Raw genomic sequence first — 56,662 nt, forward strand, 5'->3', positions numbered from 1 at the left:
CTCGTCGTCGTCGACGAGCAGCATCGCTTCGGCGTCGAGCAGCGTGCGGCACTCACCGACAAGGCGGGTTCGCCACCGCACGTCCTGGTCATGACCGCCACCCCGATCCCGCGCACGGTCGCGATGACCGTCTTCGGCGACCTCGAGGTGTCGACGCTCTCCGAGCTCCCGGCCGGGCGCGCGCCGATCCAGACCAACGTCGTCCCACTGGCCGATGCGCCGCACTGGCTGGGCCGGGTCTGGGAGCGCGTGCGCGAGGAGGTCGCCAAGGGCCACCAGGCCTACGTCGTGTGCCCCCGCATCTCCGGTGACGTCGTCGAGAGCGGCCAGCAGGACGTCGTGCACTACGACGAGGACGGCAACCCGGTCGCCCCGCCCCGGCCGCTGGCCGCGGTGGAGGAGGTCGCGGCCGAGCTGCGTGCCGGTGCGCTGAGCGGTCTCCGGGTCGGCGTACTCCACGGGCGGCTGCAGCCGGAGGAGAAGGACCGGACCATGCGTGCGTTCGCGGCGGGTGAGATCGACGTGCTCGTCTCCACCACCGTGATCGAGGTCGGCGTCGACGTCGCCAACGCGACCGCGATGGTGCTGCTCGACGCCGACCGCTTCGGCGTCTCGCAGCTCCACCAGCTGCGGGGCCGTGTGGGCCGCGGTGGGCTGCCCGGCCTGTGCCTGCTGGTGTCCTGGGCCGAGTTCGGCACCGATGCACGCGAGCGCCTCGACGCCGTGGCCTCGACGACCGACGGCTTCACGCTCAGCCAGGTCGACCTCGAGCAGCGCCGGGAGGGCGACGTCCTCGGCAAGCGCCAGTCCGGCGGCCGGTCGTCGCTGGTCACCCTCAAGGTGCTGCGCGACGAGGACGTGATCCTCGAGGCGCGCAGGGCGGCCGACGAGCTGCTGGACGAGGACCTCGCCCTCGGACAGGTGCCGCTCCTGCGTGACGCGGTGGTGGAGACTGAGCGCTCGGTCGAGTCCGAGTTCCTGGAACGGGGTTGAGATGACGCGGATCATCGGGGGTACCGCGGGTGGACGCCGCCTGGAGACACCCAAGGGGCAGGCGACGCGGCCGACGAGCGACCGCGTGCGCGAGGCGCTCTTCTCCGCGATCGAGTCCTGGTGCGGCTCGCTCGACGGGCTCCGCTTCCTCGACCTGTACGCCGGCAGCGGCGCCGTGGGCCTCGAGGCACTCTCCCGCGGGGCGGGAGTGGCGACGTTCGTGGAGCAGGACCGGCGTACCGCATCGCTGATCAGCCGCAACGCGAGGGCACTCGGCTTCGCGGCCGACGTGATCCCGGGAAGCGTCGGCACGGTCCTGTCGGGCGCACCGCGGGCGTCGTACGACGTGGTCTTCCTGGACCCGCCCTACCCGCTGCCCGACGCGGACGTCGACGCCGACCTCGCTGCGCTCGTGGCGCACGGGTGGCTCGCTGCGGACGCGCTCGTCGTCGTCGAGCGGGCGAGCAAGCGGTCCAGCCTCACCTGGCCCGCGGGCATCGACGCACTGCGCGAGCGGAAGTACGGCGAGACGCTGCTCCGGTATGGTCACGCAGCATCGCCGGCCCACGGCGATCACGATGCCGATCCAGGGGAGTGAACGTGCGCATCGCAGTGTGTCCGGGGTCGTTCGACCCGGTGACCAACGGCCACATCGACATCTTCAGTCGCGCGGCTGGCCTCTTCGACGAGGTCATCGTCGCGACCGGCCTCAACCCGTCCAAGACCCGTCTCTTCACGCCCGAGGAGCGGATCGACATGCTCACCGAGGCGTGCCGGCAGTTCCCCAACGTGCGGGTCTCCGGCTTCAACGGGCTGCTGACGGCGTTCTGCCAGGAGCAGGGCGCGGTCGCGATCGTGAAGGGCCTCCGCGCCGTCAGTGACTACGAGTACGAGCTGCAGATGGCGCAGATGAACTCCTCGCTGGCGGAGGTCGAGACGGTCTTCATCCCGACCAGCCCCGAGTACTCCTTCCTGGCCTCCAGCCTGGTCAAGGAGGTCGCGATGTTCGGCGGCGACGTCTCCGGCCTGGTGCCCGACTTCGTCCGCGAGCGCCTGATCACGCGCCTCGAGGAGCGCAAGCGCGCCAACGGCTGACCGCCGCTGACCCGTTTTGCTGGCAACCCCCGCCGACCCGTAGACTTCGCCCGATCTGTTCTGCCTGGATTCGAGAAGATGACCACCCACCTGGACCCGAGAGCGCCGCTCGTGCTCGATACACGCGAGCTCGGCCGCCGCCCGGGGTCCCAGCGGGAGGTCCATCAGACCGTTCCGGCGCCGGCAGATCTCGGCATCGAGCTCCTCGGTGTCCCCGAAGGTGCGCCGGTCGAGCTCGACCTGCGCCTGGAGGCGGTCATGGAGGGCGTTCTCGTCACCGGGTCGGCGTACGCCGACCTCGAGGGTGAGTGCGCGCGGTGCCTGGAGCCGATCCGCGACGAGATCGAGGTGCGGTTCCAGGAGCTCTACGTCTACGACGACGAGGAGCGCGCCGCGGATGACGACGAGGAAGAGCTCCGCACGGAGGGCGACCTGGTCGATCTCGAGCCGGTGCTGCGTGACGCGGTGGTGCTCGCACTCCCGTTCCAGCCCCTGTGCGAGGACGACTGTCCCGGACTGTGCATCGACTGCGGTGCCCGGCTCGCGGACGACCCGGACCACACGCACGAGGCGCCGATCGACCCTCGCTGGGCCGGCCTCGCCGCCCTGCAGGACCCCCAGACAAGCAAGACCGAAGACTGAACGCCCGACCTGACCAGGTCGGACGAAAGCTAGAGGAGAAGACAGTGGCTGTTCCGAAGCGGAAGATGTCGCGCAGCAACACCCGTCACCGCCGTTCGGCGTGGAAGGCCGTCGTGCCGACCCTCGCCACGTGCTCCAACCCGGCGTGTGGCGCCAAGGTCCTCCCGCACCGCGCGTGTGGCGAGTGCGGCCAGTACGGCGCCAAGGCGGCTCGCCGCCAGGTGCTCTGAACCTGACACCAGGTTCACGGCCCTGACCACGTACGACGCGCTCCGGGCAGCTCTCGGCGATCCGGTCCTGGACGCCGAGCTGCTCGAGCGCGCGCTCACGCACCGTTCGTTCGCCTACGAGAACGGCGGACTGCCGACCAACGAGCGCCTGGAGTTCCTGGGCGACTCGGTGCTCGGCATCGTGGTCACGGAGTCGCTCTACCGCACCCACCCGGACCTCTCCGAGGGCCGGCTGGCGAAGCTGCGGGCCGCGGTCGTCAACGCCCGCGCGCTCGCAGGGGTGGCCCGCACCATCGGCCTCGGCGAGCACATCAAGCTCGGCAAGGGCGAGGAGTCGACCGGCGGTCGTGACAAGGCGTCGATCCTGTCCGACACGGTCGAGGCCGTCATCGGTGCGGTCTACCTGTCCGGTGGATTCGAGGTCGCCGGCACCCTGATCCACCTCCTCTTCGACCCGCTCATGGAGTCCGCTGCGCAGCTCGGCGCCGGCCTCGACTGGAAGACGTCGCTGCAGGAGCTGTCCGCCGAGCGCTCGCTCGGCGTGCCCGAGTACGTCATCGAGGGCTCCGGCCCCGACCACATGCGCCACTTCGTCGCGCAGGTCCGGGTCGGTGACCAGCTCTACGGCCACGGCGAGGGCCGCTCGAAGAAGGAAGCCGAGCAGCAGGCCGCCGAGACGGCGTACACCGAGATCTCCGCGATCCCGGTCGAGTCCGCCGACACCGCCGCGGGCTGATGCCCGAGCTGCCCGAGGTCGAGGTCGTACGCCGCGGCCTCGAGGCCCACGCGCTCGACCGCGTGATCACCGGCGTGGAGGTCCTCCACGACCGCCCGGTACGCCGCTCGCCCGGCGGCGCGGCCGCCTTCGCCGACGCGCTCCTCGGTCGCTCCTTCACCGCTGCCCGTCGGCGCGGCAAGTACCTCTGGCTGCCGCTCTCCGCAGGGTCTTCCACCCCCACCTCTCCGCCGGCCAACGACCAGGCGGACGACGCCGTGATCGGCCACCTCGGCATGAGCGGCCAGATGCTCGTGCAGCCGGTGGGTGCACCGGACGAGAGGCACCTGCGGGTCCGCTTCCGCCTCGACGACGGGCAGGAGCTGCGCTTCGTCGACCAGCGCATGTTCGGCGGCCTCGCGGTGTCGCCCGGGGGAGCGGGCCTGCCTCCGGAGATCGCCCACATCGCCCTCGATCCGCTCGACGCCGACTTCGACCCCGCTGCCGTGGTGGCCCGGATCAGGAAGCGGACGTCCGGAGTGAAGCGGCTGCTCCTGGACCAGACCCTCGTCAGCGGTGTGGGCAACATCTATGCGGACGAAGCCCTGTGGCGCTCACGCCTGCACGGCGAGCGACCGGGTGACATGCTCACGCGGGCGGAGGGCATGGAGCTGCTCGGACACGTGCGTGACGTCATGACCGAGGCGCTGGCCCAGGGCGGCACCTCGTTCGACGCGCTCTACGTCAACGTCAACGGCCAGTCGGGCTACTTCGAGCGCTCGCTCAACGCGTACGGCCGCGAGGACGAGCCCTGCCGCCGGTGCGGTACGGCGATGCGGCGCACGGCGTTCATGAACCGCTCGTCGTACTTCTGCCCGGCGTGCCAGCGGCCGCCGCGGCTTCGTCGCGGGTAACCCGGCGGCGCCACCACCCTCCCGTCTAGGATCCGTACGTGCGACGACGCTTCCGGATGAGCCCCTCGGGCGGTGGCCCCCACGACCCCTGGTTCCGTATCGGCACGCTCGAGGTCGGCACCTCGGTCGGCATCGCCCTGCTGGGCGCGATCGGCCTCTTCGTCAGCGCGGTGGTGGGCTTCGGCAGCCCGGCGATCACGGGGATGGTCCTCAACCCGTACGAGGTGGCGCACGGTCAGGTCTGGCGCCTCGTCACGTGGCCCTTCGCCTTCATCGACGGCACCCGCTTCTTCTTCGACGCGCTGACCATCGCCATGCTCTGGTACTTCGGACGAGACCTCGAGGAGAACCTCCTCGGGCGCCGCAAGATGCTCCAGCTGGTCGGGCTGACGGTGCTCGCCTTCGACCTCGTCGCGATGGCGATCTACTTCGCCTTCGACGGAGCGGTCGTCATCGACTACTCGCTCAACACGGTCGAGCTCGTGGTGCTGCTGGCCTGGATCGCCGAGTGGCCGCACCGCCGGTTCCTCTTCAACATCCCGGCGTGGGTGATCGGCCTGGTGCTCGTCGGCATCGACCTGATCGTGGCGCTCGGCTACCGCGACTGGTACCACCTGCTGTACCTGGTGCTCGGTCTGGTCCTCTCCGCCATCGCGGCCCGCTCGATCGGCATGCTCAGCGAGCACCACATCGTCCCGCACGTGCACCTGCCGCGTCGTCGTCCGCGCCGCGGGGCGGCCCGCCACGAGCACGGGCCGCGCGCCCGCCGTACGCACCGGCACCCCTCGGAGGGGCCCACCGTCGTGGCTGGCCCGTGGCAGGGCAGCAGCGTGCCCACCGAGTCGCCCGACGAGGCCCGGATGAACGTCCTGCTCGAGAAGATCCACGCCAGCGGCCAGGCCTCGCTGACCTCCGCCGAGCAGAAGGAGCTGCTCGCGCTCCGGGACCGTCTCCGCCGCCGCGGCTGACTCCCCGGGGCGGCGCCCCAGTCGGGACGACGTCGGATTGACGCGCTGTGCGGCGCGGTGCGACCCTTGAAGACGGCCCCGACGCATGGTCGTGGCCTTCCGCTCCAGACCGGAGGATCTTCATGGCCAAGGCGCTTCTCGGCTACATGAGCAGCGACCTGCGTGACCCCTCGCGTGCCGACCGCCTCGCGGCGGAGGTACGTCGCCTGCGTGACCGTGTCGGCGACCTCGAGGCCCTCGTGCTCCGTCTCCAGGAGGACAACGACCGCCTCACCGCGGACCGTGCCACCTGGGCCCAGCTCGAGGAGATGCAGCCCGCCTGACGGCTGTCCCGGTCGGGCGCCCCTGTCATCCGTGACCCGGGTTCCCGACTAGTCTCACGTGCTCGTGAGCACCCTCGTCGACCGCCTCGTCCCGGCCCGCCTGGGCCCGGACGTCCGACGGCTCGTCGGTGCCACCTGGCTGGGCCAGCTCGCCGACGGCATGGCGATGGTCGCGGGCCCGCTCGCGGTCGCGTCGCTGACCGCCTCGCCGTTCCTCGTCGCGGTGGCCGTCGCCCTGCACCGGCTGCCGGTCCTCCTCGCCGGCCCGTACGCCGCGTTCCTCGCCGACCTCGTCAACCGGCGACTGCTCGTGGTGGGCGCGGACCTGGTCCGCGCCGCGGTGCTGGCCCTCGTCGCCCTCCTCCTCGCGCTCGGGGCCGCCTCGCTCTCCGTCCTGCTCGTGGTGATGGTCGTGCTCGGTGGTGCGGAGACGCTCGCGGATGCTGCCCGTGGGCCTGTGCTCCCGATGCTGGTGGACCAGGCGCACGAGCAGGACACCGTCGGAGCGCGCCTGGACGGCGGCTTCGTCGCCGGCACGCAGCTGGTGGGCCCGGCTCTCGGTGCCGCGCTCTTCGCCGTGGGACGACCGGCCCCGTTCCTCGTCCAGACCCTGCTGGTGGCCGCGGCCGCAGCCGCGTTCGCGCGGATCAGGCTCGCGGGTCCCTCCCGGGGCCCGGCTCCGGTGGGGGAGCGTCGTCCGGTCCGCACCGGCCTGCGACGGATCGCCGTGGACCCGGCGCTCTCCGGGCTCGTCCTCTCCGGACTCGCCGCGCAGGCGGCGTGGGCGGGCGGATGGGCCCTGCTGGTCGTGTACGCGAAGGTCCAGCTCGGGCTCGGGCCGACCGGTTTCGGGCTGCTCGTCGCGACGGCAGCGGTGGGTGGCATGGTCGGGGTCGCGGTCCGGCCGCTGGTCGGGTGGCTCACGCACCGGGTGAGGGCGGTCACCCCGGGGCGGATCGTGCTGGCTGGCCTCGGGCTCGAGGCGTCCGGTCAGCTCACCCTCGCCCGGCTCCACGACCGCTGGGGAGCGGCTGCCACCGTCGCCGCCCTCGCTGCGGTCGGCTTCGTCGCCGGTGACGTCGCGCGCGAGCTGCGCCGTGCCCGGACCGCGGGCGAGGGCGCTGCCGACGCCGTCGCCGCGGCCACGGCGACGCTCGGGCTCGCCGCAGCGGTCGCGGGTTGCCTCGCCGGCGGCCTGCTCGCCGCTCTCGGTGGCATCGCCGCGGCGTACGTCGGGGGAGCGGCGGTGCTGGGGCTCGCCCTGATCCTCCTCTTCCGCCGCGTTGTCGCGTTGTAACCTGACCCGACCTGCCACCCCGGCTGCCCCCGAGTAAGCGGAGAGTCCGTGTACCTCAAGAGTCTGACCCTGAAGGGCTTCAAGTCCTTCGCGTCATCGACGACCCTGCAGCTCGAGCCGGGCATCACCTGCATCGTCGGACCCAACGGCTCGGGCAAGTCCAACGTCGTCGACGCGCTCGCCTGGGTCATGGGTGAGGCATCCGCGAAGAGCCTGCGTGGCGGCAAGATGGACGACGTCATCTTCGCCGGCACGTCCGGGCGCCCGCCCCTGGGCCGGGCCGAGGTCGCCCTCACCATCGACAACTCCGACGGCGCGCTGCCGATCGAGTACGCCGAGGTGACGATCACCCGCACGATGTTCCGCAACGGCGGTTCGGAGTACGCGATCAACGGCCAGACCTGCCGCCTGCTCGACGTGCAGGAGCTGCTGAGCGACTCCGGCATCGGCCGGGAGATGCACGTCATCGTCGGCCAGGGCCAGCTGGACCAGATCCTGCACGCGACGCCGGAGGACCGCCGCGGCTTCATCGAGGAGGCCGCGGGCGTCCTCAAGCACCGCAAGCGCAAGGAGAAGGCACTCCGCAAGCTCGACGCGACCGAGGGCAACCTGACCCGCCTCAACGACCTGCTCGTCGAGATCCGCCGTCAGCTCAAGCCGCTCGGCCGCCAGGCCGAGGTGGCCCGCAAGGCCGCGACCGTCCAGGCCGACGTCCGCGACGCCCGCGCGCGCCTGCTCGCCGACGACCTCGTGACGGCCCGCACCGCGCTGGAGCAGGAGATGGCCGACGAGTCCCTGCTGGTGCAGCGGCGCGCCGAGATCGAGGCCGCGATCGCGGAGGCGCGCGAGGCCGAGGCGGCGCTGGAAGCGGCGCTTCGCGACGACCTTCCCGCGCTCAGTCGCGCCCAGGAGACGCTGTTCGCCCTCTCCGGGCTGCGCGAGCGGATCCGTGGCACGGCCTCGCTCGCCGCCGAGCGGGTCCGCAACGCCGCCGGCCAGGCCGACGTCGTGACCAGCGGTGGCCGCGACCCCGAGCAGCTCGAGGCCGATGCCGAGCGCGCGAAGCAGCAGGAGCAGGCGATCGCCGCCGAGGTCGACACCCTCCGGGTCGGCCTCGACGACGCGATCGCGGCCCGGAAGAAGGCCGAGGACGCCGCCTCCGAGGAGGAGCGCCGGATCGCCGCGCTCCAGCGGGCCGCCGCCGATCGCCGCGAGGGCCTGGCGCGCCTCGTCGGCCAGGTCAATGCGCTCAGGTCCCGCGCGGCTGCCGCCGCCGACGAGGTGGGCCGCCTGACCCTCGCCCGTGAGGACGCGCTCGCGCGTGCCGAGCGCGCCCAGCGCGACTTCACCGCCCTCGAGACCAAGGTCGCCGGCCTGGACGCAGGCGAGGAGGGACTCGACGCCGAGCACGAGGAGGCGGTCGAGGCGCTCGACGCCCTCGAGCAGCAGCTCCTCGACCTGCGCGAGCAGGCCGCGGCGGCCGACCGCGACCGCGGAGCGCTGACGGCGCGTCGCGAGGCGCTCGAGCTCGGCCTCAACCGCAAGGACGGCGCCGGTGCGCTGCTGGCCGCCACCGACCAGGTCTCCGGCCTGCTCGGCTCGGTCGCCGCCCTGCTGACCGTCAGGAACGGCTTCGAGGCGGCGGTCGCCGCTGCGCTCGGCTCGGCTGCCGACGCGCTCGCCGTCACCGACCCCGACGCCGCGGCGCGGGCGCTCGGGCACCTCCGCGACGAGGACCTCGGCCGGGCCGGCTTCCTGGTCGGCGGGGCCCCGTCCGCACCCGCGCCGGGCACGCTCCCCGGCAGCGCCGAGGCCTGGGCGTACGACGTGGTCGACTGCCCGACGGAGCTCAAGCCGTCGCTGGCCCGTCTGCTCGCGGGTGTCGCGATCGTCGCCGACCTCGAGTCGGCGAAGCAGGTCGTCAAGGCCGATGCCTCCGTCACCGCGGTGACCCGCGACGGCGACGTGCTCGGTGCGCACTTCGCTGCTGGTGGCTCCAGCGCCGGCCAGAGCCTGATCGAGATCCAGGCGGCCGTCGACGAGGCCACCACGCAGCTCGCCGAGGCGACCGCCCGCTCCGAGCGCCTGGTCTTCGAGACCTCGAAGCTCGAGGCCCTGCGCCTCGACGCCCAGAAGCGCGTCGACGTGGCGCTGGCGCAGCTCCACGAGTCCGACGCGACGCTCGCCGCCGTGGCCGAGGAGCTCGGCCAGTACGGCTCGCAGGTGCGGGCCGCGCGCGGTGAGGCCGAGCGTGTCGCCGAGGCCATCGCCAAGGCGGAGGAGGCCCGCGACCGCGACGTCGCCGGGCTCGCCGACCTCGAGGCTCGTCTCGCGGGTGCCGAGGAGGCGCCCGACGAGGAGCCTGACACCGCCGAGCGCGAGCGGCTGATCGAGGCCGCCCGGGCCGCGCGCCAGTCCGAGACCGACGCCCGCCTGGCGCTGCGCACCGCGGAGGAGCGCTCGCGCGCCATCCACGGTCGCCCCGACGCCCTGATGCGCCAGGCCCGTCAGGAGCGCGAGCAGCGGGCCCGCGCCGCCGAGCGCCGCGAGCGGCTGCTCCGGGAGGGGCGGGCGGCCGAGGCGGTCCAGGTCGGGGTGCGTGCCGTGCTCGACAGCCTTGAGCAGTCGATCGAGCGGGCCTCCGTCGTACGCACGGAGGTGGAGCAGTCCCGCACCACGCGCGAGCACGAGCTGCTCGCGGTGCGGGGGCGCCTGCGCGACCTCGGGCGTGAGCACGACGAGCTGGTCAACTCGGTGCACCGCGACGAGATGGCACGAGCCCAGCAGCGCATGCGGATCGAGCAGCTCGAGGAGCGCGCGATCGACGAGCTCGGCGTGGCCGTCGAGGCGCTCATCGACGAGTACGGTCCGCACACGCTGGTCCCGTTCACCGGCGAGGTCGAGGACGGGCAGGAGCCGCCCGAGCCGGTGCCGTTCGTCCGCGAGGAGCAGCAGAAGCGGCTCAAGGCCGCCGAGCGCGCGCTTGCCCTGCTCGGCCGCGTGAACCCGCTCGCGCTCGAGGAGTTCACCGCGATGGAGGAGCGCCACAAGTTCCTCACCGAGCAGCTCGAGGACCTCAAGAAGACCCGCAAGGACCTCCTCGACATCGTGAAGGAGGTCGACGCCCGCGTCGAGCAGGTCTTCGCCGAGGCCTGGGAGGACGTCCGTGTCGCCTTCGACCACGTCTTCGCCCGGCTCTTCCCCGGAGGCGAGGGCCGCCTGATCCTGACCGACCCCGACAACATGCTCACCACCGGCATCGAGGTCGAGGCGCGTCCGCCCGGCAAGAAGGTCAAGCGCCTCTCGTTGCTCTCGGGTGGTGAGCGCTCGCTGGTCGCGGTCGCGTTCCTGGTCGCGCTGTTCAAGGCCCGCCCGTCGCCGTTCTACATCCTCGACGAGGTCGAGGCGGCGCTCGACGACACCAACCTGGGTCGGCTCCTGGAGATCTACGAGGAGCTGCGTGAGAACTCCCAGCTGCTCGTCATCACGCACCAGAAGCGCACGATGGAGGTCGGCGACGCCCTCTACGGCGTGACGATGCGCGGCGACGGCGTCTCCGCGGTGATCAGCCAGCGGCTCCGGGGCGACGATTGAGCGAGCGACCGGCGAGCTTGCTCGACGGAGCGCGAGCGACCGCGGGGCACCCCACCGGGGGCGGGTCACTGCGCGCCGACGTTGGCGGCACCACTCGCGGGTTCCGGCCCGAGATCCAGGCGCTGCGTGCGCTGGCGGTCGGGTCGGTCCTGCTCTACCACCTCTGGCCGGGCACGGTGCGGGGAGGCTTCGTCGGTGTCGACGTCTTCTTCGTCATCTCCGGCTACCTGATCACCGGCCATCTGCTGCGCGACGCCGCGGTGAGCGGCACCGTGCGGCTCAGTCACTTCTGGGTACGCCGCGCCCGGCGGCTGCTGCCCGCGTCGCTTCTCGTGCTCGCGGTCGTCGCAGTCGCCACGCTCCTGGTCGTGCCGCTCTCGCAGCGCGCGGCGTTCCTGCACGAGGTGCTCGCCTCCACGTTCTACGTCGAGAACTGGTCGCTCGCAGCCGCCTCCGTGGACTACCTCGCAGCCGACGACGTCGCGACCCCGGTGCAGCACTACTGGAGCCTCGGCGTGGAGGAGCAGTTCTACCTCGTCGTACCGCTGCTGGTGCTGGTGCTCGCGCGGTTCTGGCGGGCGCGCCGCCCGGTCGTGCTGTCCGCGCTGGGTCTCCTCGCCGTGGTCAGCCTGGTCTGGTGCGTGCGCCAGACCGGGGAGCTGCCCGGAGTCGCCTACTTCTCCACGCTCACGCGTGCCTGGGAGCTCCTCGCCGGCGGCCTGCTCGCGGCGGCGGCAGCGGCGGCTCCCCGACCCGTCCGCCACGGTCTCGGCTGGGCCGGCCTCGCCGCCATCCTGGTCGCGGTGGTGAGCTACTCCGGGAGCACCGTCTTCCCGGGCATCGCCGCGCTGCTGCCCGTGCTCGGTGCCGTGGCGGTCCTCGCCGCCGCAGACGCCGGCCCCGTGGCCCTGGTCGCACGGCTGCGACCGGTGACCTGGGTCGGCGACGTCTCCTACGCGGTGTACCTCTGGCACTGGCCGCTGGTGGTGCTGGTGCCCGCCGCGACGGGGGAGGCCCTCGGTCCCCTCGACCGGTGTGGCGTCCTCGTGGCCACCCTCGGGCTCGCGTGGCTGTCCACGCGCTTCGTCGAGGAGCCGCTGCGTCGCCTGCCGCGCACTCTCGACGGACGCCGACCGGTGCTGGCGGTGGTCGGCGCGACCGTGCTGGCGACCGGCCTGGTCGGCTCGCTCGCGGCGGCGGGCGCGGCCCAGTCGCGCCACCGCATCGACCAGCTGCAGGCGAGCGCGGAGCAGATCGTCGCGGCCGGCGACTACACGTGCCTCGGCGCCGAGGCGGTGGGCCGCTCCGACTGCCCCGACCGCGGCGACCTCCTGGTGCCGGCGCCGGCTGCCGCTGCCGAGGACGACGGCAACTCCGCGTCGTGCTGGGCCGGGACCGACGAGTCGGTGCCGCGGATCTGCCACCAGGCGGCGCCGCTCACCCCGAGGGCGAACGTCCTGGTGGTGGGCGACTCCCACAGCAACGCCCTGATCCCGGCCTGGCGCGAGATCGCGCGCACGCGGGGGTGGAACCTCGACATCACCGGCCGCGCCGGGTGTTCGTGGACCTCGGGGGTGCAGGACCACCCGGCGAAGGCGTTCCGCACGGCGTGCGCAGCCTGGAAGCAGGCGATCGCCGCCCACCTGGCCAGCCACCCGGCGTACGACCTGATCCTGACGACGAGCCGGCAGTCGGGGCGCCTGATCCGTCCCACCCACGGCGAGACGAAGCAGGAGGCGACGGTCGCCGCGCTCCACGACGTCTGGGCGCGCGAGATCGCGCGGGGGAGCGTGGTCATCGCCCTGCGCGACCTGCCGCTCGCGCGGGAGGACGTCGTGGCCTGTGTCGAACGTGCGGGCGTCCGCGCCGCGACCGACTGCCGGGCCGCGCCCTCGCTCGCGTTCTCCGGGTACGACGCGCTCACACCGGCCGTGGCAGCGACGCCGGGTAGTGCGCTGGTCGACCTGCGTGACCTGCTCTGCACCGCGAGCGGCTGCACGCCGGTGCTCGGCAACGTCGTCGTGTACCACGACCAGCAGCACGTGACCGCGACGTTCGCCCGCACGCTCGCGGGTGTCCTGGGCCGGCGGATCGACGCGGCGTACGCCCGCCTGCAGCGTGATTCGCGCCACGGCTGACCTCCCGCTGCCCTCCTCCTGAGCGTGGACGCCATGCCCCCGGCCATCGGCGGCCTCGCGCGGGACGTCGCGGCGACGCGTCCCCGTGGCACCATGGCGGCCCACCGGACAACGGAGAACTCGGGAGACTCACATGGCTGTCCTGCTCATCGTCGCCGCCCTGCTGGTCTGTGCCGTACCTGCAGCCGCCGTCCTGCTCTACGTCGCTCACCAGCAGCACGGGCACACGTTCCCCCAGCCGCTGCAGCGCGTCGGCAACGTCCTCGTGCAGGGGCGCGAGCGCCTTCCCGTCCTGACCGAGGAGGACGGCGACCGCGTGGCGGCCTCGCGTCGCTGAGGCCCTGACACGCTGCCGGCGGTCCTCCGACCGTCTGGTTGGATGTCCGCCATGGACGTCACTGCCCTGCTTGCCCTCATCATCGGCATCGCGGTCCTCGGACTGCTGCTCGTCGTCGGCTTCGTCGGCACGACGATCGGACGCCGCAAGGCACGCGGCGGCACGGACGTCATCGCCCCGTCGGGTCCCTCAGCGGAAGCGCCGTCTGCACCGAGCGCGCCCGAGGCGCCCGCCGCTCCGCAGCTCGACCGGCCCGAGGGCACCGCGAGCCGCCTGGTCCGCCTCCGCCAGCGCCTGGCCGGCTCGCAGTCGGGCCTCGGCCGCGGCCTGCTCGCGCTGCTCTCGCGCGACCGGCTCGACGAGGACACGTGGGAGGACCTCGAGGACACGCTGCTCACCGCCGACCTCGGCGTGGCTCCGACGCAGCAGCTGGTCGAGCGCCTGCGCACCCGCCTGCGCGTCGAGGGCGGGGACGCTGCCCCGGTCCGCGACGTCCTCCGTGAGGAGCTGGTGAACCTGGTCGACCCCTCGATGGACCGCCGTCTGGGCATCACCGGTGCCGACGGCAAGCCCGGTGTCGTCCTGGTCGTGGGTGTCAACGGTGCCGGCAAGACCACCACGGTCGGCAAGATCTCGCGGATCCTCGTGGCGCAGGAGAAGTCGGTCGTCCTCGGTGCGGCCGACACCTTCCGCGCTGCGGCGGTCGACCAGCTGGCGACCTGGGGCGAGCGGGTCGGCGTCCCGGTCATCCGCGGTGCGGAGAACGGCGACCCGGCGTCGGTCGCCTTCGAGGCGGCGAAGGCGGCCGTCGACGGCGGCTACGACGTCGTCCTGGTCGACACCGCCGGTCGCCTGCAGAACAAGGCAGGCCTGATGGACGAGCTCGGCAAGGTCAAGCGGGTCATCGAGAAGCAGGCCCCAGTCACCGAGGTGCTGCTCGTCCTCGACGCCACCACGGGCCAGAACGGCATGATCCAGGCGCGGGTCTTCTCCGAGGTCGTCGACGTCACCGGCATCGTGCTCACCAAGCTCGACGGCTCGGCCAAGGGCGGCATCGTGGTCGCTGTGCAGAAGGAGCTGGGCGTGCCGGTCAAGCTCGTCGGCCTGGGCGAGGGCCCGGACGACCTGGCCCCGTTCGAGCCCGAGGCCTTCGTCGACGCCCTGCTCGGCTGACCCAGCTCGCTGCCGCTACGACCTGGCGGCAGCCGCCACCTTCCTGATCTCGGTGATCAGGAAGGGCGCGAGCGTGCGCACGAACGTCGCGGTCATGTGGTGGTGGTCGCGGTACGCGAGCACGTGTCCGATCACGACCGGGCAGGTGTCGCCGATGCAGAACGCCCGGCTCAGGTCCACCAGTCCCGCGCCCTGACCGGCCAGCTCGACCGCCCGGGGGAGCGGGTCGTAGTGGGCCCACGCCTGGGTGCGGGTCATCGTGCAGGAGTCGAGGTCCTGCAGGGTGGAGGAGTTGTCCACGCATGTCGCGACCGAGTCGGGGAGCTCGGGGTTGTCGGCGATCGCCACGACGGTCGACCCCTTCGCGATCGCCTTCCTGAACGCGGAGGCCATCGCGGCCGACTCGGCCTCGCTCGCCGACGACGGGCCGGTGTCGTCGCGCTTCTGCGTGACCAGGATCAGGTCGTAGGTGCCGTCCTCGAGCTTCTTCATCGAGGGCTGGTCGTCACGGCACCGTTCGCCGTCGGACGTCCCGGTCATCCAGCGACAGTTGCGGGCGACATAGGTGTCGAGTGACCAGTCGAGACGGTCCAGCTCGGGCTTGAGCCCGGGGAGGAGGGTCGCGGCGTGCGAGTTGCCCACCAGCGCGACGCGGAGTGCGCTGCGGCGGGTCGGGCCGAAGTGGCACGAGGTCACCGGGGTCTCGATCGTCGTCGCGTCGGTGTAGCACGAGTAGGCGCCGCCGGTGTCGGTCAGGCGTGCCGCCGGGTTGGGGACCAGGATCCCGTCGAGTCGCGGGTTCGTGCAGGGCTGCTGGGCCCCCAGCGTCGCCTGGGCTCCGAGGCAGCGCGGGTGGTGCTTGAGCACCTGCTTGGTGTGGTGCGCGCTCGCGGCGACGGCCTGGTCGACCGAGTGCAGGCCGCTGATGCCGAGCACGACGACCAGCGCGCACGCGGTGGCCGCCGACAGGTAGGTGAGGGGGATGCTGGAGGTCAGGCGGCGGTGGAAGCGGATCGGGTTCTCGATCCACCGGTACGTCGCCCACGCGAGGAGGCAGGTCGCGGCGAGGACCACGAAGCCCGCGAAGTGAGGCGAGATCGCGGCGCCGACGATGATCAGCGGCCAGTGCCACAGGTAGATGCCGTAGGAGAGGGTGCCGACCTCCTGGATCGGCCGGAAGCCCGTGATGGCGCGGTACGGCGTGCCGGTGGCGCCCTCGCCACCGGCGATCACCAGGACGGTGCCGAGGACCGGGAGGAGGGCCGTCCAGCCGGGGAACGGCGTCTGCTGCGTGTAGAGCGCGACGGTGGCGCCGATGGCGGCCCAGCCGGCCCAGCGCAGGAAGCTGGCCTGCGCCGAGCGCTGCGCGGGCGCGGTCGCCATGCCGACCGCGAGCAGGCCGCCCGCGGCGAACTCCCACGCGCGGGCGTAGGTCACGAAGTACGCCGGGCCCGGGTCGAGCCGGGTCACGACCACCGACGCCGCGAGGCTGGCCACGAACACCGCCGCCAGCGCCCAGCCGACCGTCCTGCGGGTCGTGCGCCTCGGCAGGACCGCGAGCGCGCCGAGCAGGAGCAGCGGCCACACGAGGTAGAACTGCTCCTCGACGGCCAGCGACCAGTAGTGCTGGACCACGGACGGGACGTTCTCCGCCGCGAGGTAGTCGACCGAGTCGTGGGCCAGCAGCCAGTTCTCGGAGTAGAGCGCGCTGGCGATGATCTCCCGCAGGTGGATCTCCCACTGGCCGCGGGGGATGAAGGCGAAGACGGCCAGCGTGCTCGCGGCGAGCACGGTGAGCGCGGCGGGCATCAGACGGCGCAGCCGACGACCCCAGAAGGCCAGCAGCCGCACCGTGGAGTGCCGGTCGATCTCGCCGACGAGGTGCGAGGTGATCAGGTAGCCACTGATCACGAAGAAGACGTCGACGCCCACGTAGCCGCCGCGCCACACGTGCGGCCAGAGGTGGAAGAGGACGACGGCGCCGACGGCGGCTGCGCGGAGGGCCTGGATGTCCGTGCGGAAGGCGCCCTGGCCGCGACTCGGGGAGGTCATGGTCCCCGAAGATACTTCGCGTTCCCGTAGGGTGACCGCCGTGGGTACGGGAGTGACACAGCGCGATGCCGACCGGGTCCGCCGGATCTTCGTCTTCCCGCGGTGGGAGCAGAACCCCTATCTGACCCTGCTCTACCTGGCTGCCGAGGCGGCCGGCTGGGAGATCCTCGGTTCGGTCGGTGTGCCCGGCCTCACGAACGCCGTCGCGGAGCGGTTGCAGTCCGGCGACGTCGTCCACGTCCACTGGACCGCTCCGATCACGCGCGACGCCGCGACGCTCGAGGACGCGATGGAGCGGGTGCAGGCCTTCGACGACCTGCTCGGCCGGGCACGGGCCGCCGGCGTGCACGTGCTCTGGACCGTCCACAACGAGCTCGCGCACGACACGCCGTTCGTCGAGGCGGAGCTGGCCCTCAACGAGGTGCTCGGCCGCCGCGCGAGCCGCGTCATCCAGCTCCACGACCGCACCGCCGACTTCGTCGCGCCGGGCACCCGGCTGCCGCGCGAGAAGCTCGTCACGATCCGCCACGCGAGCTACGCCGGGGTCTACCCCGAGCTTCCGTCGCGTGAGGAGGCGCGCGAGCTGCTCGGCGTACCTGCCGGGGTGCCGACGGTCGGCCTCGTCGGCCAGCTGCGTCCGTACAAGGGCGTCGACCTGCTGCTCGAGGCCGCGGGCATCGCCGCGAAGACGCTGCCGGAGCTGACCGTGCTGCTCGCGGGCCGCACCGACCCGGACCAGGTCGCCGTCATCGATGCGCTCGTCCCCGCCAACGTGTGGGTCGTCCGGCACCACGACTTCCTGCCCGACGAGGAGATCGGCGCCTGGATCCAGGCGTCCAACGTCCTCGCGCTGCCGTACCGCCGGATCCTCAACTCCGGCAGTGCCCTGCTCGCGGCCACGCTCGCGCGACCGGTGATCCTGCCCGACGACACCCCGCTCGTCGACGTGTACGCCGGGCAGCCCTGGGTCGCGTCGTACCCGGCGGGCGAGGGGGCGGCCGAGGCACTGGCCGAGCAGCTGGTCCGCCTCGCGCCGGGTGACGCCGCCCGGGAGAAGGCCGCGCGCGACTTCGCGTGGGACTACACGCCGTACGACATGTCGCGGGAGTTCCTGCGCCTCCTCGACCAGCTGGAGGATGAGCGATGAGCCCCGCCGTGTCGATCGTGATGCCGGTCTACAACGTGGCCCCGTGGCTGCACGAGTGCCTCTCCTCGATCCTCGACGACCAGGACGTCGACCTCGAGCTGATCGCGGTCGACGACGGGTCGACCGACGGCGGCTGGGAGATCCTCACCGAGCGCGCAGCCACCGATCCGCGCCTGCGCGTGGTCCGGAACCAGGGCAAGGGCGGCGCCCAGGCGCGCAACCACGGCGTCACGCTGGCGACGGGGGAGTACCTCGCGTTCGTCGACGCCGACGACATCGTGCCGCGGGGCGCCTACCGGGCGATGCTCGACTCCGCGCGCGCCAACGGTGCCGACCACGTGATCGGCTCGTTCCTCAAGTTCTTCCCGACCCGCACGTGGCGGCCGACCCGCACGTGGCCGGCGTGGGAGCAGGAGCGCGTGGGTGTCACCCTCGCCGAGCAGCCCTCCCTGATCCGCAACCGCGCCTGCTGGAACCGCCTCTTCAACCGCGCCTGGTGGGTCTCGACGGGCATCGAGTTCCCGACCGTGCCGCGGTCCAACGACGTCGTCCCGATGACCCGCGCACTGGTCGAGGCCCGCAGCATCAACGTCGTCCGCGACACCGTCTACCTCTACCGGTTCCGTCCCGGGGCGTCGTCGATGAGTGCCCGGGCCGGCGGCGCCGCCAGCTTCATCAGCTACCTCACGCAGGAGGCCGAGTCCCTCCGCCTGACCAGGGCCGTCGGCGACGCCGGGCTCTCGGAGCTGCACGGCTCCCTCTTCCTGGCCAACGACGGCTGGGTGCACCTGCGCCAGTTCCTGGTCGGTCCCGGTCCCGACACCTGCACCGCCGACGAGCTCGGCCAGATCCAGCAGGCGATCGCGTCGCTCAGCGACGTCGCCGGCCTCGACACGGCCGAGGAGCTCTCCTGGGTCACCTCCCGTGCGATGGCGTACGCCGCCGCGGGGCGCTGGCCGCTCGCCCGCCAGCTCGCCCTCGCCGCGGACGACGCCGTCGACGTGCCCACCGCCGTCGAAGCGCTGGCCGCTGCCCGTGCCGAGGGCGTGCTCGACGATGACGAGGCCCGCCACTACTTCCAGTCGGTCGTGCTGATCCCCCTCACACGACGCACCGCACCGGCGCCCGAGGTGGCCGGGGCACTGCGCGCCCACCGGCCGCTCGTCGCGTCACTCTACGGCGGTCGCGACCTCACGCACCTGCCGCTCGCCCTCCAGCAGCTGCTCCGGTTCACCCTCGAGGACGACGCCGACCGCCTGGTGCGCGTGCTCAGCGAGGACCCCCTCCGCTTCGTGCTCCGCCGGCTCGTGGAGAAGGGCGACGGCGTCGTCGCCCGCGTCGTGCACCGCGGTCCGGCCGTGCAGCAGCTCGCGTTCCACGTCCGTCGCGGAGTGACGCGCCGCGGCCTCGGCCAGGTCGTCGAGCGGGGGGAGGAGCCGCTCGAGGTCGGCGTACCGCTCCGGCGCCTGACGGCAGGTCGCTGGGACCTCGTCGTGGAGGCGACCGTCGACGGCGTCCGGTTCACGGCCCCGGTCGCGCTCTCGCCGCTCAGCCCGGGGGAGAGCGTCGTCCTCGGGCGTCGTGCCGAGTACGTCCGCCCCGGGTCCGGGATCGACGCGGCCGTCATCGTCCTCGGGTCCGGGCGCGTGCGTCGCGCGCTCGGCAGGGTCCGCCGCGGGGTGCGCCGCCGGTTGGGCGCTGCTCGAGGTGTAACAGCCGCGTAACCGCAGAGGCAGTGCCGCGAAACGACCGGCCCGCAGCATGTCTGTCATGAAGCTCGTGACCGCAGTCATCAAGCCCCACAAGTGGGAAGACGTCCGTGAGGCGCTGGAGACCTTCGGCGTGACCGGCATGACGGTCAGCGAGGTCAGTGGCTACGGCCGCCAGAAGGGCCACACCGAGGTCTACCGCGGCGCGGAGTACGACATCGCGCTCGTTCCCAAGATCCGCATCGAGATCGTGGTGGACGACGACGACGCCGACGACATCGTCGGTCTGGTCGTGAAGACCGCGCAGACGGGCCGGATCGGTGACGGCAAGGTCTGGGTCAGCCCCATCGGCACGGTGGTGCGCGTGCGCACCGGCGACCGGGACGAGGCGGCGCTCTGACCCGCCTTCGCTGACCAGCCGTTGCGTGCGGGCCCGGTGAGCCCGCCCCATCCGTGAGAAACCCCGTGAGGATGTAACACGGGCGTAACGTGCGCCGTGAGGTGTGTGACCTGCGCGTAACGAGTCCTTGTGATCGTTCGGGCATGATCCACGCCTCGACTGTCGCGACCCCGGACACCGGCGACACCGCCTGGCTGCTCACCTCAGCGGCCCTGGTGCTGCTCATGGTCCCCGGCCTGGCCCTCTTCTACGGCGGCATGGTCCGCGTGAAGTCCGTCCTCAACATGATGATGATGGTCTTCGGCGCGCTCGCCGTCGTCATGGTCGTCTGGCTGATGCTCGGCTACTCGCTCGCCTTCGGTCACGACCTCGGCCACGGCCTGATCGGCGACCCGACGCAGTACGCCGGGTTCAGCTCCCTCATCGAGGCCCGGGACGGCGCGGCGTACGACGAGATGGTCTTCGCCGCCTTCCAGGGCCTCTTCGCGGCGATCACCGTCGGCCTGATCGCCGGCGCCATCGCCGACCGGGCCCGTTTCGGCACCTGGCTGCTCTTCTCCGCGCTGTGGACCCTGCTGGTCTACGCACCGGTGGCGCACTGGATCTTCTACCTCGGCGGCGACGGCCACTCGGCCGGATGGCTGGTCGGCAAGGTCGGGGCGCTCGACTTCGCCGGTGGTACCGCGGTGGAGATCAACTCGGGCGCGGCGGGCTTCGCCGCCGCCATCGTGCTCGGCAAGCGCATCGGCTTCGGCAAGGACCCGATGAAGCCGCACAACCTGACCCTCACGATGATCGGTGCCGGCCTGCTCTGGTTCGGCTGGTTCGGCTTCAACGCCGGCTCGGCGCTCGCGGCCAACCACACCGCGGCGATCGTCTTCGTCAACACGCTGATGGCCGGTTGCTCGGGCCTGCTGGCCTGGTCGCTCGTCGAGCGCTTCCGCGACGGCCACGCCACCTCGTTCGGCGCTGCCTCCGGTGTGGTCGCCGGCCTGGTCGCGATCACACCGTCCTGCGGTGCGGTCTCGCCGGTCGGGGCGACCCTGGTAGGCATCGTGGCCGGTGCGGTCTGCGCCGTCGCGGTCGGCTGGAAGCACCACTTCGGCTACGACGACTCGCTCGACGTCGTCGGCGTCCACCTCGTCGGTGGCCTCGTCGGCATGACCCTCATCGGCCTGCTCGCGAACGCCGACGTCGTCGGTGTCGACGGCCTCTTCTACGGCGGCGGGGTCGACCAGCTCTGGCGCCAGGTCGTCGCGGCGCTGGTCACGTTCGCCTTCTCCGGCCTGGTGACCGCCGTCCTGGTGCGGGTGCTCGACACGACGATGGGCTTCCGGGTGCACGCGGACGACGAGTCGCTCGGTGTCGACCTCGTGATCCACGCGGAGGCGGCCTACGACCTGCACCCGACCGGCGGGGCCCGTCCCCATCTGGGGCCTGGTAGTGGCACGCTTCACCTCTGAGCCCTGACGACTCATCCCGCACGCGAGAGAAGGACATCCATGAAGCTGGTCACCGCCGTCATCAAGCCCCACAAGTGGGAGGACGTCCGCGCGGCTCTGGAGACCATCGGCATCACGGGCATGACCGTGTCCGAGGTCAGTGGCTACGGCCGCCAGAAGGGCCACACCGAGGTCTACCGCGGCGCGGAGTACGACATCACTCTGGTGCCCAAGATCCGCATCGAGATCCTGGTCGACGAGGACGACGTCGAGCCGGTCATCGACACGGTCGTCAAGGCGGCCCAGACGGGCAAGATCGGTGACGGCAAGGTGTGGGTCAGCCCGATCGAGAGCGTGGTCCGGGTCCGGACGGGCGACCGCGACGAGGCCGCCATCTGACATCCTTCGCGGCATGACTGCGGAGGAGCGCCAGCGGCGTACGGCGGCTGCGGACGAGCTCTGCGCGACGGCGTACGCCGACCTGGGCGGCCTGGACACGGGCGTCGCCCTGGTCGCCGTCGGCGGCTACGGCCGCGGGGAGCTGGCGCCCCACTCCGACCTCGACGTCGTGCTCGTCTACGACGAGGGCGTCGACGTCGGCGACCTGCCCGAGAAGCTCTGGTACCCCCTGTGGGACTCGGGCGCGAAGCTCGACCACTCGGTGCGCACGCTCGCGGAGTGCATCGAGGCCGGCGAAGCCGACCTCCGTGTCGCCCTGGGCATGCTCGATGCCCGTCATCTCGCGGGCGACCCGAACCTGACGCTCCGCCTCCGCACGCACATGCTCGGCTCCTGGCGACGGGAGGCACGGCAGAAGCTCCCCGGCTTCCACGAGCTCGTGCGCAGCCGGCACGAGATCACCGGCGAGCTGGCCCATGTCTCGGTGCCGGACCTCAAGGAGGCCGAGGGGGGCCTGCGTGACGCGACCGCGCTGAAGGCACTGGTCGCCACCTGGCTCGTCGACGTGCCGCACGTCGACGTCGAGCGCTGCCGGCAGGCCCTGCTGGACACCCGTGACATCGTCCACGCGATCGCCGGCCGCGCCTCGGACCGGATCACGCCCGAGATGTGGGGCCAGATGGCGGAGCCGCTCGGGCTCGAGGACGCCCGCGCCGTGCAGGTGCACGTGCGCGACCTCGGCCGACGGCTGACGCACATCTCACGCCTCACCTGGCACCGCGTCGACCAGGTGATCGCGCGCCCGGCGTCCCTCCGGGGTGCGCGCAGGCCCGACCTCGTCGGCATCGCACCGGGCCTCGCGGTGTCCTCCGGCGAGGTCGTGCTCGCGCAGGGTGCCAAGCCCGAGGCCGACCCCTTCCTGCTCCTGCGGGCTGCAGCGGAGGCAGCCGAGCGGGCACTGCCGCTCTCGCCGGCGACCGCCGCCCGCCTGGCCCGCGCCTGTCCCGACCTCCCGGCACCCTGGCCGGCCCAGGCCCGGCACCTGCTGGTCCGCCTGCTCTCCGCTGGTCGCCCGATGCTGCCGGTGTGGGAGACCCTCGAGGAGACCCGCGCCCTCCAGCGGATCCTTCCCGAGTGGGACCTGATCCGGTCGCTGCCGCACGCGTCGGTGATCCATCGCTTCACCGTGGACCGCCACGTGGTCGAGACCTGCATCGAGGCCTCGGAGCTGATCCGCCGCGTCGCGCGCCCCGACGTCCTCATGGTGTCGGCGCTGCTCCACGACATCGGCAAGTGCGAGGTCGGCGACCACTCCGTGGAGGGCGAGCCGATCGCCAGGGCGGTGGCCGAACGCGTCGGCTTCACCCCCGACGAGGTCGACCTGGTGGGCACCCTCGTGCGCTGGCACCTGCTGCTCAGCGAGACCGCGACGACGCGTGACCCCGACGACCCGGCGACGGTGCAGCTGCTCCTCGAGCACATCCCGAACCCCGAGGCGCTCTCGCTCCTCGTCGCCCTGACCGAGGCGGACGCCCGCGCGGCGTCGCCGCAGGCCTGGACCAAGTGGCGCGCGAGCCTGGTCCGCCACCTCGCCCAGCGGACGTACGCCGCGATGCTCGCGGGGGCGGTCGACGCGCCGGCCCTGCTGGTGGCGGACCCGTCGGTCGACGTCCCCGCCGAGCTGCTCGACGACCCCTCGCGGGTCCACGTCGAGGTGGAGCACCACGCCGAGGGTGCGCGGGTCACCGTCATGTCCGGGGACCGCGTGGGACTGCTCGCCGACGCAGCCGCGATGTTCGCCGTCCAGAAGACCTCGGTCAACGCCGCCAAGGTCTGGACCCAGGACCCGATCGGCATCTCGGTCTGGGACACCGACGAGCAGCACCTGGACGCCGCGGTGCTGCGGACCCGCCTGGAGTCGATCGTCGACGGCAGGCTCGACGCGCGCTCGCGCCTCGAGCGGCCCCGCCCCGGACGCCTGGAGCCCACTGTGCGGGCGCGCCCGGAGGCCTCCGACACCGCTGCGGTGCTCGAGGTGCGCATGGACGACCGCCCCGGTGTCGTGTTCCTGGTGTGCGCGACCCTCGCCGACCTCGGGCTGTCCGTGCGCTCCGCTCACGTGTCGACACTGGGCCCGCAGGCGGTCGACGTCTTCTACGTGATCGAGCCCGACGGGTCGCTCCCGACGGAGCAGCGGGCGGACGCGGCGGCGAACGCCGTTCGTGACGCGCTCGTGCGCACCGTTACCCTTGAGGCCTGACGTTTCCGTAGCGTCGTGCGGCTCGCGCCCCCCCGGGGGGTGCCGGACGCATGACGTCCCGCTGATCCACCGAGGGACCTGACACTTGTTCGCCACGCTCTCCGACCGGCTCTCCGACACCTTCAAGAACCTCCGGGGCAAGGGTCGGCTCTCCGAGGCCGACATCGACGCCACCGCGCGCGAGATCCGCATCGCGCTGCTCGAGGCCGACGTCGCCCTGCCGGTCGTCAAGGAGTTCACCGCCGCGATCAAGGAGCGGGCGCGTGGCGAGGAGGTCTCGCAGGCGCTCAACCCGGCGCAGCAGATCGTCAAGATCGTCAACGAGGAGCTCATCGAGATCCTCGGCGGTGAGACGCGTCGCCTGCGGTTCGCCAAGACCGGTCCGACGGTCATCATGCTCGCCGGCCTCCAGGGTGCGGGCAAGACGACGCTCGCGGCCAAGCTCGCGCTGTGGCTCAAGGAGCAGGGCAAGTCGCCGCTGCTGGTCGCGTGCGACCTCCAGCGCCCGAACGCCGTCAACCAGCTCCAGGTCAACGGCGAGCGGGTCGGCGTACCCGTCTTCGCGCCGGAGCCGGGCAACGGCACGGGCAACCCCGTCGCCGTCGCGCAGGCCTCGATCGAGGAGGCCACCCGCAAGCTGTACGACGTCGTCATCGTCGACACCGCGGGCCGCCTCGGCGTCGACGCGGAGATGATGCAGCAGGCCAAGGACATCCGGGCCGCGGTCAACCCCGACGAGGTCCTCTTCGTCGTCGACGCGATGATCGGTCAGGACGCGGTCAACACCGCGCTCGCCTTCCAGGAGGGCGTCGGCTTCGACGGCGTCGTCCTCACCAAGCTCGACGGTGACGCCCGCGGTGGTGCGGCGCTCTCCATCCGCTCGATCACCGGCAAGCCGGTCATGTTCGCCTCCGCCGGCGAGAAGATGACCGACTTCGACCTGTTCCACCCCGACCGCATGGCCGGCCGGATCCTCGACATGGGCGACATGCTCACCCTGATCGAGCAGGCCGAGAAGGTCTTCGACCAGGAGCAGGCGCTCAAGGCGGCCGAGAAGCTGTCGGGCAAGGGCGACTTCACGCTCGACGACTTCCTCACCCAGATGCAGCAGATCCGCAAGCTGGGCTCGATGTCGAAGATCATGGGCATGCTCCCGGGCATGGGCCAGTTCAAGGACGCGCTGGCCAACTTCGACGAGCGCGAGATCGACCGCATCCAGGCGATCATCCAGTCGATGACGCCGGCCGAGCGCGCCAACCCGAAGATCCTCGACGGCTCGCGCCGCCTGCGCATCGCGAAGGGCTCCGGCCGCCAGGTCTCCGACGTCAACCAGCTCGTCGACCGCTTCAACGAGGCGAAGAAGATGATGCTGCAGCTCGCCAACGGCGGCGGCATCCCCGGCATGGGCCCGGTCCCGGGCATGGGCCCGGGCAAGCGTGCCAACGCCCGCAAGGCCCCGCAGAAGGGCAAGGGCAAGCGCGTCTCGGGCAACCCCGCGAAGGCAGCGCAGCAGAAGGCGGCCGAGGCGGCCAAGGCGCCCGCCGCGGCGAACCCGTTCGGCACCCCGGGCGGCTTCAACTACGAGGAGGCCGCGGCCAACCTCAACCTGCCGGCCGGTTTCGACAACCTCTTCAAGTGACCTGATGCGGGTTCTCGTCGTCGACGGCGCCAACGTCGTCGGCGCCCGGCCGGACGGCTGGTGGAAGGACCGCGCGGCGGCTGCACGACGGCTGCACGAGCAGCTGCTCGTCGCCGACATCACGTACGACGCCGTGGTGCTGGTCCTGGAGGGCCAGGCCAAGGGCGGGGTGAAGCCGGGTCGCGACCGCGATGTGCGTGTGGTGCACGCGTCGAAGGACGGCGACGCCGCGATCCTCGACGAGGTCCGGCTGCTCGTCGGCAAGGGTCACGAGGTGGTCGTGGCCACCTCCGACCGGGAGCTCGCCCTGCGCTCGGAGGCCCTGCGCGCCCGCACCATCGGTGCAGCCTGGTTGCTCGACCAGCTCTGACCGGGCGCGAGACGGGGCTCGTGCCGCGGCCGGAGCGGGCGTTGTGCCGCGCCGATACGGGCCTTGTGCCGCGCCGAGAAGGGGCTCGTGCCGCGCCGAGACGGGCCTTGTGCCGCGCCGAGACGGGGCTCGTGCCGCGGCCGGAGCGGGCGCGGGCCGCTAGGTTGGCGAGCATGAGCACGCTGCGGTTCCACGGTCCGGTCCTTCCCTCCGGCGAGGTCCAGGACCTCTACGTCGTCGACGGCCACGTGACCTATCACGCGCAGCCGGGTGCCGAGACGGCGGCGCGCGGCTGGATCGTGCCCGGCCTCGTGGACGCCCACTGCCACCTCGGGCTGGGGGAGGAGGGCGCGATCTCCGAGGAGGAGACGGTCACGACCGCGATCGAGGACCGCGACGCGGGCGCTCTGCTGCTCCGGGACTGCGGCTCGCCCATCGACACCCGCTTCGTGCAGGAGCGCGACGACCTCCCGCGGCTGGTCCGCGCCGGGCGCCACGTCGCCCGCACCCGCCGCTACCTGCCCGGCTACGGCGTCGAGGTCGAGCCCACCGACCTCGCCCTCGAGATCGCGCGCCAGGCGGAGCGCGGCGACGGCTGGGTGAAGATCGTCGGTGACTGGATCTCGCGGGCAGAGGGAGACCTGCTGCCGTCGTTCCCCGCCTCCGACCTGGCCGAGGCGATCGCGACCGCCCACCGCCACGGCGCGAAGGTCACCGCCCACTGCTTCGGGCAGGACGTGCTGCCGGGCCTGATCCGTGCCGGCATCGACTGCATCGAGCACGGCACCGGCCTCTCCCTGGAGCTGGTCGAGGAGATGGCCCGCCGCGGGACGGCACTGGTCCCGACGGTGATGCAGACCGACAAGCTGCTCGGCTTCGCCGACGCGGGCCGCGCGAAGTTCCCGGCGTACGGCGACCGGATGGCCGACCTCCACGCCCGCCGCCGCGAGGTGCTGATGAGTGCCTACGAGGCCGGTGTGCCCCTCTTCGCGGGCACTGACGGCGGCGGCGAGAAGCGCCACGGCAACCTCGCCAACGAGGTGCTCGCGATGCACGCGATGGGCATCCCTGCGGAGGACGCCCTGGCGTCCGCGTCCTGGAAGGGCCGCGCCTGGCTCGGCTTCGGTGCGCTGGAGGAGGGGAGTGAGGCCGACTTCGTGGTGTACGACGCCGACCCGCGTGCTGACCTCGGCGTGCTCCACTCACCGGCCCTTGTGGTGCTCCGCGGCAGGGTCGTCGCCTGATTTCTGTCACGCAGGAGGTCTCTGGCAGAATGACCGGCTGAGTCCTGCTCGGATCGCGACCCTCTATCCCGGTCCGGACCAGGCCCACTCGAGCAGACCACTGCGGTCCCCACCTGTCGGTGTGCTGCTCACCCACTCACAAGCTTTGAAGGAGACACCACAACCGTGGCCGTCAAGATTCGCCTCAAGCGCCTGGGCAAGATCCGGGTGCCGCAGTACCGCATCGTCGTCGTCGACGCCAAGAAGAAGCGTGACGGCGCCGTCATCGAGGAGATCGGCACGTACCGCCCGAAGGAGGAGCCGTCGTTCATCGCCGTCACCTCCGAGCGCGCGCAGTACTGGCTCGGCGTCGGCGCCCAGCCGACCGAGGCCGTCGAGGCGATCCTCAAGATCACCGGTGACTGGCAGAAGTTCAAGGGCCTCCCGGGCGCCGAGGGCACGCTGAAGGTCGCTGCCCCGAAGGCCGACAAGCTCGAGCTCTTCAACAAGGCGCTGGCCGAGGCCCACGCCGAGCCCGTCTCCGAGGCCATCAAGAAGGCCGAGAAGAAGAAGGCCAAGGCCGAGGAGCCGGCTGCCGAGGCTGAGGCTCCGGCCGAGGCCCCCGCCGAGGAGGCCGCTGAGGCCGAGGGCGCCGAGGCGTGAGCATGCTCGCCGACGCGCTCGAGCACCTCGTGCGCGGCATCGTCGACCACCCGGACGACGTGACGGTGCGCGACAAGCAGCTCCGCCGCGGCTCCGTGCTCGAGGTCCGGGTGCACCCCGACGACCTCGGCAAGGTGATCGGCCGCAGCGGTCGCACCGCCTCCGCGTTCCGCACCGTCATCTCCGCCCTCGCGGGCCGGGGTGGCGCGCGGGTCGACTTCGTGGACGTCGACCGCCGCAACTGAGCAGCACACAGCAGCATCGCCGATGGGCGTCACCCCTCACGGGTGGCGCCCGTCGCGCATTTCCCCGACTAGGCTGACCCCTCGTGAGCAGCAGCATCGAGGTCCTGGTCGGTCGCATCGGCAAGCCCCACGGCATCCGCGGCGAGGTGACGGTCGACGTCCGCACCGACGAGCCGGAGCGCCGCTTCGAGCCGGGCGCCGCGCTCGACGTGACGGCTCCGAAGGGTTCGGCCTATGCCACGAAGCGGCTGACGGTCGAGAAGGTGCGCTGGCACCAGGGCGTGCTCCTCGCGAAGTTCGCCGAGATCCCGGATCGCAACGTCGCCGAGACGGCGCGTGGCGCGCTGCTGCACGCGCAGGTGGACGCCGACGAGACGCCCGAGGATCCCGACGAGTTCTACGACCACCAGCTGATCGGTCTGGTCGCGGTCAACCTCCAGGGCGTCGAGATCGGCACCGTCACCAAGCTCCTCCACGGCGCCCAGGACCTGCTGCAGATCCGCACGCCCGACCGCCGTGACGCGCTGGTGCCGTTCGTGACCCAGCTCGTGCCCGAGGTGGACCTCGCCGCGGGCCGGGTCGTCATCGCCGACCGCCCCGGCCTGGTGACGCCGTTCGAGGAGACCGACGAGCCGGACCCGGAGCAGACCCAGCGCCAGACCCAGCGTCAGGCGAAGCAGCAGCGATGAGGATCGACGTCCTCTCGATCTTCCCCGACTACCTCGCGCCCCTCGAGCTGAGCCTGCCCGGGAAGGCCCGGGCGAAGGGACTGCTCGAGCTGCACGTCCACGACCTGCGGCAGTGGACCCACGACCGCCACAACACGACCGACGACACCCCCTATGGCGGCGGTGCCGGCATGGTGATGAAGCCCGAGCCGTTCGGCGAGGCCTTCGACGAGCTGGGCGTCGACGAGCGCACGACGGTCGTCTTCACGACCCCGAGCGGCGAGCGCTTCACGCAGGCGCTCGCGCAGGAGCTCAGCACCCGTGAGCGGCTGGTCTTCGCCTGTGGCCGGTACGAGGGCATCGACCAGCGGGTCATCGACCACGCCCGGGAGCGGGCGGAGGTGCGCGAGATCAGCCTCGGCGACTACGTGCTCAACGGCGGCGAGGTCGCCGCACTGGCGATCACGGAGGCCGTCGTACGGCTGATCCCCGGGTTCATGGGCAACCCGGACAGCCTCGTCGAGGAGTCCCACGAGGACGGCCTGCTGGAGTACCCCGTCTACACCAAGCCGAAGCAGTGGCGCGGGCACGAGGTCCCCGAGGTCCTGCTGTCGGGCGACCACGGCAGGATCGCCGCGTGGCGCCACGACCAGCGCGTACGCCGCACGGCCGAGCGCCGCCCGGACCTGCTGCACGGCTCCGCGGTCGCGGGGGAGTGGCGGATCGAGAAGGCCGGCGCTGCCGATGCCGCCGAGCTGATGACCCTGCAGCGCGCCTGCTGGGCCCAGGAGGCGGTTGCCAACGACACGCTCGGGCTGCCGGCACTGCACGAGTCCCTCGATGACGTCGCCGCTGCGATCGCCGCGAAGCACGTCTGGGTCGTGCGCGTCGCCGGCCGTCTCGTCGGCTCCGTGCAGGCGGTGGCCGATGGCCAGACGTGGGAGATCGGCCGGCTCATGGTCGCGCCCGACCTGCAGGGCAGGGGTCTGGGGCGTGTGCTGCTGGAGCACGCCGAAGCAGCCCGCCCGTCGGACGCCACGGCGTACCGGCTCTTCACCGGAGCCGCGAGCGAGGCCAACCTGCGCCGCTACAAGCGCGCCGGCTACCGCGTCGTGGGCTCAGACGAGCGCTACGGCATCCCGGGCGTCGAGCTCGGCAAGCCGGTGCGCCGATCACGCCGCTGAGCGCGTGGCCGTGCGAAATCGTTGTGCGTGAGGCGCAACGCGACCGCGTCGTTTCGCCGTGAGATCTGTTACGAGCCGGAAACACAACATGGCGACTGGCGAAATCCGGTGACTGCAGGATCCTCCCAACGCCATGGTCAGCAACGTCGCCGACCCGGCATTGTTTCTCTCGGCAGCGCTGCTGCCGATACAGGAAGAGGTTGGTGAATGTCCGCAGACAACGTATGGCTGCTCGTGGCCACCGCCCTGGTCATCTTCATGACTCCGGGTGTCGCGTTCTTCTACGGCGGTCTGGTCAAGGCCAAGTCCGTCGTCTCGATGATGATGCTGAGCTTCGGCGCCCTGGGCCTGATCACGGTCCTCTGGGTGCTCTACGGCTACAACATGGGCCAGCAGCTGCCCTCCGGCATCCAGCACTTCGTCGGCAACCCGTTCAGCGACTTCGGTCTGCTGGACAACGCCAACGGCAAGGGTGACTACAACATCATCTCGATGCTGTTCGACGGCTCCTTCGCCATCATCACGGTCGCGCTCGTCTCCGGGGCCATCGCCGACCGCTCGCGCTTCTGGCCGTGGATGATCTTCGCCGCGCTCTGGGGCACGGTCGACTACTTCGTGGTCAAGGGCTGGGTCTGGGACACCGACGGCTGGATCTACAACTTCGGCACCACGCACCTCGGCAAGTTCCTCGAGGGTGACAACGGCGTCGGCGCGCTCGACTGGGCCGGTGGTACTGCCGTCCACATCAACGCCGGTGCTGCCGCTCTGGCCCTCGCGCTCGTCCTCGGCAAGCGCAAGGTCGGCTTCTCCAAGGAGGAGGCCGTCGCCCACAACGTCCCGCTCGTCCTCATCGGCACGGCGATCCTGTGGTTCGGCTGGTTCGGCTTCAACGCCGGCTACAACGGTGGCTCGGACGCTGGTGCCGGCCTCATCGCGATGAACACGCTGGCCGCCCCGGCCGCCGCCATGATCGGCTGGCTGCTCGTCGAGCAGCTCCGTGAGGGCAAGCCGACCGCCGTCGGCGCCGCCGGCGGTATCGTCGCCGGTCTCGTCGCGATCACCCCGGCCTGTGCGCACCTCAACCCGGTCTGGGCGATCGTCCTCGGCCTGCTCGCCGGTGCCATCTGCGCCCTGGCGATCGACCTGAAGTACAAGCTCGGCTTCGACGACACGCTCGACGTCGTCGGCGTCCACATGGTCGGTGGCTTCATCGGTTGCTGGTTCCTCGGCTTCTTCGCCGAGTACGCCCCGGGCACCGACGGCGTCAGCAAGATCGACACGGGCATCTTCTTCGGTGGCGGCGCTGACCAGCTCATCACCCAGGTCGTCTGCTCCCTGGCCGTGTTCGCCTACTCCTTCATCACCGCGTACGCCATCGGCTTCGCGATCGAGAAGACGGTCGGCTTCCGCGCCAAGGAGGAGGACGAGATCGCCGGTATCGACCTCGCGCTCCACGGTGAGGCCTACAACTACGGCGTGTGATCCACACACCGCTGTGAACACAGCGAAGGCCCGTCCCGCATCACGCATGCGGGGCGGGCCTTCGTCGTTGCTCAGTGGTCTTCCGCATGGAGCGTCAGGGCCTTCTCGCTGATCCGCACGCTGAGGTCGTGCACCTCGTGCAGGACGTCGCGGGCGAGCCAGACCGGGGTACGCCGCGACCCCTTCGCGCGGGTCAGCACGCCAGCCGCGACCGCGTCGGAGACCACGGCCCTCGCGGCGTCCTCGGCGAGGTTGAGCCGCTCACCGACGAGGCGCAGGTTGACCATCGGCTCCTCGATGACCAGATCCAGCAGCCGGTACGCCGGGGTGCCGGCGTACGGGCGGGCGCACGCCTCCTGCCAGCGCTCGCGGATCTCGACGACGTCCTTCGCGGTCTGGTGCGACTCGCGGGTCGCGATCGAGGCCGCCGAGGCGAGCATGGTGACGATCGTCGAGGCGTGGCCGGCGCGGTAGTCGTTGAGGGCCTGGAAGTACTGGTCGCGGTGGGAGACGAGGCCCGACGCGATCGGCACCGTCAGGTGGCGCGTCACGCGTCGCTTGCGGAGCACGGCGTGGATGAGTGCGCGACCGATCCGGCCGTTGCCGTCGGTGAAGGGATGGATCGACTCGAACTGCGCGTGCACGATCGCGGCCTGCGCGAGGGCGGGCATGTCGTCACGGTTGGCGAAGGCGAAGAGGTCGTCGAGGTACGCGTCGACGGTCTCCGGCGGGGGAGGCACGTGCAGGGCGCCCAGGGGCGAGTAGTCGCTGCCGCCGACCCAGTTCTGCCGGTGCCGCACGTGGCCCGGGCGGACGTTGTCGCCGGGCACGCGTGAGAAGAGGTCGTGGTGGGCCTGGAGCATGGCCTCCTTGGAGACCGTGCGCGGGAGCTGGCCCGCGTCGCGGATCATCCGGGCCAGCGCCGAGGTGGCCGACGCCATCGACATCGCCGAGGAGTTGGCCCCCTCGCCCAGCAGCGCCTTGCCGTAGTCGGCGAGCGAGGCGTCGACGTTCTCGATCTTGGAGGAGTCGACGGACTCGGTCCGGAGGAGTAGGCCGTTGAGCGCGGCGAGCGTGCGGCCGTGGACCATGTCGAGGTGGGTCAGACCACCGGCGACCGCCTCGAGCATGCGCAGCAGTGCCGGCTCCGGCTCGAAGCTCAGGCGTGCGATCCGCGGGGGCAGCGAGACCGTGATGTCGCGGACCAGGCGGTCCTTGCGGGGGCCGCGCGGAGAGGCCTGCCGCCACGGCCGGACCTCGTGCTCGTGGGACGGCCAGTCCGTCACGCCCGCGACTGCGTCGGCCGGTACGTCGGGGGAGGTCATGGGCGGATCCTTCCAGCAGGAGTGCCCGATTTTCCGGCGTACGCGCTCCTGTCGTAAAGTTCACCCTTGGTCCACGCTGGCCGAAGGGGCGCTCCGGGAATCGCACGGAGGTCCCGCTTCCCGCTCCTGCCACAGGGGGCGCAGGGAGCCGCCGGCCACGCAGCGTGACCACCCCGAACGATCAAACCGAAATCTGCGGTCGACCTGTGGCGTCCGTCAGGAGTGAACATGAGCAACGTGATCGACCAGCTCGCCGCTGGCATCAAGCGCGACGACGTCCCCGCCTTCCGCGCCGGTGACACGATCAAGGTCCACGTCAAGGTCATCGAGGGCAACCGCTCGCGTGTCCAGGTCTTCCAGGGCGCGGTCATCCGCATCCACGGCTCGGGCATCGGCCGCACCTTCACCGTCCGCAAGGTCTCGTTCGGCGTGGGCGTCGAGCGCACCTTCCCGCTGCACTCCCCGATCTTCGAGAAGATCGAGGTCGTGACCCGCGGTGACGTCCGTCGCGCGAAGCTCTACTACCTGCGCAACCTCACGGGCAAGAAGGCCAAGATCAAGGAGCGCCGCGAGTTCTGAGCGTATGGCGAGGCGCAGGCCTCGCTCGCTCGCAGGGCCGGTTAGGCTCTGCCGCGTGACTTCCGAGGACCGCGACCCCAACCCGAGCAACGGGACCACCGACACCGGTGAGGGGGCGCGGTCCTCGACCATTTCCCTGGGACCCGCAGGGAAGCGGCAGATGCCCATCTGGCAGGAGTCGATCCTCCTGCTGTGCATCGCGCTCGGCCTGGCGGTGCTCCTGAAGGCCTTCTTCATCCAGGCCTTCTACATCCCGTCGGAGTCGATGCTCCCGGGGCTGCACGTCAACGACCGGATCCTCGTGCAGAAGGTCTCCTACTGGGGCGGGGGAAGCCCGCAGCGCGGCGACGTCATCGTCTTCTCCGACCCCGACGGGTGGCTCAGCGAGTCCGAGAGCGCCGGCCCGACGAGCCCGGTCGCCAAGGTCCTGGGCAAGGTCGGGCTCTACCCGAGCGGCGGTCACCTCGTGAAGCGCGTCATCGGCGTCGGCGGTGACGTCATCACCTGCTGCGACAAGCAGGGCCGCCTCAAGGTGAACGGCGTTCCGGTCGACGAGAAGGCCTATCTCGCCAAGGACACTCCGTGTGCCGCGCCGCTGAGCCAGCAGATCGTCGGCCGCAACCAGAAGTGCGGGCCGCGTGACCTCAAGGTGACCGTGCCGAAGGGCTACCTCTTCGTCATGGGCGACAACCGCACGGACTCCGCCGACTCGAGTGCCCACATCTGCGTGCCGGGGAGCACCACCTGCCCGCCGACCCAGGGCTTCGTGCCGGTGGACGACGTCGTCGGCAAGGTCTTCGCGCTGGTCTGGCCACTCAGCCGGTTCGACATGATCTCGCGCCCTGACGACTTCAAGGGCGTTCCGGACCCGAGGTGAGTACCGCCCCCTCGCTCCGTGTCGAGCGACGCCTGCTCCGTGAGGGCGTCGCCACCCTCGCGGCCGCCGACGAGGTCGGACGCGGCGCTCTCTGCGGTCCCGTCACCATCGGCATGGTCCTGATCGATGCCGCGACCAGGTCGGCACCGACGGGCGTCCGTGACAGCAAGCTGCTCACCCCTGCTGCCCGGGAGCGGCTCGTGCCGCGGATCCAGCGCTGGGCGATCTCCTACGGCGTCGGTCACGCCAGCCCGGTCGAGATCGACGAGTTCGGCATCACCGCCGCGCTCCGTCTCGCGGGGCAGCGGGCACTGGCCCAGCTCTCGGACGAGGCCGGAGTGGTCCTGCTCGACGGCAACCACGACTACCTCAGCGAGCCCGAGCAGGAGGCGCTCTTCGGCAGTCCCACGCCGGCCGTCGTCGCGGTGCCCCCGGTGGTCACGATGATCAAGGCCGACATGAAGTGCGCCGCTGTCGCCGCTGCGAGCGTGCTGGCCAAGACGGCACGCGACGCGCTGCTGCTCGAGCTCGCCGAGGCGCACCCGGAGTACGGCTGGGCGGAGAACAAGGGATACAGCGCTCCCGAGCACCTGGCCGCGCTCCTGGAGCACGGGCCGACGCCGCAGCACCGCCTCAGCTGGCGCCTTCCCGGGTGCGACGTCATCGACCCGGTGGCCTTCCGGCGGGCCGCGGCGATCGGCGTACCGGCGGGCGTGCAGAATGGCGCGGAACCGTCACAGGAGGAGTCGCGATGAGTGCCGAGGATCTCGAGAAGTACGAGACCGAGATGGAGCTCCACCTCTATCGCGAGTACCGCGACGTCTCCCGGATCTTCAAGTACGTCGTGGAGACCGACCGCCGCTTCTACCTCTGCAACCAGGTCGACGTGAAGGCCCGCACGGAGCAGGGCGACGTGTTCTTCGAGGTGTCGATGAGCGATGCCTGGGTGTGGGACATGTACCGACCGGCCCGCTTCGCGAAGAACGTCAAGGTGCTCACCTTCAAGGACGTGAACGTCGAGGAGCTCGCCAAGCCCGATGACGACCCGAAGGTCTGAGCGTCCTCTGACGGCTGACCGATCGGACTAGCCCGAACGGCTCATTTCGCCCACCGGGCGCGACACGGTGTGGCAAGCGCCACTATCCTGACCCGAGGTGCCGGGAGGGAAACCGCACCGACTGTGGACACGCCTTGGGAGGGGTCATGTCTCGTCGTGCTTTCGCGCGTGCGCGCGCGCAGAGGGATGAGGGCGGTGCAGCCGCGCTGGAGTTCGCCCTGGTGCTGCCGGTCCTGCTGGTGATCATCTTCGCCATCATCAGCTACAGCTACATGTTCAGCGTGCGCCAGGCCCTCACGCAGGCGGCGGCCGAAGGTGCCCGCGCGGCTGCGGTCAGCACCCCCAGCACGCAGGCCGCGACGAATGCGACAGCCGCGGTCAACTCCGCTCTGTCGAGCCTCTCCATGACGTGCGGCAGCGGGGGACTCACCTGCACCCCGACGAGCATCGTCTGCGGGTCCGCCACGTGCATGAAGGTGACGGTGTCGTTCGCCTACCGCACGCACAACCCGCTCCCGAACCTCCTGCCCACCGCGATGATCCCCGCGACCCTCAGCTTCAGCTCCACCGCCCAGGTCAACTGATGAGGTGGTTCTCGTTGTCGCGGCGTGAGCGTGACGAACGCGGTGCGGTGGCGGTGTTCACGGCCCTGCTCATCTCGACGGTCCTCGTGGGGGCGACCTCGTTCACCGTGGACATCGGGTACCAGCGCATGGCGCGGCGCGACATGCAGGCGGTGGCCGACGTGGTGGCGATGGACATGGCGCGCAGGCTCGATGGGTCGACGTCGTCGGTGCTCAAGTCCAACGCCGCGTGGCAGTCGGCCCTCTCTGCGTCGTTGGCCCGTCAGGGCAGCACCGTGGGTGCCGCGCTGTCGGTGACGACGTGCACCGCAGCCGCCGTCGCATCGGCGTCGGCGCGTCTCTCGACCACGGGCATCTGCGCCTACCCGGGGATCCTCAACGCGGACGGGACGTTCTCCGACAGCGGCTCCGCGGCCGCCACCCACGTGAAGGTGCTCACCCGCACCAGCGTCGACTACTTCCTGCCGGTCTTCTCCAGCTCGGGGTCCGTCGCCCGCTCCGCAGTCGCCTCGTCGCAGAAGACCGCCTGCTTCCGACTGGGTTCCTTCGCTGCCCGGATCAACACCTACTCGTCCGTCCTGGGGCCGTTGCTGGACAAGGCGTTCGGGGTCAACCTGTCCGTCCTCTCCTACCAGGGTCTCGCCCGCGGCAACGTGAGCCTCCTCGACCTCGCCACCCAGCTGGGACTGGGCAGCGTCGACGCCCTGGCGACGACCAACGTGACCTTCGGCTCGCTGATCAACGCGACTGCCGCGATCCTCACGAAGAACGCCGGCGACCCGGATGCCGCCGCGTCGCTCACGGTCCTCCAGCAGCTCAATGCTGCTGCAGGGCTCAGCACGACGGTGAACCTCGGCAAGCTCTTCTCGCTGACGGACTCGAGCACTGCGGCCAAGCAGGCCACCGTCAACGTCCTGGACCTGATCTCCGGTGCTGCGTTCGTCGCGAACGGGTCCAACGCACTGGCGATCCCGCTCTCGATCAGCCTTCCGGGCATGACGAACGTGACCGCCAACGTCAAGGTGATCGAGCCGCCGAAGATGGCCTGCGGTGCGGTCGGCAAGGCACGGGCGCGTACGGCGCAGATCCAGATCGACGTGACCGGCAAGCACACCACCACGGTGCTCGCGCTGGTGACCACCACGGTCGACATCACGATGAGCCTGAAGGTGGCATGGGCCGAGGGCCTGCTGACGGATGCGGTGTGCGGCGCCGGCACGAGCGTGTCGCCGTACGGCATCGACGTGCTGACGACCAGTGGTCTGGCCACCCTCGACCTGGGACTCGTCGCCAAGACGATCACGCTGGCGGGGCTGCTGCCGGACGTGAACGCCTCGGTGGGCGTCTCCGTCGTTGCGTCAGGCGGCAGCCAGACGGCCCAGGTCCGCGTGCCGCCGAAGGACTTCAACACCCCGGTCGAGACCGGCGCGGGGTCGATCGGCCTGGCCGGAAAGGGCTCGACGAGCACCATCACGAGCGACGTGCCCCTGATCGGGCAGACGGGCTCCGCGGTCGTCAACTACGTCCTCAACACCGTCCTCGGGCCGGTCGTCTCTGCGCTCGACACGCAGGTGCTCACACCCGTCACGGAGGCCTTCGGTGTGAACCTCTCCGGAGCCGATGTGTACATCTCGCCGCCTCCGCCGAACTGCTCATCACCCCGGCTCGTCGGCTGACCCGAGGTGCGGCCCGGTTTCCGTCCCCAGCGACGGAGGCCGGGCCGGAGCTCCACACCCCGGCGCCGGGGGGCCGGGCCGGCCGGCGCGGTTCGGGGAGCGTGTGTGCAGGAGGTGTCGACGATGACGAACAGGCAGGTCGAAGCCGTGTCCCCTGATCCGAGGACACGCGCGCAGAAGCTCGGGGCGTACGGCGAGCAGCTCGCCGCGCGCCACCTGGTGGGCGAGGGCATGGTCGTGCTGGATCGCAACTGGCGCGGCGAAGGCGGTGAGCTCGACCTGGTGCTGCGTGACGGTCGGACCCTGGTCGTGTGTGAGGTGAAGACCCGCAGCTCGACCGGTTGGGGAGCTCCCCTCGAGGCCGTGGGTCGCCGCAAGGCGGAGCGGTTGCGGCGCCTCGGCGCGCAGTGGGTGGCCGCACACGACGTCCGGGTGCCGGAGGTCCGCATCGACCTGGTGGGGGTGCTCCGCACTGCGCAGGGGCACGTGGTGGAGCACATCCGGGCGGTCGGTGCATGAGCTGCGCGACGGCACGCACGATCACGCTCGCCGGCCTGCTCGGCCACCTCGTCGACGTCGAGGTCGACGTCTCCCAGGGCCTCGTCGGCACCAACCTCGTGGGCCGTCCCGACGCCGCCATCAACGAAGCCCGCGAGCGGTGTCGCACCGCCATCAAGAACGCCGGCCTCACCTGGCCCGCAACCCGGCGGGTGACGATCCTGCTCTCGCCCGCCGACCTGCCCAAGCGCGGGTCGCAGGTCGACCTGGCGATCGCCGTCGGCGTGCTCGCCGCGACCGGGCAGGTGCCGCCTGCGCTGCTCGACGGCACGGTCTTCCTCGGTGAGGTCGGCCTGACCGGGCAGCTCCGGCCACTGCCGGCGGCGCTTCCCCTCGTCATGTCCGCCGCCCGCTCCGGCGTACGCCGCGTGGTGGTCCCGCAGTCACAGGCGGCGGAGGCGTCCCTGGTGCCCGGCATCGAGGTCTTCGGCCTCCGCTCACTCCAGCAGGTGGTGGCCTGGCTGCAGGGGACCGAGGTCCCCGACGCGGCTCCCGTGGCGCCGCAGGCCGGTGCCCGGCTGCTGCAGTGGAGGGGCGATGACCGCCTGGCGCACCTCGACCTGGCCGACCTCGACGGCATGCTGGAGGAGCGGCTGGCGCTCGAGGTGGCCGCAGCCGGAGGACACCACCTCCTCCTGACAGGGCCGAAGGGGGCGGGCAAGACCTCCCTCGCCGAGCGGCTTCCCGGTCTCCTGCCCGACCTGACCGTCGACGAGTCGCTCGAGGTGACCGCGATCAGGTCGCTCGACCGGACTCTCGGGCCCGACGGTGGGCTGGTGACCCGCCCGCCCTACGCCGCTCCGCATCACCGCTCCTCGCTCGTGAGCGTGATCGGGGGCGGGTCTGGCATCGCGCGGCCGGGCGAGATCAGCAAGGCGCACTGCGGGGTGGTCATGCTCGATGAGTTCCCGCTGTTCGCGCGTGACGTGCTGGATGCGCTGCGGCAGCCCCTGGAGTCGGGCGAGGTGACGATCGCCCGCGGGGAGGAGGTGGCGACGTTCCCGGCCCAGGCTCTCTTCGTCCTCGCGTGCAACCCCTGCGCCTGCGGCAACTACGCGGCTTCGGTCGCGCTGGACCAGTGCATCTGCAGCGAACAGACCCGCCGCGAGTACCGTCGCCGCCTCACCGGACCCGCCATCGACCGCATCGACATCACGCGCGAGGTCCTGCCCGTGGCGTCGCTGTCCAGTGGGCCGCTTGACCCCGTGCCCGAGGACAGCGCCACGGTGCGGGCACGCGTCACCGAGGCCCGCGGCCGGCAGGCCGCGCGCTACGCCGACCTGCCGTGGCGCCTCAACGCCCAGGTGCCTGCAGCCCGGCTCCGCGACACGTGGCCGCTTCCCGAGGTGGGGCAGGTGGTCGTGGACTCCGCCGTGCGCAGCGGTGCACTGACCCGCCGGGGCACGGTCCGCGTGCACCGGCTGGCATGGACGCTCGCCGACCTCGCCGGACGCGCGGTGCCGATCCGTGCCGATGTCGAGGTCGCCCTGCGCCTGCGCACCGGGGCGAGACTCGACTCCTGGATGGTCGGGAGGGCGTCGTGACGGCGGCTGAGCCGGAGCGCATCGCCCGGGTGGCGCTCAGCCGGCTCGGTGAGCCGGGCGACCCGAGGATCGCCGCGCTGGTGGCGGAGATGGGGGCCGTGCGCCTGCTGGAGGCCCTGTCCGACGAGCGTGACCTGGAGGGCGTGCACACCGACATCGCCGGCCGGCTGGCCGTCAACGACCCGGTGGGCGACCTCGAGCGCGCCGCGGCGCGCGGCATCCGCTTCGTCGTCCCCGGCGACTCCGAGTGGCCCGGCCAGCTCCATGACCTCGACCGGGCGGGCACGGTCCACGACCGTGGCGGTACGCCGCTCGGCCTGTGGGTGCGCGGCCCCGTCGCCCTCGACGACCTCGGCGACAGCCTGGCGGTGGTGGGCTCGCGCTCGTCGACGGCGTACGGGGAGGCGGTGGCGCGTGGCGTGGCCGCCGACGTGGCCGGCCACGGGATCACCGTGATCTCGGGCGCCGCCTTCGGCATCGACCAGGCCGCGCACCGGGGCGCCGTCGCGGGCGGTGGTCCCACGGTCGCTGTCCTCGCCGGCGGTGTCGACCGGCCCTATCCGGTCGCGCACACGCGACTCCTCGAGCACCTCGCGGAGCACGGAGCCGTGATCTCGGAGGTGCCACCCGGCAGTGCACCGACGCGTGTGCGGTTCCTGATCCGCAACCGTCTGATCGCCGCGCTGGCGCGCGGCACGCTCGTCGTCGAGGCGGCCCATCGAAGCGGAGCGCTGAGCACGGCGCGCTGGGCGGAGCGCCTCACCCGCACCCTGATGGCCGTGCCGGGTCCGGTGACGAGCATCCAGTCCGCGGGTCCACACGACCTCGTGCGCTCGGGTGCCGCGCAGCTGGTCACCTCGGGTGCCGAGGTGCTGGAGCTGATGGGTGCCGCGGGCACCCACCTGCTGGTGGAGCCACGCGTGGAGACCCGCGTGCGCGACGTCCTGCGGCCCCGCGAGGCACGGGTGCTCGACGCGGTCCCCGTCAGCCGGGCTGCCTCGACCGCGTCGATCGCCCGTGCAGCGGGTCTCGGCCTGGTCGGGGTGCAGACCGCGTTGGGCTTCCTGGCACGCGACGGCTTCGTCGAGCGCCTCGAGGACGGCTGGAGGCTGGGTCCGCAGGGGCGCGCCTGACCGGGCCGCCCCCGGAGGGTCCCTACGATCGAGGCCATGACCGAGAGCGAGCTGCTGCCCGAGGCCTATGCCGCGGTGCTCGCCGACTTCGAGCGCCACCTGGCGGTCGAGCGCGACCTCACGCCGCACACGGTCCGTGCCTATCTGGGCGACCTCCAGTCGCTGCTCGGGCACGTCGCGCGGCTCGGCGGCGACGATCTGGACGACCTGGACCTGCGTGCCCTTCGCAGCTGGCTCGCGAAGCAGCAGTCGCTCGGCAAGGCGCGCACGACGATCGCCCGTCGTGCGACGGCAGCCCGGGTCTTCACGGCCTGGTTGCTGCACACCGGCCGGATCGCGACCGACCCGGGTGCGCGGCTCGCCTCACCCAAGGCGCATCGCGCACTGCCCGAGGTCCTGCGCCAGGACGAGGCCATCGCGCTCGTGGAGGCCGCCTCGGCGACAGCCGCAGAGGAGGGGCCGACGGGGATTCGTGACGCCGCGCTCCTCGAGCTGCTCTACGCCACGGGCATCCGGGTCGGGGAGCTCTGTGGGCTCGACATCGACGACCTGGACTTCGACCGCAACGTGGTCCGCGTCTTCGGCAAGGGCCGCAAGGAGCGCACGGTGCCCTTCGGTCAGCCCGCTGCTGCTGCCCTGAGGCGCTGGCTCGCCGCGCGGTCGGGAGTCGCCCGGGCAGGCTCGGGCGCGGCCCTCTTCCTCGGGGCCCGCGGCGGCCGGATCGACCAGCGGGTGGTGCGCCAGGTCGTCCACGACCGGGTGACCAGCGTGCCCGGTGCCCCGGACATCGCGCCGCACGGGCTGCGGCACACCGCCGCCACCCATCTTCTCGAAGGGGGAGCGGACCTGCGCACCGTGCAGGAGCTCCTCGGCCATGCGTCGATGGCGACCACGCAGGTGTACACCCACATCAGCAACGAAAGGCTGCGCACCGCCTACCAGCAGGCGCATCCGCGGGCCTAGCGGCGGAGCCGCTGCCCGGCGTCAGGCCGCACCCGACAGTCCCTGCCACGGCTTGAGGCGCACCGGCCCCGCCGCGCCGACGAGCTCGAGCGGGTCGAGGTAGGTCTCGCCCCGCAGCCAGCCCCAGTGCAGGCAGGTGCCGGGGGCGCAGTGCCCACCAGCCTGGAGCACGCCGATCGGCGCGCCCGTGCCGACCCGATCCCCGACGTGGACGAGCGCGGTCACCGGTTCGTAGGTCGTGCGGGTCGCGCCGTGGCTGACCACGACCACACCGCGTCCGGCGATCCGGCCCGTGAACACGACCTGCCCGGCCAGGGCCGCGCGCACGGTGTCGCCGGCCGCTGCGTCGAGGTCGACCCCGCGATGGCCCGCCGCCCAGGGCATCGGGGGAGGCGCGAAGCCGTGCACGACGACCGGCGACGTGCCGACTGGCCAGACGCCGCGCCCGCGTGGGTCGAGGTGCTCCGTGGCGGTCGGCGCCGGCCCCGGAGCGGTAGCGGTCAGCGCGGCGTGCGGGGGAGTGGTGGTGGGCAGGGCGTACAGCGTGCTGAGCAGCGCGGGAATGATCAGGTACATGGCCCGACCCTCCGCCGTCGGGCCCGGCCGGGTCGGCTCACTGGGCCTGGCCGGTGGAGGGAGGGCCGCTCGACCGCCTTGTGCATCGAAACCGGGACGACGGGGGCGGCGGTGCCGGATTCGCCCGTGGCCCCGTGAGCGACTAGTCTGGGAAGGCAACCCATCCGTGGGTTGACTTCGCGCGCCTGACGACCGTGGCGGCTCCTCCCTGGGAGCCGGTCGCACGCGGGCGCCGCTCCTCGGTTCCACCACGCGGTGGGTCGGAGCGGCGTGCAGGCGCCAGGGCCACCGGCACCCGTCGGCGGCAGCAACTGAAAACACACCGCACCGGAATCCGGAGCGCCTCCCGCATGGGCCAAGGCGACTCGCACACGGGCCGGGGCGACACACCAGGAAGAGAACCACCATGGCAGTCGTGACCATGCGCCAGCTCCTCGAGAGCGGCGTCCACTTCGGACACCAGACCCGTCGCTGGAACCCGAAGATGAAGCGCTTCATCATGACCGAGCGCAACGGCATCTACATCATCGACCTGCAGCAGTCGCTGGCCTACATCGACCGCAGCTACGCCTTCGTCAAGGAGACCGTGGCCAAGGGCGGCACGATCATGTTCGTCGGCACGAAGAAGCAGGCCCAGGAGGCCATCGCCGAGCAGGCGACGCGCGTCGGCATGCCCTACGTCAACCAGCGTTGGCTCGGCGGCATGCTCACCAACTTCACCACCGTCCACCAGCGCATCAACCGCCTGAAGGAGCTCGACCTCGTCGACTTCGACACGGTTGCCGGCTCGGGTCGCACGAAGAAGGAGCTCCTGCAGATGAAGCGGGAGCACGCCAAGCTCGAGAAGACCCTCGGTGGTATCCGTGAGATGACCCGCGTGCCGTCGGCCATCTGGGTCGTCGACACCAAGAAGGAGCACCTGGCCATCGAGGAGGCGCGCAAGCTGCGTATCCCGATCGTCGGCATCCTCGACACCAACTGCGACCCGGACGAGGTCGACTTCCCGATCCCGGGCAACGACGACGCCATCCGTGCTGTCGGCCTGCTGACCCGCGTGATCGCCGACGCCGCCGCCGAGGGCCTCATCGCCCGCTCGGGCGTCAAGGCCGCCGAGGGCGCCGAGACCGTCGGCTCCGAGGAGCCGCTGGCCGAGTGGGAGCAGGAGCTCCTCGCCCCGGCCGAGGCCACCGAGGCGCCGGCCGCCGAGGCCACCGAGGCCACCGAGGCTCCGGCCGAGGCCTGATCAGGCTCATGTGTAACGCGGGCTGTCGTCGTTGACGGCAGCCCGCGTTCCGCGCTCACCAGACTTTTCACGAACCAAGAGGGAAGAAGAACATGGCTTTCACCGCTGCTGACGTCAAGAAGCTCCGCGAGATCACCCAGGCCGGCATGATGGAGTGCAAGAAGGCGCTCGACGAGACCGGTGGCGACCTCGACAAGGCTGTCGAGCTGCTCCGCGTCAAGGGTGCCGCCAAGGCTGCCGCGCGTGCCGCCGAGCGCGAGGCCTCCGCCGGCCTCGTCGCCGCCGCTGGCAACGCCCTCATCTCGCTCAAGGCCGAGACCGACTTCGTCGCCAAGAACGAGGCCTTCGTCAACGCCGCCAACGCGATCGCCGAGGCCGCCGACGCCGCCAAGGCCACCACGGTCGAGGAGCTCCGCGCCGTCGCCCTGGGCGACACCACCGTCGGCGAGACCGTCGACGAGCTCGCCCGCACCATCGGCGAGAAGATCGAGCTCGGCGAGGTCGCCTACTTCGAGGGCAACACCACGGTGTACCTCCACAAGAAGGCCTCCGACCTGCCCCCGACCCTCGGCGTCCTCGTCGAGTACACGGGCGACGAGGCTGCCGCCAAGCAGGCCGCCCAGCAGGCCGCCGCGCTGAAGGCGCAGTTCCTCACCGCCGACGAGGTCCCCGCGGACGTCGTCGAGGCCGAGAAGGACGTCCTCACCAAGAAGACGCTGGAGGAGGGCAAGCCGGAGGCTGCCGTCGCCAAGATCGTCGAGGGTCGCATCGGCGCCTTCTTCAAGGAGATCGTCCTCCTGGACCAGGAGTCGGTCTTCGAGTCGAAGAAGACGGTCAAGCAGGTCCTGGACGCGGCCGGCACCACGGTCACCAAGTTCGCCCGCTTCGAGGTCGGTGCCTGACGCACCGCCTGACAGGCACCAGCGGGGCCGGTACGACGCACGTCGTACCGGCCCCGCTGTCTGTCTGCACGGTGCGATAGGTTTGCCCCCGCGCATCCGCTCCACCCAGACCCCCGAAGGGATCTCCATGCCGGCCTACAACCGCGTCCTGCTCAAGCTCTCCGGTGAGGTGTTCGGCGGTGGCTCGGTCGGCGTCGACCCCGACGTCGTCGCGGCGGTCGCCCGGGAGATCAAGGCCGTCGTCGATGCCGGTGCCCAGGTCGCGGTCGTGACCGGCGGCGGCAACTTCTTCCGCGGTGCCGAGCTCCAGGAGAAGGGCATGGACCGGGTCCGCGCCGACTACATGGGCATGCTCGGCATCGTCATGAACTGCCTGGCCCTCCAGGACTTCCTGGAGAAGGAGGGCGTCGACACCCGCGTGCAGACGGCCATCACGATGGGCCAGGTCGCGGAGCCGTACATCCCGCGCCGGGCCATCCGGCACATGGAGAAGGGCCGCGTCGTCATCTTCGGCGCCGGCATGGGCATGCCCTTCTTCTCGACCGACACGGTCGCCGTCCAGCGCGCGCTGGAGAGCAAGTGCGACGTCGTCCTCGTCGCCAAGAACGGCGTCGACGGCGTCTACACCGCCGACCCGCGCAAGGACCCCACCGCCACCAAGCTCGACCACGTCACCTACACCGACGCGATCTCGCAGGGCCTCAAGATCATGGACCAGACGGCGTTCGCGCTCTGTGGCGAGAACAAGCTCCCCATGGTCGTCTTCGGCATGGAGCCCGAGGGCAACATCCTGCGCGTCGTCATGGGTGAGAAGATCGGCACGCTCGTCAGCGCCGGCTGACGCCCCAGACATCCACCGGCGTACGCCGGATCCCGCACTGCACCGCACACACCAGGAGAAGACCGTGCCGATCACCAGCATCCTCGACGAGGCCGACCAGAAGATGGCGAAGTCGGTCGAGGCGACCCGGGAGAACTTCGCCACGATCCGCGCCGGCCGCGTCACCCCGACGGTCTTCAACAAGCTGACCGCGGAGTACTACGGGACCCCGACCCCGCTCGCGGGCCTGGCCACCTTCACCGCGCAGGACGCGCGCACCATCCTCATCGCCCCGTTCGACCAGGGCGCGATGGGCGCCATCGAGAAGGCGATCCGCGACAGCGACCTCGGCGTGAACCCGTCCAACGACGGCAAGGTGCTGCGCGCCGTGTTCCCGGAGCTCACCGAGGAGCGCCGCAAGGAGTTCGTCAAGCAGGCCAAGGAGAAGGCCGAGCAGGGTCGCGTCGCGGTCCGCCAGGTCCGCCAGAAGGCCAAGCAGGGCCTCGAGCAGCTCGAGAAGGACGGCGAGGTCGGCAAGGACGACGTCACCGGTGCCGAGAAGAAGCTCGACGCGACGACGAAGAAGCACGTCGACGCGATCGACGAGATGCTGAAGGCGAAGGAAGCGGAACTCCTCGAAGTCTGAGAGGGTTCGCCTGTGACGACCTCCACTCCTGCGCCGCAGAAGGACCATGGCCGTGCCGGCCGTGACCTGAAGGCCGCGATCACCTCCGCCGTCGTGCTGCTCGCCGCGATCTTCGCGTCGCTGGCGTTCTGGAAGCCGGCGTTCATGTTCATCGTGGCCGCGGCGGTCGTCGTCGCGGTCTGGGAGCTCCGCAAGGGGTTCCTGGCCAAGGGCATCGACCTCCCCGAGCAGCCGCTGATGATCGGCGGCGTCGTGATGGTGGCCGTGGCCTTCGTCTGGGGTGCGCCCGCCCTGGTCACGGCGACCGCGGTGACCGCGCTGGCGATCATGCTGCACCTCCTGCGCCGCGGCGTGGACGGCTACGTCCAGAACGCCACGGCGGCGGTCTTCGCGCTGATCTACCTGCCGTTCCTGGGCTCCTTCGTCGCTCTCCTCCTCCGGGAGGACGGCACCGCGCGCTGGACCGACGAGGTCGACTACGGCGTGCTCGGAGTCGTGGCCTTCGTCCTCGTGACGATCGCCTCGGACATCGGCGGCTACATCGCGGGCGTCCTCTTCGGCAAGCATCCGATGGCTCCGGTCATCTCCCCGAAGAAGTCGTGGGAGGGCTTCGCCGGCTCGGCGGTCTTCTGCGTCGCGGTCGGCATCGCCGTCGTCACCTGGCTCCTCGACGGCGACTGGTGGGTGGGCATCCTGCTCGGTCTGATCGCGGTCACGATGGCGACGCTCGGCGACCTCTGCGAGTCCGTCATCAAGCGCGACCTCGGCATCAAGGACATGAGCCAGATCATCCCGGGCCACGGGGGCCTGATGGACCGGCTCGACTCGCTCCTCGCGACGGTCGCGCCGATCTGGCTGCTGCTGCACTACCTGGTCTTCACCCGGTAGCCCAGGGAACCCCGCGGCGGGCCAGTGCGTCACACCTGCATGAAGGTGCTCGTCCTCCTCGCGCTCGCCGTGACCATCGCGGCCTGCGGCACCGAAGGCCACCGGGAGCCGGGTCTGATGCCGACGCTGTCCGGTGACTACGTCGTCACGGCGGTCACCGACGGCGGGCAGCCCCATGCCGTCGTCCGGGGCACCGAGATCCGGCTCTCCTTCGCCGACGGGAACCTGGACCTGCAGGCCGGTTGCAACCGGATGAGCGCGGCCTACACGATCGACGGCTCGCGGCTGACGGTCGGCCCGGTGGCATCCACCGAGATGGGCTGCCCGCAGCCCCGGATGGCGCAGGACACCTGGCTCGCCGGACTCTTCGCCCGCCCCGCGACGATCGACTGGCAGCAGCAGACGATCACCGCAGGCGACGTCGTCCTCACCCTCCGCCCGCGCACCGCCGTGCATCCCGACCAGGACCTGAGGCGGACCCGCTGGGTGCTCGACGGCGTCACCCGCGGCGAGGTCGCCGGCTCGGTGCCCGCCGGGCCGGAGGTGGCGCTGGTGCTGGAGGGCACCGACGTCGCGCACGTGAGCGGGCTCTGCAACGGCTTCGGGGCCGACATCGAGGTCGCCGACGGCGTCATCCGCTGGATGCCGCACATGCGGACCCTCATGGCCTGCGCGGACCCGGACCGGCAGGCGCTGGACGACACGGTCAGCCGCGTGCTCACGGGCCGGACGTCGTACCGGGTCACGGAGAAGACGCTCGTGATCACCCACGGCGAGGTCGCACTGACCTTCCGGGCCGGCTGACTCGCGCCGCGCGATTCGGCAGGCCTCCCGGGGGATGGGAGAATCGCGCTGTCATGAGTGAGAAGTTCCAGACCCTGCCCCTCGTCTTCGAGGCCCCGCGTGGCCGCGGCAAGCCGCCCCGCCACCTCGCCGACCTCGACGAGACGGGCCGCAAGGAGCTGCTCACCGAGATGGGGCTGCCCGGCTTCCGTGCCAAGCAGCTGTCGACCCACTACTTCGGCCGGCTCGTGCACGACCCGGCCGAGATGACCGACCTCCCGGCCGCGCAGCGCGACGACCTGGTCAACGCGCTCCTCCCGGACCTGATGACGCCGATCCGCGAGCAGCAGGCCGACCGTGGCAAGACGGTCAAGACGCTCTGGAAGCTCTTCGACGGCTCGCTCGTCGAGTCGGTGCTCATGCGCTACAAGGACCGCGCCACCATCTGCATCTCGAGCCAGGCCGGGTGCGGCATGGCCTGCCCGTTCTGCGCCACGGGCCAGGGCGGCCTGCAGCGCAACATGTCCACGGCGGAGATCGTCCACCAGGTCGTCGTCGGCGCCCGTGCCATGGCCAACGGTGACGTCGCCGGCGGACCGGGGCGCCTCTCCAACGTGGTCTTCATGGGCATGGGGGAGCCGCTCGCCAACTACAAGGCGACCGTCGCCGCCGTACGCCGCCTCACCGACCCCGCTCCGGCGGGCCTCGGACTGTCCGCCCGCCACGTGACCGTCTCCACGGTCGGCCTGGTGCCGCGGATCAAGCAGCTGGCCGACGAGGGCATCCCGGTGACCCTGGCGCTCAGCCTGCACGCGCCCGACGACGAGCTCCGCAACGAGCTGGTGCCGATCAACACGCGTTTCTCGGTCGAGGAGACCGTCGCCGCGGCGTACGAGTACTTCGAGAAGACGGGTCGCCGGGTCTCGATCGAGTACGCCATGATGCGCGACATCAACGACCAGGCGTGGCGTGCCGACCTCCTCGCCGAGGTGCTGTCAGCCAACGGACGCGGCACCGGCTGGGTGCACATCAACCCGATCCCGCTCAACGACATCCCCGGCTCGCAGTTCACCCGGTCGCGCGAGGAGGACATGGACGAGTTCGTCCGCCGCCTCAACGACTCGGGCATCGCCACGACCCTGCGCGACACCCGCGGCAGCGACATCGACGCCGCCTGCGGTCAGCTCGCTGCCTCGGAGTGACGGTGACCGGTGTGCTCGGCCGTCGCGAGATGACGGTCTCGGACTCGATCTGGGTGGACGTCGCGCCCGAGGTGGCCTACGACGCGGTCAGCGACGTGACGCAGATGGGCCGCTGGAGCCCGGAGAACACCGGCGCGAGGGTCGCGTCGTCCGCCCGCCGAGCGCACGTCGGGATGACCTTCGTCGGTGACAACCGGCGCGGTCCGGCGCGCTGGCAGACCCGGTGCACGGTCACGGCGGCGGACCGGGGGAGCAGGTTCGCCTTCGATGTCCACCGCTGGGGCGTGGCACCCTGCCTCCTCCCCGTGGCGGTCGCCTCGTGGGCCTACGCGTTCGAGGCGCGGGACGGCGGCACCCTCGTCACCGAGACCTGGCGGGACGGCCGCACGCGCTGGCCCCACCTGAGCGTGCGCGTCTTCGACCCCCTCGCCACGGGGCGGGCCAGCTTCGCCGACTTCCAGCGGAGCAACATCGCGCGGACCCTCCGGAACCTCAAGCGGGAGCTCGAGAGCGCCTGACGTGCGCCACGTCACGCCCGCTCGACGGGCAGGTCACGGGACATTCACCTCCAGTCAACGCGGGACAGGTCAACGGGTCAGCCCGGCTCCCTAGCGTCGTGCTCGCTGAGAGACCCCTGAGAAACAGGGGCCGGTGATGCGAAGGAGCTCCCGATGGCCCGCACCCTGGCGGATGTCCTCGAACTCAACCTCCACCCCGAGCCGGTCCGCCTGGACGGCCTGCGGGTCCTCGTCGTCGCGGAGTCGTTCCTCCCGCAGATCAACGGCGTGACCAACTCGGTACGCCGTGTGCTGGAGCACCTCTCCGCGGAGGGGCACCACGCCGAGCTGATCGCTCCCACCGGCCCGGACGCCTACGCCGGCTTCCGTGTGACCACCTGCCGTGGCGCCAGCCTCCCCTTCTACAAGGACTTCCGGATCGGTCTCGAGACCCGGCGACGCCTGCGCCGGGAGATGCTCGCGTTCCGGCCGGACGTCGTGCACATCGCCTCGCCGGCGACCCTCGGCTACCAGGCGGCCAAGGCCGCCGGTGAGCTGGGGATCCCCACCGTCGCGATCTACCAGACCGACATGGTCGGCTTCGCTGCCCGCTACGAGATCCCGGGCGGTGCCAAGGCGATGGAGGCGCTGACCCGGCGGATCCACACCCGGGTCGACCGCACGCTGGCGCCGTCCAGCGCGAGCCTGCGACAGCTCGAGGAGCTCGGCATCCCGGGTCTCGGGACGTGGGGCCGTGGCGTCGACACGGTGACCTTCCACCCGGAGCGCCGCGACGAGGCACTGCGCGCGCGTCTGGCTCCCGGCGGCGAGCTCCTGGTCGGCTACATCGGTCGCCTGGCCCCGGAGAAGGAGCTCGACCTCCTCGCGCACCTCCACGACCTGCCCGGCGTGAAGCTCGTGGTGGTCGGCGGTGGCCCCTCCGAGGGTGATCTGCGCAGGCTCCTCCCGGACGCCGCCTTCCTGGGCGTGCTGCACGCCGAGGAGCTCGGCGCCGCCTACGCGAGCCTCGACGTCTTCGTCCACACCGGCAGCCACGAGACCTTCGGCCAGGCCGTCCAGGAGGCGCTCGCCGCCGGCGTACCCGTGGTGGCACCGAACCGTGGCGGCCCGGTCGACGTGGTCGACCGCGGTGCCGGCTTCCTCTTCGAGCCGGGTGACGGCGCCGACCTGCGGCGGTACGTCGAGCTGCTGGTCGGAGACGAGCTGCTCCGCTCGCAGATGGCCGCGACGGCACGGCGCAGCGTCGAGAACCGCAGCTGGCACGCGGTGAACGAGACCCTCGTCGCGCACTACCGCGAGGTCATCGCCGAGCGTCGCGGGGCGGCGCTGCGCCGCGCCTCCTGATCGTCCGGACCGGCTGCTCGGGACGGGCCCGCTCCGGGCCGGGATGCCCTAGGGTGGCGCTCGTGTCCGCCGAAGCCGTCGCACCCGCACCCGTGATCGAGCAGGAGGAGCTGGCCCAGGCCGGCGAGATCCTGGCCGCCGTCCAGCACGCGTTCTCCGGCCGCGTCGTCGGGCAGGAGCGGCTCCGCACGGCCCTGCTGGTGGCGCTGCTCGCCGAAGGCCACATCCTCGTGGAGTCCGTGCCCGGCCTGGCCAAGACGCTCGCGGCGAGCACGCTGGCCGCGAGCGTGCGGGCGGAGTTCTCCCGCATCCAGTGCACGCCCGACCTGCTCCCCAGCGACATCATCGGGACCCAGGTCTACGACCCGCGCAACCACACGTTCGAGACCCAGCTGGGGCCGGTGCACGCCAACTTCGTGCTCCTCGACGAGATCAACCGGGCGTCAGCCAAGACCCAGAGCGCGATGCTCGAGGCGATGCAGGAGAGCCAGACCTCGATCGCGGGCGTCGTCCACAAGCTCCCGACCCCGTTCATGGTGCTCGCCACGCAGAACCCCATCGAGGAGGAGGGCACCTACGTACTCCCGCGCGCCCAGATGGACCGCTTCCTCCTCAAGGAGGTCCTGGACTACCCGAGCGTCGAGGAGGAGGTGCAGGTCCTCGAGCGCATCGAGAACGGCACCCTCGGCCGCGACACCCACGCCCAGGCGGTCATCGGCCACGAGCACGTCGCGTGGCTCCACGCCCTGACCAAGCGCGTCTATGTCGACCCCGCCGTCAAGCGCTACGTCGCCAGCGTCGTCGCCGCGACCCGGGGCGACGCGCTGCCGGCGGAGGTCCGGGGCTACGTCGACATGGGAGCCTCACCGCGCGCGACGGTCGCCTTCTTCCAGGCCTCGCGTGCGCTGGCGCTGCTCGCTGGCCGCAACCACGTCCTCCCCGAGGACATCCGCGCGTTGCGCCACGGCGTCCTCCGGCACCGCGTGCACCTCTCGTTCGAGGCGCTCGCCGAGCGGGTCCGGGTCGAGGACATCATCGACGCCGTCGTGAAGACCGTCCCGTCGCCCTGATGCGCTGACCTGACCGGATGACCGTCCACCTCACGCGGGTCAAGGCCCGCCTCTCCATCCACGCACACCGCAAGGTGCGTGGCCTCCTCGAGGGGGAGTACGCCGCCCTGCACGCCGGGCGGAGCATGGACTTCAACGACCTGCGCGAGTACGTCCGCGGCGACGACGTGAAGGACATCGACTGGAAGGCCTCGGCGCGCTCGCGCGCCCTGCTCGTCAAGCGCTACGCCGCGCTGCGGCAGCACACCATCCAGCTGGTCGTCTCGACCGGGCGCAGCATGGCCGCGCTGCACGACCGCGACGTCCCCAAACGCGACCTGGCGATCACCGTCGCCGGGGTGCTCGGCTGGCTCGCGGTGCGCCACGGCGACCTGGTCGGGGTGGCCTGGGGCGACGCCGACGAGCAGCACCTCCTGCGCCCGCAACGGGGCGAGCTGCCGCTCGAGCGCGGCCTGCAGGCGATCCACGACGCGACCACGACGACCGGCGGTGCGTCGGACCTGGCGGCGCTCGTCGACTACGTCGTGCGCACGGTCCGCCGGCGTACCGTCCTGGCGCTGGTCTGCGACGCGTGGGAGCTCGATGAAGCGGCGCTGACCGCGATGAAGCGGCTCGCGGTGCAGCACGAGGTGCTCTTCGTGACCGTCGGCGGCATCGACCCGACCGCCGAGGACCTCGCGCTCGACGTCCTCACCGACGTCGACACCGGCAAGCCGCTGCCGGCCTGGATCGCCGACGACGAGGAGCTTCGCCGCCAGTACGCCGACCTGCTGGTCGCCGACGCCGCCTCCCTGAAGCGCCAGCTCGACGCCCTCGGCATCGTGCACGCGCACGTGACGGACGAGGCCTCCATCATCAAGACCGTCTTCGACCTCCTGGAGCACCACCGCCATGCGCGCCGCGGATGACTTCGTCGGCCCCGTGGCGTACGGCGGGCCGTGGACGTGGCTGCCGTACCTCCTGGTGCTGGCGGTGGTCGGCTACTACGCCTGGGTGCTGCTGGCCGGACGCGCTGCGCCCGAGCCGGACGAGGAGTTCGTCTCCCGTCGCAACCCTGCCGACGCGGTGCGCGGGCGGCGTCTGCAGGAGCTGGACCGCATCGACCAGGCGGTCCGCGCCGGTCGGATGCCGCTGCGCACGGGCTTCCAGCAGATGAGCGCCCAGGTCCGCACCTTCGTCGGCGAGGTGAGCGACGTGCCGGCGCGGTCGATGACGCTGGAGGAGCTGCGGTCCTCGCCGCACCCACGGGTCGCCGAGGCGATCGCGCTGATGTACCCGCCCGAGTTCGCGCCCGGCGAGGCGAGCCTCGACGACTTCGCACGCAGCCTGCAGCAGGCCCGGGAGCTGGTGCGTACATGGACCTGAGATGGCCGCTCCTGATCCTGCTCCTGCTGGTGCTGCTACCCGTGGGGTACGCCCTGCTGGTCCGGTTCATGCCCGACCCGGAGGTGCCCGACGGCCTGCCGATCGGGCACGCGTCCCGGTTGCGTGCGCTGCCGCGCTTCCAGGAGCTGGCCCGCCAGCAGCTGTTGCTCACGCAGGTGCAGCTGGTGTCCGTGGTGCTCGTCCTCATCGGCTCCGTGTGGCTGGCTGCCCGGCCGATGCACACCGAGGTCGTCGACAAGCCCGCGAAGCCCGGCGACGTCGTGCTCTGCGTCGACCTGACACCGGCTGCCCGCGCCGGCACCGTGCCGGCGCTGGCCGAGGTCCGCGACCTGCTGCCGGTCCTCCGCAAGGAGAAGCTGCGCATCGGCATGCAGGGCTTCCAGGCGACGACGGCGGAGCTGCTCGCGCTCACCGACGACTTCGACCGTGCGGACGCGGTCATCGCCGAGACCCGCTCGGCGCTGGCCGACCCGACGACCAGCGGCACCAGGGGAGCGGCGACCGGCGACGGCCTCGTCACCTGTGCCCGGACCTTCGACGCCCCCAAGGCGCAGCGCGGCCGCGCGGTGGTCCTGATCGGCACGGGCTCCTCGACGGGCTCCGTCATCGACCTGGCCGAGGCCGCCGGCATCGCCCGCGACCGGGGGGTGACCGTGTACGCCGTGCCGGCCGGTGCGGACAGGGCGGGGGTCGCTGACCTGAAGGCGGCCGCCGAGCTCACCGGGGGAGAGCTGGTGGGTGGACCCGACCCGATCGACACGGTCTGGTCGCGCGAGGCGATCCGGCTCGACCCGCCGCCCACGCCGTTGCGCCGGGACGGCCCGTTCGTGCCCACCGTGATCGTCCTCCTCGGCCTCGGCGGCCTGCTGCTGGCCGGACTGCGAGGTCTCTTCCGATGAAGCCCAACTGGAACATCCGCATCGCGATGGCGGTCCTCGCCGTCCTCATCGCCTTCCGGCCGGGCATCGGGGGTGCGGTGACGGCCGAGAAGCCCGTCGGCAACGACCTCGAGGTGCTCCTCGTCGTCGACGAGACCCTCAGCATGTCGGCACTGGACTACAACGGCGCGCGGTCGCGCCTGGAGGGCGTCCGCGACGACCTCACCACGATCACGAAGGCGCTCCCGTACGCCCGCTTCGGCCTGATCGGCTTCGGCCACGACGCCAAGGTCGACCTGGCCTTCACCGACAGCCGTGCCGCCATCCAGCGCGCCATCACGGGCATCACCCGTGAGCCGATGATGGCCGGCACCGGCACCACGCTGGACCGGCCGCTCGACCTGATGACCACCGTCCTCGCGCAGGCACAGCGCCAGCACCCCGACCGGAGGCGGGTCGTGATCTTCCTCAGCGACGGTGAGAACACCAAGGCGGGCGCGGTCCAGCGCTCGTTCGCGGTGGCGAGGAAGTACGTCGACGACGGCGCCGTCCTCGGGTACGGCACCAGCCAGGGTGGCCGGATGCCCACGGGCGGCGAGCCGCCGTGGACCTTCGTGCGCAACCTCGCCACGGGGCAGGACGCGCGCAGTCGCATCGACGAGACGAACCTGCGCAAGATCGCCGGCCAGCTCGGCGTCGACTACGCCTACCGCGGCGGCACGGGGTCGCTCACCGACTGGGCGGTGGGGCTCTCGCACGACTCGCAGAACCTCACCGAGGACGGCAAGGATGACTTCGAGCTGTACTGGATCCTCGCGATAGTCCTCGCCGCCCTGGCCCTGGTCGAGCTCCGCCTCGACGTCCTGGCTTGGCGCGAGGCGAAGGAGGTGGCCGGATGACCACCGATGACCGACGCCGGCTCCTGGTGATGGGGGCGCTGCCCTCGCTGGTCGCGCTGCTCGTGGCGGTCGGGCTCTGGCTCCTCGTCCACGGCAACGCCTCGGGGCGCGACGCCTACGACGCCGGGAGATACGCCGACGCGCGGTCGGCGTTCGAGGGTGCCCACGACCTCGGTGTCGTCTCGCCCTGGATCGCGCCGTTCAACACCGGCACCGCGGCGTACCGGGCGAAGCAGTACGAGGCTGCCGTCTCTGCGTTCAACCGTGCACTTGACGACGTCCCCGACGACCACGTGTGCGACGTACGGGTCGACCTGGCGCTCACCCACGAGGCGATCGCGAAGCAGGCCGAGGCCGACGGGGAGGACGCCGACCGGCAGATCGCCCTGCGCGACGGCCGCACCGCCATCCAGGGCACGGGCTGCAACGACGCGCTCGAGAAGCGGCTCGACGATCAGATCAAGGACGCTTCGTCGAGCAACGACGACCGGTCCGAGGACCAGAAGATCGACGACGTCGAGGCGAAGAACCGCGCGGCGAGCAAGGTGAAGGACCTCGAGCTCGAGCCGAAGAACGAGCCGCGCGAGCAGATCCAGTGGTGATCAGCCCAGCAGGCTGACCGCCTCGTCGACGGTGTCGACCAGGTGCACGTGCGGCTCCATCGGCCGGCCCTTCGCGAGCGCCTGGAGCAGCGGCCAGGCCGGGAACGTCTCCGTCCAGTAGACCCGACCGACGAGCACCATCGGCGCGACCGACGAGGCGTCGGCGTAGTAGTTCTCGCAGGCGTCCTGGAAGATCTCCTGCACCGTGCCACCTGCTCCGGGCAGGAAGACGATGCCCGCGTTGCAGATCTGCAGCAGGATCGCCTCCCGCACCGGGTTGCCGAAGTACTTCGCGATCGAGGTGGCGAAGGCGTTGGGCGGCTCGTGTCCGTAGTGCCACGTCGGGATCCCCAGCGACTCGCCGCCGTCAGGCCACCGGTCGCGCACCTCGAACGCCGCGTCGACCCACGCGCCGACGTCCGGCCGGAACGACGGCACCCGGCCGAGCAGGGCCAGTGCCTCCTCGAGTGCCTCCGCGGGGCGACGGGAGAGCCAGGCGCCGAGGTTGGCGGCCTCCATGGCTCCCGGTCCGCCGCCCGTCGCGACGGTGCGCGAGCCGGAGAGGCCCTGGCCCAGGCGGGCGGCCTCGGCGTAGTCGGCCGAACCGCGCTCGGAGGCGTGCCCGCCCATCACGCCGACGAGCGAGCGGCCCTTGGTCCAGGCGGCGAGGGCGGTGTCGATGCCGTGGTCGTGCAGGGCGCGCGCCAGCGCTGCCTCGCGCCCTGTCTCCCGCGACCACGCGTAGGCCCGGGCGTCCAGCGACCGCCGGTACGCCGGGGTGTCGTAGAGGTCGTCGGGGGTGTAGAGGCGCGCCGGCCAGGTGTCGACCGGGACCGTCGGCATCGCCGGGAAGACCAGCGCCCCGCGGGCCTCGAGCGAGGCGTCGGAAGCCGGGGTCAGCCGGCAGCCGAGGAACATGGCGCCCGCGACGCGACAGCCGGCCAGGACGTCTTCCCGGTCGCGGAGGTCGAGACCGGTGATCACCCAGCCGGTCATCGACACGACTCCCGCGCGGACGCGCTCGTCGAAGTCGGTGAGGTCGTGGATCTCGACGACCTGTCCCCGCCTGCGCTTCATGCGCTGAAGGCTAGGGGACCGGGGTCAGTGCGCGGTGTAGCGCTCCTCGTGGAGCACCGTGTCGAGCGGGGAGCGGTGGCGCCAGCCGAAGCGCTCCAGGTCGGGCACGTCGGGGAGCTCGGAGACGGGGCCGACGCAGAGCCAGGCGATCGGGCGCACGTGCCCGGGCATGCCCACGAGGTCGCGCAGGAACTCCTCGCGGTAGAAGGAGACCCACCCCACGCCGAGGC

The 56,662-nt window shown here is 71.7% G+C and carries 58 protein-coding genes and 1 pseudogene (2 of these 59 only partly in view); 54 read left to right on the forward strand and 5 right to left on the reverse strand.

All coding sequences use genetic code 11. From position 1 onward, the window contains the following. The 14 genes from Q5722_RS12405 to ftsY form a co-directional block, all read left to right on the forward strand. On the forward strand, positions 1-993 hold the final stretch of the coding sequence (locus Q5722_RS12405; protein ID WP_305028577.1) for an ATP-dependent DNA helicase RecG. It extends 1,245 nt beyond the left edge of the window; only the last 993 of its 2,238 coding nucleotides appear in the window; the start codon falls outside the window, past its left edge; its stop codon occupies positions 991-993. Position 994: 1 nt separating this feature from the next. Next, complete coding sequence (rsmD, locus tag Q5722_RS12410; RefSeq protein ID WP_305028578.1) at positions 995-1,591, forward strand: 16S rRNA (guanine(966)-N(2))-methyltransferase RsmD; 597 nt, start codon at positions 995-997, stop codon at positions 1,589-1,591. Positions 1,592-1,593: 2 nt separating this feature from the next. Continuing rightward, positions 1,594-2,088: a pantetheine-phosphate adenylyltransferase gene (gene coaD, locus Q5722_RS12415; RefSeq protein ID WP_305028579.1), complete on the forward strand. Its 495-nt coding sequence runs from the start codon at positions 1,594-1,596 to the stop codon at positions 2,086-2,088. A 78-nt stretch (positions 2,089-2,166) separates the two neighbouring features. Then, positions 2,167-2,730, forward strand: a complete 564-nt coding sequence (locus Q5722_RS12420; protein ID WP_305028580.1) for a YceD family protein — start codon at positions 2,167-2,169, stop codon at positions 2,728-2,730. Between the two features lie 44 nt (positions 2,731-2,774). Continuing rightward, positions 2,775-2,960: a 50S ribosomal protein L32 gene (gene rpmF / locus Q5722_RS12425; RefSeq protein WP_131585118.1), complete on the forward strand. Its 186-nt coding sequence runs from the start codon at positions 2,775-2,777 to the stop codon at positions 2,958-2,960. A gap of 22 nt (positions 2,961-2,982) precedes the next feature. Further along, positions 2,983-3,696 carry a ribonuclease III gene (rnc, locus tag Q5722_RS12430; RefSeq protein WP_305029069.1) on the forward strand — a complete coding sequence of 238 codons (714 nt, stop codon included), beginning with the start codon at positions 2,983-2,985 and terminating at the stop codon, positions 3,694-3,696. Further along, positions 3,696-4,589, forward strand: coding sequence for a bifunctional DNA-formamidopyrimidine glycosylase/DNA-(apurinic or apyrimidinic site) lyase (gene mutM / locus Q5722_RS12435; protein WP_305028581.1), 894 nt, complete (start codon positions 3,696-3,698; stop codon positions 4,587-4,589). The genes rnc and mutM overlap by 1 nt, the downstream gene beginning before the upstream one ends. 38 nt (positions 4,590-4,627) lie before the next feature. After that, on the forward strand, positions 4,628-5,557 hold the full coding sequence (locus Q5722_RS12440; protein ID WP_305028582.1) for a hypothetical protein: 930 nt from the start codon (positions 4,628-4,630) through the stop codon (positions 5,555-5,557). Positions 5,558-5,679: 122 nt separating this feature from the next. Beyond that, positions 5,680-5,880 carry a hypothetical protein gene (locus Q5722_RS12445; RefSeq protein WP_305028583.1) on the forward strand — a complete coding sequence of 67 codons (201 nt, stop codon included), beginning with the start codon at positions 5,680-5,682 and terminating at the stop codon, positions 5,878-5,880. A gap of 64 nt (positions 5,881-5,944) precedes the next feature. After that, the gene (locus tag Q5722_RS12450; protein ID WP_305028584.1) at positions 5,945-7,177 is read left to right on the forward strand and encodes an MFS transporter; all 1,233 of its coding nucleotides are present in this window, start codon (positions 5,945-5,947) and stop codon (positions 7,175-7,177) included. A gap of 48 nt (positions 7,178-7,225) precedes the next feature. After that, on the forward strand, positions 7,226-10,771 hold the full coding sequence (smc, locus tag Q5722_RS12455) for a chromosome segregation protein SMC (RefSeq protein ID WP_305028585.1): 3,546 nt from the start codon (positions 7,226-7,228) through the stop codon (positions 10,769-10,771). Then, complete coding sequence (locus tag Q5722_RS12460) at positions 10,768-12,909, forward strand: acyltransferase family protein (RefSeq protein WP_305028586.1); 2,142 nt, start codon at positions 10,768-10,770, stop codon at positions 12,907-12,909. Before smc ends, Q5722_RS12460 begins: the two co-directional genes overlap by 4 nt. A gap of 133 nt (positions 12,910-13,042) precedes the next feature. Further along, on the forward strand, positions 13,043-13,246 hold the full coding sequence (locus tag Q5722_RS12465; protein ID WP_305028587.1) for a hypothetical protein: 204 nt from the start codon (positions 13,043-13,045) through the stop codon (positions 13,244-13,246). Between the two features lie 51 nt (positions 13,247-13,297). Beyond that, positions 13,298-14,419 (forward strand): signal recognition particle-docking protein FtsY, encoded by a 1,122-nt coding sequence (gene ftsY, locus Q5722_RS12470; RefSeq protein WP_305028588.1) that lies wholly within the window; start codon positions 13,298-13,300, stop codon positions 14,417-14,419. A gap of 15 nt (positions 14,420-14,434) precedes the next feature. Here ftsY and Q5722_RS12475 read toward each other — a convergent pair whose 3' ends face one another. Next, a complete protein-coding gene (locus Q5722_RS12475) occupies positions 14,435-16,471 on the reverse strand; it encodes an acyltransferase family protein (RefSeq protein WP_305028589.1) in 2,037 nt (678 codons plus the stop codon). A gap of 40 nt (positions 16,472-16,511) precedes the next feature. Here Q5722_RS12475 and Q5722_RS12480 point away from each other — a divergent pair, with 40 nt between their 5' ends. From Q5722_RS12480 to Q5722_RS12550, 15 genes and pseudogenes are all read left to right on the forward strand, one after another. Further along, the gene (locus tag Q5722_RS12480) at positions 16,512-17,618 is read left to right on the forward strand and encodes a glycosyltransferase (protein ID WP_305028590.1); all 1,107 of its coding nucleotides are present in this window, start codon (positions 16,512-16,514) and stop codon (positions 17,616-17,618) included. After that, complete coding sequence (locus Q5722_RS12485; protein WP_305028591.1) at positions 17,615-19,342, forward strand: glycosyltransferase family 2 protein; 1,728 nt, start codon at positions 17,615-17,617, stop codon at positions 19,340-19,342. The genes Q5722_RS12480 and Q5722_RS12485 overlap by 4 nt, the downstream gene beginning before the upstream one ends. A gap of 46 nt (positions 19,343-19,388) precedes the next feature. Continuing rightward, the gene (locus Q5722_RS12490; protein WP_107700170.1) at positions 19,389-19,727 is read left to right on the forward strand and encodes a P-II family nitrogen regulator; all 339 of its coding nucleotides are present in this window, start codon (positions 19,389-19,391) and stop codon (positions 19,725-19,727) included. A gap of 143 nt (positions 19,728-19,870) precedes the next feature. Continuing rightward, positions 19,871-21,190 (forward strand): ammonium transporter, encoded by a 1,320-nt coding sequence (locus Q5722_RS12495; protein ID WP_305028592.1) that lies wholly within the window; start codon positions 19,871-19,873, stop codon positions 21,188-21,190. Positions 21,191-21,229: 39 nt separating this feature from the next. Next, a complete protein-coding gene (locus tag Q5722_RS12500) occupies positions 21,230-21,568 on the forward strand; it encodes a P-II family nitrogen regulator (RefSeq protein WP_107700168.1) in 339 nt (112 codons plus the stop codon). Between the two features lie 13 nt (positions 21,569-21,581). Then, positions 21,582-23,828 (forward strand): [protein-PII] uridylyltransferase, encoded by a 2,247-nt coding sequence (locus Q5722_RS12505; protein WP_305028593.1) that lies wholly within the window; start codon positions 21,582-21,584, stop codon positions 23,826-23,828. Between the two features lie 85 nt (positions 23,829-23,913). After that, entirely contained in the window at positions 23,914-25,467 is a 1,554-nt protein-coding gene (gene ffh, locus Q5722_RS12510; RefSeq protein ID WP_305028594.1) for a signal recognition particle protein, read from the forward strand. Between the two features lie 4 nt (positions 25,468-25,471). Next, positions 25,472-25,837 (forward strand): NYN domain-containing protein, encoded by a 366-nt coding sequence (locus tag Q5722_RS12515; protein WP_305028595.1) that lies wholly within the window; start codon positions 25,472-25,474, stop codon positions 25,835-25,837. A 173-nt stretch (positions 25,838-26,010) separates the two neighbouring features. Beyond that, positions 26,011-27,081 carry an amidohydrolase family protein gene (locus tag Q5722_RS12520; protein WP_305028596.1) on the forward strand — a complete coding sequence of 357 codons (1,071 nt, stop codon included), beginning with the start codon at positions 26,011-26,013 and terminating at the stop codon, positions 27,079-27,081. Between the two features lie 165 nt (positions 27,082-27,246). Further along, positions 27,247-27,723 carry a 30S ribosomal protein S16 gene (rpsP, locus tag Q5722_RS12525; RefSeq protein WP_305028597.1) on the forward strand — a complete coding sequence of 159 codons (477 nt, stop codon included), beginning with the start codon at positions 27,247-27,249 and terminating at the stop codon, positions 27,721-27,723. Positions 27,724-27,725: 2 nt separating this feature from the next. Then, on the forward strand, positions 27,726-27,968 hold the full coding sequence (locus Q5722_RS12530; RefSeq protein ID WP_131584722.1) for an RNA-binding protein: 243 nt from the start codon (positions 27,726-27,728) through the stop codon (positions 27,966-27,968). 83 nt (positions 27,969-28,051) lie between these two features. After that, on the forward strand, positions 28,052-28,657 hold the full coding sequence (gene rimM / locus Q5722_RS12535) for a ribosome maturation factor RimM (protein ID WP_305028598.1): 606 nt from the start codon (positions 28,052-28,054) through the stop codon (positions 28,655-28,657). Beyond that, positions 28,654-29,325, forward strand: a pseudogene (gene trmD / locus Q5722_RS12540) (tRNA (guanosine(37)-N1)-methyltransferase TrmD); the annotation flags it as partial. The gene rimM and the pseudogene trmD, both read left to right, overlap by 4 nt. Beyond that, complete coding sequence (locus Q5722_RS12545) at positions 29,326-29,820, forward strand: GNAT family N-acetyltransferase (protein WP_305029070.1); 495 nt, start codon at positions 29,326-29,328, stop codon at positions 29,818-29,820. Between the two features lie 207 nt (positions 29,821-30,027). Beyond that, positions 30,028-31,302 (forward strand): ammonium transporter, encoded by a 1,275-nt coding sequence (locus Q5722_RS12550; RefSeq protein WP_305028599.1) that lies wholly within the window; start codon positions 30,028-30,030, stop codon positions 31,300-31,302. A gap of 71 nt (positions 31,303-31,373) precedes the next feature. Here Q5722_RS12550 and Q5722_RS12555 read toward each other — a convergent pair whose 3' ends face one another. Then, complete coding sequence (locus Q5722_RS12555) at positions 31,374-32,627, reverse strand: Fic family protein (RefSeq protein ID WP_305028600.1); 1,254 nt, start codon at positions 32,625-32,627, stop codon at positions 31,374-31,376. 228 nt (positions 32,628-32,855) lie between these two features. On the opposite strand from Q5722_RS12555, the gene rplS reads away from it, so the two are divergent. The 10 genes from rplS to Q5722_RS12605 all read left to right on the forward strand — a co-directional run bounded on the left by rplS (position 32,856) and on the right by Q5722_RS12605 (position 41,598). Continuing rightward, positions 32,856-33,206, forward strand: coding sequence for a 50S ribosomal protein L19 (gene rplS / locus Q5722_RS12560; RefSeq protein ID WP_305028601.1), 351 nt, complete (start codon positions 32,856-32,858; stop codon positions 33,204-33,206). 55 nt (positions 33,207-33,261) lie between these two features. Beyond that, complete coding sequence (gene lepB, locus Q5722_RS12565) at positions 33,262-34,083, forward strand: signal peptidase I (protein ID WP_305028602.1); 822 nt, start codon at positions 33,262-33,264, stop codon at positions 34,081-34,083. Further along, positions 34,080-34,838: a ribonuclease HII gene (gene rnhB / locus Q5722_RS12570; protein WP_305028603.1), complete on the forward strand. Its 759-nt coding sequence runs from the start codon at positions 34,080-34,082 to the stop codon at positions 34,836-34,838. Before lepB ends, rnhB begins: the two co-directional genes overlap by 4 nt. Then, positions 34,835-35,140 (forward strand): DUF2469 domain-containing protein, encoded by a 306-nt coding sequence (locus Q5722_RS12575; protein WP_131584681.1) that lies wholly within the window; start codon positions 34,835-34,837, stop codon positions 35,138-35,140. Before rnhB ends, Q5722_RS12575 begins: the two co-directional genes overlap by 4 nt. 146 nt (positions 35,141-35,286) lie before the next feature. Further along, the gene (locus tag Q5722_RS12580; protein WP_305028604.1) at positions 35,287-35,724 is read left to right on the forward strand and encodes a TadE family protein; all 438 of its coding nucleotides are present in this window, start codon (positions 35,287-35,289) and stop codon (positions 35,722-35,724) included. A gap of 47 nt (positions 35,725-35,771) precedes the next feature. After that, complete coding sequence (locus Q5722_RS12585; protein ID WP_305028605.1) at positions 35,772-37,400, forward strand: Tad domain-containing protein; 1,629 nt, start codon at positions 35,772-35,774, stop codon at positions 37,398-37,400. A gap of 123 nt (positions 37,401-37,523) precedes the next feature. Next, the gene (locus tag Q5722_RS12590; protein WP_305028606.1) at positions 37,524-37,919 is read left to right on the forward strand and encodes a YraN family protein; all 396 of its coding nucleotides are present in this window, start codon (positions 37,524-37,526) and stop codon (positions 37,917-37,919) included. Next, on the forward strand, positions 37,916-39,502 hold the full coding sequence (locus tag Q5722_RS12595; protein ID WP_305028607.1) for a YifB family Mg chelatase-like AAA ATPase: 1,587 nt from the start codon (positions 37,916-37,918) through the stop codon (positions 39,500-39,502). Before Q5722_RS12590 ends, Q5722_RS12595 begins: the two co-directional genes overlap by 4 nt. Continuing rightward, a complete protein-coding gene (dprA, locus tag Q5722_RS12600; RefSeq protein ID WP_305028608.1) occupies positions 39,499-40,635 on the forward strand; it encodes a DNA-processing protein DprA in 1,137 nt (378 codons plus the stop codon). The genes Q5722_RS12595 and dprA overlap by 4 nt, the downstream gene beginning before the upstream one ends. A 36-nt stretch (positions 40,636-40,671) precedes the next feature. Continuing rightward, a complete protein-coding gene (locus Q5722_RS12605) occupies positions 40,672-41,598 on the forward strand; it encodes a tyrosine recombinase XerC (protein ID WP_305028609.1) in 927 nt (308 codons plus the stop codon). 21 nt (positions 41,599-41,619) lie between these two features. Here the strand turns inward: Q5722_RS12605 and Q5722_RS12610 are convergent, their stop codons facing one another. Next, a complete protein-coding gene (locus tag Q5722_RS12610) occupies positions 41,620-42,174 on the reverse strand; it encodes a murein hydrolase activator EnvC family protein (RefSeq protein ID WP_305028610.1) in 555 nt (184 codons plus the stop codon). Between the two features lie 406 nt (positions 42,175-42,580). On the opposite strand from Q5722_RS12610, the gene rpsB reads away from it, so the two are divergent. From rpsB to Q5722_RS12685, 15 genes are all read left to right on the forward strand, one after another. Beyond that, positions 42,581-43,417, forward strand: a complete 837-nt coding sequence (rpsB, locus tag Q5722_RS12615) for a 30S ribosomal protein S2 (RefSeq protein ID WP_305028611.1) — start codon at positions 42,581-42,583, stop codon at positions 43,415-43,417. Between the two features lie 92 nt (positions 43,418-43,509). Continuing rightward, positions 43,510-44,319 carry a translation elongation factor Ts gene (tsf, locus tag Q5722_RS12620; RefSeq protein WP_305028612.1) on the forward strand — a complete coding sequence of 270 codons (810 nt, stop codon included), beginning with the start codon at positions 43,510-43,512 and terminating at the stop codon, positions 44,317-44,319. Positions 44,320-44,446: 127 nt separating this feature from the next. Further along, positions 44,447-45,160, forward strand: a complete 714-nt coding sequence (gene pyrH, locus Q5722_RS12625) for a UMP kinase (protein WP_305028613.1) — start codon at positions 44,447-44,449, stop codon at positions 45,158-45,160. A gap of 70 nt (positions 45,161-45,230) precedes the next feature. Next, positions 45,231-45,785: a ribosome recycling factor gene (gene frr, locus Q5722_RS12630; protein WP_305029071.1), complete on the forward strand. Its 555-nt coding sequence runs from the start codon at positions 45,231-45,233 to the stop codon at positions 45,783-45,785. Between the two features lie 12 nt (positions 45,786-45,797). Continuing rightward, positions 45,798-46,673 (forward strand): phosphatidate cytidylyltransferase, encoded by an 876-nt coding sequence (locus Q5722_RS12635; protein ID WP_305028614.1) that lies wholly within the window; start codon positions 45,798-45,800, stop codon positions 46,671-46,673. 39 nt (positions 46,674-46,712) lie between these two features. Beyond that, entirely contained in the window at positions 46,713-47,477 is a 765-nt protein-coding gene (locus Q5722_RS12640) for an META domain-containing protein (RefSeq protein ID WP_305028615.1), read from the forward strand. A gap of 53 nt (positions 47,478-47,530) precedes the next feature. Then, a complete protein-coding gene (rlmN, locus tag Q5722_RS12645) occupies positions 47,531-48,658 on the forward strand; it encodes a dual-specificity RNA methyltransferase RlmN (protein WP_305028616.1) in 1,128 nt (375 codons plus the stop codon). Between the two features lie 2 nt (positions 48,659-48,660). Next, the gene (locus Q5722_RS12650; protein ID WP_305028617.1) at positions 48,661-49,176 is read left to right on the forward strand and encodes an SRPBCC family protein; all 516 of its coding nucleotides are present in this window, start codon (positions 48,661-48,663) and stop codon (positions 49,174-49,176) included. 153 nt (positions 49,177-49,329) lie between these two features. After that, positions 49,330-50,520: a glycosyltransferase family 4 protein gene (locus Q5722_RS12655; protein WP_305028618.1), complete on the forward strand. Its 1,191-nt coding sequence runs from the start codon at positions 49,330-49,332 to the stop codon at positions 50,518-50,520. Positions 50,521-50,582: 62 nt separating this feature from the next. Then, the gene (locus tag Q5722_RS12660) at positions 50,583-51,590 is read left to right on the forward strand and encodes an AAA family ATPase (protein ID WP_305028619.1); all 1,008 of its coding nucleotides are present in this window, start codon (positions 50,583-50,585) and stop codon (positions 51,588-51,590) included. Between the two features lie 17 nt (positions 51,591-51,607). After that, positions 51,608-52,498, forward strand: a complete 891-nt coding sequence (locus tag Q5722_RS12665; protein ID WP_305028620.1) for a DUF58 domain-containing protein — start codon at positions 51,608-51,610, stop codon at positions 52,496-52,498. Further along, positions 52,482-52,955, forward strand: a complete 474-nt coding sequence (locus tag Q5722_RS12670) for a hypothetical protein (protein WP_305028621.1) — start codon at positions 52,482-52,484, stop codon at positions 52,953-52,955. The genes Q5722_RS12665 and Q5722_RS12670 overlap by 17 nt, the downstream gene beginning before the upstream one ends. After that, the gene (locus Q5722_RS12675; RefSeq protein WP_305028622.1) at positions 52,946-53,875 is read left to right on the forward strand and encodes a vWA domain-containing protein; all 930 of its coding nucleotides are present in this window, start codon (positions 52,946-52,948) and stop codon (positions 53,873-53,875) included. Before Q5722_RS12670 ends, Q5722_RS12675 begins: the two co-directional genes overlap by 10 nt. Beyond that, a complete protein-coding gene (locus tag Q5722_RS12680; protein WP_305028623.1) occupies positions 53,872-54,753 on the forward strand; it encodes a vWA domain-containing protein in 882 nt (293 codons plus the stop codon). Before Q5722_RS12675 ends, Q5722_RS12680 begins: the two co-directional genes overlap by 4 nt. Then, complete coding sequence (locus Q5722_RS12685; protein ID WP_305028624.1) at positions 54,750-55,355, forward strand: tetratricopeptide repeat protein; 606 nt, start codon at positions 54,750-54,752, stop codon at positions 55,353-55,355. Before Q5722_RS12680 ends, Q5722_RS12685 begins: the two co-directional genes overlap by 4 nt. On the opposite strand, the gene Q5722_RS12690 is transcribed toward Q5722_RS12685, so the two are convergent. Both Q5722_RS12690 and bluB read right to left on the reverse strand, forming a co-directional pair. After that, the gene (locus tag Q5722_RS12690) at positions 55,356-56,432 is read right to left on the reverse strand and encodes an LOG family protein (RefSeq protein WP_305028625.1); all 1,077 of its coding nucleotides are present in this window, start codon (positions 56,430-56,432) and stop codon (positions 55,356-55,358) included. Positions 56,433-56,456: 24 nt separating this feature from the next. Beyond that, positions 56,457-56,662, reverse strand: partial view of a 5,6-dimethylbenzimidazole synthase gene (bluB, locus tag Q5722_RS12695; RefSeq protein WP_305028626.1) — the 3' portion only. 418 nt of this gene lie beyond the right edge of the window; the window shows 206 of its 624 coding nt (coding positions 419-624); the start codon falls outside the window, past its right edge; it ends in the stop codon at positions 56,457-56,459.

Source organism: Nocardioides jiangxiensis (genome assembly GCF_030580915.1).
Taxonomy (GTDB): Bacteria; Actinomycetota; Actinomycetes; order Propionibacteriales; family Nocardioidaceae; genus Nocardioides; species Nocardioides jiangxiensis.

Bases quoted from the DNA above. Each gene is read 5' to 3' on its own strand.
- rsmD (WP_305028578.1), top strand. From the start codon at position 995: ATGACGCGGATCATCGGGGGTACCGCGGGTGGACGCCGCCTGGAGACA.
- Q5722_RS12420 (WP_305028580.1), top strand. From the start codon at position 2,167: ATGACCACCCACCTGGACCCGAGAGCGCCGCTCGTGCTCGATACACGC.
- mutM (WP_305028581.1), top strand. From the start codon at position 3,696: ATGCCCGAGCTGCCCGAGGTCGAGGTCGTACGCCGCGGCCTCGAGGCC.
- Q5722_RS12445 (WP_305028583.1), top strand. From the start codon at position 5,680: ATGGCCAAGGCGCTTCTCGGCTACATGAGCAGCGACCTGCGTGACCCC.
- Q5722_RS12465 (WP_305028587.1), top strand. From the start codon at position 13,043: ATGGCTGTCCTGCTCATCGTCGCCGCCCTGCTGGTCTGTGCCGTACCT.
- ftsY (WP_305028588.1), top strand. From the start codon at position 13,298: ATGGACGTCACTGCCCTGCTTGCCCTCATCATCGGCATCGCGGTCCTC.
- Q5722_RS12475 (WP_305028589.1), bottom strand. From the start codon at position 16,471: ATGACCTCCCCGAGTCGCGGCCAGGGCGCCTTCCGCACGGACATCCAG.
- Q5722_RS12485 (WP_305028591.1), top strand. From the start codon at position 17,615: ATGAGCCCCGCCGTGTCGATCGTGATGCCGGTCTACAACGTGGCCCCG.
- Q5722_RS12490 (WP_107700170.1), top strand. From the start codon at position 19,389: ATGAAGCTCGTGACCGCAGTCATCAAGCCCCACAAGTGGGAAGACGTC.
- Q5722_RS12495 (WP_305028592.1), top strand. From the start codon at position 19,871: ATGATCCACGCCTCGACTGTCGCGACCCCGGACACCGGCGACACCGCC.
- Q5722_RS12500 (WP_107700168.1), top strand. From the start codon at position 21,230: ATGAAGCTGGTCACCGCCGTCATCAAGCCCCACAAGTGGGAGGACGTC.
- Q5722_RS12505 (WP_305028593.1), top strand. From the start codon at position 21,582: ATGACTGCGGAGGAGCGCCAGCGGCGTACGGCGGCTGCGGACGAGCTC.
- Q5722_RS12515 (WP_305028595.1), top strand. From the start codon at position 25,472: ATGCGGGTTCTCGTCGTCGACGGCGCCAACGTCGTCGGCGCCCGGCCG.
- Q5722_RS12520 (WP_305028596.1), top strand. From the start codon at position 26,011: ATGAGCACGCTGCGGTTCCACGGTCCGGTCCTTCCCTCCGGCGAGGTC.
- Q5722_RS12530 (WP_131584722.1), top strand. From the start codon at position 27,726: ATGCTCGCCGACGCGCTCGAGCACCTCGTGCGCGGCATCGTCGACCAC.
- Q5722_RS12550 (WP_305028599.1), top strand. From the start codon at position 30,028: ATGTCCGCAGACAACGTATGGCTGCTCGTGGCCACCGCCCTGGTCATC.
- Q5722_RS12555 (WP_305028600.1), bottom strand. From the start codon at position 32,627: ATGACCTCCCCCGACGTACCGGCCGACGCAGTCGCGGGCGTGACGGAC.
- rplS (WP_305028601.1), top strand. From the start codon at position 32,856: ATGAGCAACGTGATCGACCAGCTCGCCGCTGGCATCAAGCGCGACGAC.
- Q5722_RS12575 (WP_131584681.1), top strand. From the start codon at position 34,835: ATGAGTGCCGAGGATCTCGAGAAGTACGAGACCGAGATGGAGCTCCAC.
- Q5722_RS12580 (WP_305028604.1), top strand. From the start codon at position 35,287: ATGTCTCGTCGTGCTTTCGCGCGTGCGCGCGCGCAGAGGGATGAGGGC.
- Q5722_RS12590 (WP_305028606.1), top strand. From the start codon at position 37,524: ATGACGAACAGGCAGGTCGAAGCCGTGTCCCCTGATCCGAGGACACGC.
- Q5722_RS12595 (WP_305028607.1), top strand. From the start codon at position 37,916: ATGAGCTGCGCGACGGCACGCACGATCACGCTCGCCGGCCTGCTCGGC.
- Q5722_RS12605 (WP_305028609.1), top strand. From the start codon at position 40,672: ATGACCGAGAGCGAGCTGCTGCCCGAGGCCTATGCCGCGGTGCTCGCC.
- Q5722_RS12610 (WP_305028610.1), bottom strand. From the start codon at position 42,174: ATGTACCTGATCATTCCCGCGCTGCTCAGCACGCTGTACGCCCTGCCC.
- rpsB (WP_305028611.1), top strand. From the start codon at position 42,581: ATGGCAGTCGTGACCATGCGCCAGCTCCTCGAGAGCGGCGTCCACTTC.
- tsf (WP_305028612.1), top strand. From the start codon at position 43,510: ATGGCTTTCACCGCTGCTGACGTCAAGAAGCTCCGCGAGATCACCCAG.
- pyrH (WP_305028613.1), top strand. From the start codon at position 44,447: ATGCCGGCCTACAACCGCGTCCTGCTCAAGCTCTCCGGTGAGGTGTTC.
- Q5722_RS12640 (WP_305028615.1), top strand. From the start codon at position 46,713: ATGAAGGTGCTCGTCCTCCTCGCGCTCGCCGTGACCATCGCGGCCTGC.
- rlmN (WP_305028616.1), top strand. From the start codon at position 47,531: ATGAGTGAGAAGTTCCAGACCCTGCCCCTCGTCTTCGAGGCCCCGCGT.
- Q5722_RS12655 (WP_305028618.1), top strand. From the start codon at position 49,330: ATGGCCCGCACCCTGGCGGATGTCCTCGAACTCAACCTCCACCCCGAG.
- Q5722_RS12665 (WP_305028620.1), top strand. From the start codon at position 51,608: ATGACCGTCCACCTCACGCGGGTCAAGGCCCGCCTCTCCATCCACGCA.
- Q5722_RS12670 (WP_305028621.1), top strand. From the start codon at position 52,482: ATGCGCGCCGCGGATGACTTCGTCGGCCCCGTGGCGTACGGCGGGCCG.
- Q5722_RS12675 (WP_305028622.1), top strand. From the start codon at position 52,946: ATGGACCTGAGATGGCCGCTCCTGATCCTGCTCCTGCTGGTGCTGCTA.
- Q5722_RS12680 (WP_305028623.1), top strand. From the start codon at position 53,872: ATGAAGCCCAACTGGAACATCCGCATCGCGATGGCGGTCCTCGCCGTC.
- Q5722_RS12685 (WP_305028624.1), top strand. From the start codon at position 54,750: ATGACCACCGATGACCGACGCCGGCTCCTGGTGATGGGGGCGCTGCCC.
- Q5722_RS12690 (WP_305028625.1), bottom strand. From the start codon at position 56,432: ATGAAGCGCAGGCGGGGACAGGTCGTCGAGATCCACGACCTCACCGAC.